This is a genomic window from Bacillus ndiopicus, assembly GCF_000612805.1.
Lineage (GTDB): Bacteria > Bacillota > Bacilli > Bacillales_A > Planococcaceae > Metasolibacillus > Metasolibacillus ndiopicus.
On record NZ_HG964404.1, the window covers coordinates 326434 to 384104 of the forward strand.

The 57671-nt window shown below is 36.2% G+C and carries 66 protein-coding genes and 1 pseudogene (2 of these 67 only partly in view); 24 read left to right on the plus strand and 43 right to left on the minus strand.

The features are described from left to right. Positions 1-356: the end of an MMPL family transporter gene (locus TY13_RS06415; protein ID WP_042473271.1), read on the plus strand. 1822 nt of this gene lie to the left of the window's left edge; 356 of the gene's 2178 nt are visible here — the last part of the coding sequence; its start codon lies beyond the left edge, outside the window; its stop codon occupies positions 354-356. 449 nt (positions 357-805) lie between these two features. Here the strand turns inward: TY13_RS06415 and TY13_RS06420 are convergent, their stop codons facing one another. Continuing rightward, a complete protein-coding gene (locus tag TY13_RS06420; RefSeq protein WP_042473277.1) occupies positions 806-1393 on the minus strand; it encodes a YpjP family protein in 588 nt (195 codons plus the stop codon). Between the two features lie 699 nt (positions 1394-2092). Here TY13_RS06420 and TY13_RS06425 point away from each other — a divergent pair. Next, positions 2093-3286 carry an acetate kinase gene (locus TY13_RS06425; RefSeq protein ID WP_042473279.1) on the plus strand — a complete coding sequence of 398 codons (1194 nt, stop codon included), beginning with the start codon at positions 2093-2095 and terminating at the stop codon, positions 3284-3286. Positions 3287-4020: 734 nt separating this feature from the next. Here TY13_RS06425 and TY13_RS06430 read toward each other — a convergent pair. From TY13_RS06430 to TY13_RS20585, 5 genes are all read right to left on the minus strand, one after another. Continuing rightward, positions 4021-5070, minus strand: a complete 1050-nt coding sequence (locus TY13_RS06430; protein WP_195891671.1) for a hypothetical protein — start codon at positions 5068-5070, stop codon at positions 4021-4023. After that, positions 5060-5635, minus strand: coding sequence for a sigma-70 family RNA polymerase sigma factor (locus tag TY13_RS06435; protein ID WP_042473282.1), 576 nt, complete (start codon positions 5633-5635; stop codon positions 5060-5062). The genes TY13_RS06430 and TY13_RS06435 overlap by 11 nt, the downstream gene beginning before the upstream one ends. Before the next feature lie 509 nt (positions 5636-6144). Beyond that, complete coding sequence (locus TY13_RS20065; RefSeq protein WP_074432938.1) at positions 6145-6264, minus strand: topoisomerase C-terminal repeat-containing protein; 120 nt, start codon at positions 6262-6264, stop codon at positions 6145-6147. A gap of 40 nt (positions 6265-6304) precedes the next feature. Next, the gene (locus tag TY13_RS06440; protein ID WP_074432939.1) at positions 6305-6739 is read right to left on the minus strand and encodes a DNA topoisomerase; all 435 of its coding nucleotides are present in this window, start codon (positions 6737-6739) and stop codon (positions 6305-6307) included. 272 nt (positions 6740-7011) lie between these two features. Further along, a complete protein-coding gene (locus TY13_RS20585; protein ID WP_154661545.1) occupies positions 7012-7152 on the minus strand; it encodes a hypothetical protein in 141 nt (46 codons plus the stop codon). 80 nt (positions 7153-7232) lie between these two features. Between TY13_RS20585 and rsgA the strand changes: the two genes are divergently transcribed. Both rsgA and TY13_RS06450 read left to right on the plus strand, forming a co-directional pair. Continuing rightward, positions 7233-8306: a ribosome small subunit-dependent GTPase A gene (gene rsgA, locus TY13_RS06445; protein ID WP_042473286.1), complete on the plus strand. Its 1074-nt coding sequence runs from the start codon at positions 7233-7235 to the stop codon at positions 8304-8306. Continuing rightward, positions 8303-9319 (plus strand): aminoglycoside phosphotransferase family protein, encoded by a 1017-nt coding sequence (locus TY13_RS06450; protein WP_042474200.1) that lies wholly within the window; start codon positions 8303-8305, stop codon positions 9317-9319. Before rsgA ends, TY13_RS06450 begins: the two co-directional genes overlap by 4 nt. 435 nt (positions 9320-9754) lie before the next feature. On the opposite strand, the gene TY13_RS06460 is transcribed toward TY13_RS06450, so the two are convergent. The 11 genes from TY13_RS06460 to TY13_RS06510 all read right to left on the minus strand — a co-directional run bounded on the left by TY13_RS06460 (position 9755) and on the right by TY13_RS06510 (position 18589). Next, positions 9755-10207 carry a VOC family protein gene (locus tag TY13_RS06460; RefSeq protein WP_042473287.1) on the minus strand — a complete coding sequence of 151 codons (453 nt, stop codon included), beginning with the start codon at positions 10205-10207 and terminating at the stop codon, positions 9755-9757. Between the two features lie 59 nt (positions 10208-10266). After that, positions 10267-10974: a WGR domain-containing protein gene (locus TY13_RS06465; RefSeq protein WP_042473290.1), complete on the minus strand. Its 708-nt coding sequence runs from the start codon at positions 10972-10974 to the stop codon at positions 10267-10269. After that, positions 10975-11535, minus strand: a complete 561-nt coding sequence (locus TY13_RS06470) for a hypothetical protein (protein WP_230199391.1) — start codon at positions 11533-11535, stop codon at positions 10975-10977. A gap of 163 nt (positions 11536-11698) precedes the next feature. Further along, the gene (locus TY13_RS06475; protein ID WP_042473292.1) at positions 11699-13363 is read right to left on the minus strand and encodes an Imm51 family immunity protein; all 1665 of its coding nucleotides are present in this window, start codon (positions 13361-13363) and stop codon (positions 11699-11701) included. A gap of 94 nt (positions 13364-13457) precedes the next feature. Continuing rightward, on the minus strand, positions 13458-13868 hold the full coding sequence (locus tag TY13_RS06480; protein ID WP_042473294.1) for a hypothetical protein: 411 nt from the start codon (positions 13866-13868) through the stop codon (positions 13458-13460). A 216-nt stretch (positions 13869-14084) separates the two neighbouring features. Then, complete coding sequence (locus TY13_RS06485; RefSeq protein ID WP_042473298.1) at positions 14085-15767, minus strand: DUF6138 family protein; 1683 nt, start codon at positions 15765-15767, stop codon at positions 14085-14087. Positions 15768-15786: 19 nt separating this feature from the next. Next, positions 15787-16128 carry a DUF7668 domain-containing protein gene (locus TY13_RS06490; RefSeq protein ID WP_042473302.1) on the minus strand — a complete coding sequence of 114 codons (342 nt, stop codon included), beginning with the start codon at positions 16126-16128 and terminating at the stop codon, positions 15787-15789. 201 nt (positions 16129-16329) lie between these two features. Beyond that, the gene (locus TY13_RS06495; protein ID WP_042473304.1) at positions 16330-16731 is read right to left on the minus strand and encodes a DUF6678 family protein; all 402 of its coding nucleotides are present in this window, start codon (positions 16729-16731) and stop codon (positions 16330-16332) included. Positions 16732-16748: 17 nt separating this feature from the next. Next, the gene (locus TY13_RS06500) at positions 16749-17243 is read right to left on the minus strand and encodes a DUF4303 domain-containing protein (RefSeq protein ID WP_042473307.1); all 495 of its coding nucleotides are present in this window, start codon (positions 17241-17243) and stop codon (positions 16749-16751) included. Between the two features lie 134 nt (positions 17244-17377). Beyond that, positions 17378-18208: a CbrC family protein gene (locus tag TY13_RS06505; RefSeq protein ID WP_042473309.1), complete on the minus strand. Its 831-nt coding sequence runs from the start codon at positions 18206-18208 to the stop codon at positions 17378-17380. Between the two features lie 18 nt (positions 18209-18226). Beyond that, positions 18227-18589, minus strand: coding sequence for a hypothetical protein (locus tag TY13_RS06510; RefSeq protein WP_042473312.1), 363 nt, complete (start codon positions 18587-18589; stop codon positions 18227-18229). A gap of 488 nt (positions 18590-19077) precedes the next feature. Between TY13_RS06510 and TY13_RS06515 the strand changes: the two genes are divergently transcribed. The 4 genes from TY13_RS06515 to TY13_RS06530 all read left to right on the plus strand — a co-directional run bounded on the left by TY13_RS06515 (position 19078) and on the right by TY13_RS06530 (position 21238). Further along, a complete protein-coding gene (locus tag TY13_RS06515) occupies positions 19078-19872 on the plus strand; it encodes a YwqG family protein (protein ID WP_042473314.1) in 795 nt (264 codons plus the stop codon). Between the two features lie 312 nt (positions 19873-20184). Beyond that, on the plus strand, positions 20185-20550 hold the full coding sequence (locus TY13_RS06520; protein WP_042473317.1) for a DUF2089 domain-containing protein: 366 nt from the start codon (positions 20185-20187) through the stop codon (positions 20548-20550). A gap of 13 nt (positions 20551-20563) precedes the next feature. Then, positions 20564-20953 (plus strand): SHOCT-like domain-containing protein, encoded by a 390-nt coding sequence (locus tag TY13_RS06525; RefSeq protein WP_042473319.1) that lies wholly within the window; start codon positions 20564-20566, stop codon positions 20951-20953. A gap of 3 nt (positions 20954-20956) precedes the next feature. Then, complete coding sequence (locus TY13_RS06530; protein ID WP_042473321.1) at positions 20957-21238, plus strand: hypothetical protein; 282 nt, start codon at positions 20957-20959, stop codon at positions 21236-21238. A 63-nt stretch (positions 21239-21301) separates the two neighbouring features. Here TY13_RS06530 and TY13_RS21255 read toward each other — a convergent pair whose 3' ends face one another. The 9 genes from TY13_RS21255 to TY13_RS06570 all read right to left on the minus strand — a co-directional run bounded on the left by TY13_RS21255 (position 21302) and on the right by TY13_RS06570 (position 28114). Further along, on the minus strand, positions 21302-21439 hold the full coding sequence (locus TY13_RS21255; protein WP_081796935.1) for a diguanylate cyclase domain-containing protein: 138 nt from the start codon (positions 21437-21439) through the stop codon (positions 21302-21304). A gap of 66 nt (positions 21440-21505) precedes the next feature. After that, the gene (locus TY13_RS06535; protein ID WP_042473323.1) at positions 21506-22447 is read right to left on the minus strand and encodes a VOC family protein; all 942 of its coding nucleotides are present in this window, start codon (positions 22445-22447) and stop codon (positions 21506-21508) included. A 28-nt stretch (positions 22448-22475) separates the two neighbouring features. Next, positions 22476-23213 carry an alpha/beta hydrolase gene (locus tag TY13_RS06540; RefSeq protein WP_052344245.1) on the minus strand — a complete coding sequence of 246 codons (738 nt, stop codon included), beginning with the start codon at positions 23211-23213 and terminating at the stop codon, positions 22476-22478. A gap of 96 nt (positions 23214-23309) precedes the next feature. Then, positions 23310-23918, minus strand: a complete 609-nt coding sequence (locus tag TY13_RS06545) for a flavin reductase family protein (RefSeq protein ID WP_042473328.1) — start codon at positions 23916-23918, stop codon at positions 23310-23312. Between the two features lie 5 nt (positions 23919-23923). Then, entirely contained in the window at positions 23924-24871 is a 948-nt protein-coding gene (locus tag TY13_RS06550; RefSeq protein WP_042473332.1) for a ring-cleaving dioxygenase, read from the minus strand. 38 nt (positions 24872-24909) lie between these two features. After that, positions 24910-25503, minus strand: a complete 594-nt coding sequence (locus tag TY13_RS06555; protein WP_042473334.1) for an NADPH-dependent FMN reductase — start codon at positions 25501-25503, stop codon at positions 24910-24912. A gap of 615 nt (positions 25504-26118) precedes the next feature. Further along, positions 26119-26916: a class I SAM-dependent methyltransferase gene (locus TY13_RS06560; protein ID WP_042473338.1), complete on the minus strand. Its 798-nt coding sequence runs from the start codon at positions 26914-26916 to the stop codon at positions 26119-26121. Beyond that, on the minus strand, positions 26904-27338 hold the full coding sequence (locus TY13_RS06565; protein WP_042473341.1) for a BrxA/BrxB family bacilliredoxin: 435 nt from the start codon (positions 27336-27338) through the stop codon (positions 26904-26906). The genes TY13_RS06560 and TY13_RS06565 overlap by 13 nt, the downstream gene beginning before the upstream one ends. 260 nt (positions 27339-27598) lie before the next feature. Further along, positions 27599-28114, minus strand: a complete 516-nt coding sequence (locus TY13_RS06570; protein ID WP_042473343.1) for a hypothetical protein — start codon at positions 28112-28114, stop codon at positions 27599-27601. Positions 28115-28613: 499 nt separating this feature from the next. Between TY13_RS06570 and TY13_RS20855 the strand changes: the two genes are divergently transcribed. Both TY13_RS20855 and TY13_RS20595 read left to right on the plus strand, forming a co-directional pair. Then, positions 28614-28973, plus strand: coding sequence for a hypothetical protein (locus tag TY13_RS20855; RefSeq protein ID WP_052344246.1), 360 nt, complete (start codon positions 28614-28616; stop codon positions 28971-28973). A 400-nt stretch (positions 28974-29373) separates the two neighbouring features. Beyond that, positions 29374-29550 carry a hypothetical protein gene (locus TY13_RS20595; protein ID WP_154661546.1) on the plus strand — a complete coding sequence of 59 codons (177 nt, stop codon included), beginning with the start codon at positions 29374-29376 and terminating at the stop codon, positions 29548-29550. A gap of 157 nt (positions 29551-29707) precedes the next feature. Here TY13_RS20595 and TY13_RS06580 read toward each other — a convergent pair whose 3' ends face one another. The 3 genes from TY13_RS06580 to TY13_RS06590 form a co-directional block, all read right to left on the minus strand. Then, positions 29708-30430, minus strand: coding sequence for an SDR family NAD(P)-dependent oxidoreductase (locus TY13_RS06580; protein ID WP_042473345.1), 723 nt, complete (start codon positions 30428-30430; stop codon positions 29708-29710). A 238-nt stretch (positions 30431-30668) separates the two neighbouring features. After that, on the minus strand, positions 30669-30863 hold the full coding sequence (locus tag TY13_RS06585) for a DUF4177 domain-containing protein (RefSeq protein ID WP_042473348.1): 195 nt from the start codon (positions 30861-30863) through the stop codon (positions 30669-30671). Between the two features lie 137 nt (positions 30864-31000). Next, positions 31001-31252, minus strand: coding sequence for a hypothetical protein (locus TY13_RS06590; RefSeq protein ID WP_042473351.1), 252 nt, complete (start codon positions 31250-31252; stop codon positions 31001-31003). Positions 31253-31557: 305 nt separating this feature from the next. On the opposite strand from TY13_RS06590, the gene TY13_RS06595 reads away from it, so the two are divergent. Next, a complete protein-coding gene (locus TY13_RS06595; RefSeq protein ID WP_042473353.1) occupies positions 31558-32406 on the plus strand; it encodes an MBL fold metallo-hydrolase in 849 nt (282 codons plus the stop codon). Between the two features lie 427 nt (positions 32407-32833). Beyond that, positions 32834-33412, plus strand: coding sequence for a hypothetical protein (locus TY13_RS06600; protein ID WP_042473357.1), 579 nt, complete (start codon positions 32834-32836; stop codon positions 33410-33412). Between the two features lie 78 nt (positions 33413-33490). On the opposite strand, the gene TY13_RS06605 is transcribed toward TY13_RS06600, so the two are convergent. Continuing rightward, the gene (locus TY13_RS06605) at positions 33491-34513 is read right to left on the minus strand and encodes a hypothetical protein (protein ID WP_042473360.1); all 1023 of its coding nucleotides are present in this window, start codon (positions 34511-34513) and stop codon (positions 33491-33493) included. 1346 nt (positions 34514-35859) lie between these two features. Here TY13_RS06605 and TY13_RS06610 point away from each other — a divergent pair. Then, positions 35860-36270 carry a DUF4183 domain-containing protein gene (locus tag TY13_RS06610; protein WP_042473363.1) on the plus strand — a complete coding sequence of 137 codons (411 nt, stop codon included), beginning with the start codon at positions 35860-35862 and terminating at the stop codon, positions 36268-36270. 114 nt (positions 36271-36384) lie between these two features. After that, positions 36385-36639, plus strand: coding sequence for a DUF4183 domain-containing protein (locus TY13_RS06615; RefSeq protein ID WP_230199392.1), 255 nt, complete (start codon positions 36385-36387; stop codon positions 36637-36639). Between the two features lie 1075 nt (positions 36640-37714). On the opposite strand, the gene TY13_RS06620 is transcribed toward TY13_RS06615, so the two are convergent. Next, complete coding sequence (locus TY13_RS06620) at positions 37715-38287, minus strand: AAA family ATPase (RefSeq protein ID WP_042473367.1); 573 nt, start codon at positions 38285-38287, stop codon at positions 37715-37717. A 1024-nt stretch (positions 38288-39311) separates the two neighbouring features. Here TY13_RS06620 and TY13_RS06625 point away from each other — a divergent pair. After that, a complete protein-coding gene (locus tag TY13_RS06625; protein ID WP_042473371.1) occupies positions 39312-39569 on the plus strand; it encodes a DUF3888 domain-containing protein in 258 nt (85 codons plus the stop codon). A gap of 97 nt (positions 39570-39666) precedes the next feature. After that, the gene (locus tag TY13_RS20860) at positions 39667-39825 is read left to right on the plus strand and encodes a hypothetical protein (protein ID WP_195891672.1); all 159 of its coding nucleotides are present in this window, start codon (positions 39667-39669) and stop codon (positions 39823-39825) included. Positions 39826-40048: 223 nt separating this feature from the next. Here TY13_RS20860 and TY13_RS06630 read toward each other — a convergent pair whose 3' ends face one another. Genes TY13_RS06630 through TY13_RS06640 form a run of 3 tightly spaced genes read right to left on the minus strand, consistent with a single transcriptional unit; the run spans position 40049 to position 43929 of the window. Continuing rightward, positions 40049-41206, minus strand: coding sequence for a Ger(x)C family spore germination protein (locus TY13_RS06630; RefSeq protein WP_042473372.1), 1158 nt, complete (start codon positions 41204-41206; stop codon positions 40049-40051). Further along, positions 41196-42296, minus strand: coding sequence for a spore germination protein (locus tag TY13_RS06635; protein ID WP_407637708.1), 1101 nt, complete (start codon positions 42294-42296; stop codon positions 41196-41198). Before TY13_RS06635 ends, TY13_RS06630 begins: the two co-directional genes overlap by 11 nt. Positions 42297-42321: 25 nt before the next feature. After that, positions 42322-43929 carry a spore germination protein gene (locus TY13_RS06640; protein ID WP_407637713.1) on the minus strand — a complete coding sequence of 536 codons (1608 nt, stop codon included), beginning with the start codon at positions 43927-43929 and terminating at the stop codon, positions 42322-42324. 851 nt (positions 43930-44780) lie between these two features. Here TY13_RS06640 and TY13_RS06645 point away from each other — a divergent pair. Continuing rightward, entirely contained in the window at positions 44781-45173 is a 393-nt protein-coding gene (locus TY13_RS06645; RefSeq protein WP_230199393.1) for a YkvA family protein, read from the plus strand. Between the two features lie 397 nt (positions 45174-45570). On the opposite strand, the gene TY13_RS06655 is transcribed toward TY13_RS06645, so the two are convergent. Further along, positions 45571-46446, minus strand: coding sequence for a protein kinase domain-containing protein (locus TY13_RS06655; protein ID WP_042473379.1), 876 nt, complete (start codon positions 46444-46446; stop codon positions 45571-45573). 313 nt (positions 46447-46759) lie between these two features. Here TY13_RS06655 and TY13_RS06660 point away from each other — a divergent pair, with 313 nt between their 5' ends. Then, a complete protein-coding gene (locus TY13_RS06660) occupies positions 46760-47503 on the plus strand; it encodes a hypothetical protein (RefSeq protein ID WP_052344247.1) in 744 nt (247 codons plus the stop codon). A 184-nt stretch (positions 47504-47687) separates the two neighbouring features. Here the strand turns inward: TY13_RS06660 and TY13_RS06665 are convergent, their stop codons facing one another. Then, positions 47688-48854, minus strand: coding sequence for an MFS transporter (locus TY13_RS06665; RefSeq protein WP_042473385.1), 1167 nt, complete (start codon positions 48852-48854; stop codon positions 47688-47690). A 117-nt stretch (positions 48855-48971) separates the two neighbouring features. Here TY13_RS06665 and TY13_RS06670 point away from each other — a divergent pair, with 117 nt between their 5' ends. After that, entirely contained in the window at positions 48972-49850 is an 879-nt protein-coding gene (locus TY13_RS06670; RefSeq protein WP_042474218.1) for a LysR family transcriptional regulator, read from the plus strand. Positions 49851-49936: 86 nt separating this feature from the next. Here the strand turns inward: TY13_RS06670 and TY13_RS06675 are convergent, their stop codons facing one another. Further along, positions 49937-50716, minus strand: coding sequence for an alpha/beta fold hydrolase (locus tag TY13_RS06675; protein WP_042474220.1), 780 nt, complete (start codon positions 50714-50716; stop codon positions 49937-49939). 226 nt (positions 50717-50942) lie between these two features. Beyond that, entirely contained in the window at positions 50943-51530 is a 588-nt protein-coding gene (locus TY13_RS06680; RefSeq protein ID WP_042473387.1) for an NAD(P)H-dependent oxidoreductase, read from the minus strand. A 121-nt stretch (positions 51531-51651) separates the two neighbouring features. Here TY13_RS06680 and TY13_RS06685 point away from each other — a divergent pair, with 121 nt between their 5' ends. Continuing rightward, positions 51652-52092 (plus strand): MarR family winged helix-turn-helix transcriptional regulator, encoded by a 441-nt coding sequence (locus tag TY13_RS06685; protein WP_042473390.1) that lies wholly within the window; start codon positions 51652-51654, stop codon positions 52090-52092. A 359-nt stretch (positions 52093-52451) separates the two neighbouring features. Further along, positions 52452-52715, plus strand: a complete 264-nt coding sequence (locus tag TY13_RS06690) for a hypothetical protein (RefSeq protein WP_042473393.1) — start codon at positions 52452-52454, stop codon at positions 52713-52715. A 279-nt stretch (positions 52716-52994) separates the two neighbouring features. On the opposite strand, the gene TY13_RS06695 is transcribed toward TY13_RS06690, so the two are convergent. From TY13_RS06695 to TY13_RS21415, 3 genes and pseudogenes are all read right to left on the minus strand, one after another. Continuing rightward, positions 52995-53504, minus strand: a complete 510-nt coding sequence (locus TY13_RS06695; protein WP_042473395.1) for a DUF2165 family protein — start codon at positions 53502-53504, stop codon at positions 52995-52997. 73 nt (positions 53505-53577) lie between these two features. Further along, positions 53578-54186 (minus strand): zinc dependent phospholipase C family protein, encoded by a 609-nt coding sequence (locus TY13_RS06700; RefSeq protein WP_042473397.1) that lies wholly within the window; start codon positions 54184-54186, stop codon positions 53578-53580. Positions 54187-54262: 76 nt separating this feature from the next. Further along, positions 54263-54377, minus strand: a pseudogene (locus TY13_RS21415) (helix-turn-helix domain-containing protein); the annotation flags it as partial. Between the two features lie 488 nt (positions 54378-54865). Between TY13_RS21415 and TY13_RS06710 the strand changes: the two are divergent. Further along, positions 54866-55150: a hypothetical protein gene (locus tag TY13_RS06710; protein WP_042473403.1), complete on the plus strand. Its 285-nt coding sequence runs from the start codon at positions 54866-54868 to the stop codon at positions 55148-55150. A 90-nt stretch (positions 55151-55240) separates the two neighbouring features. Here the strand turns inward: TY13_RS06710 and TY13_RS21260 are convergent, their stop codons facing one another. Both TY13_RS21260 and TY13_RS06720 read right to left on the minus strand, forming a co-directional pair. Next, positions 55241-55708 carry an excalibur calcium-binding domain-containing protein gene (locus TY13_RS21260; protein WP_042473405.1) on the minus strand — a complete coding sequence of 156 codons (468 nt, stop codon included), beginning with the start codon at positions 55706-55708 and terminating at the stop codon, positions 55241-55243. Between the two features lie 104 nt (positions 55709-55812). Further along, on the minus strand, positions 55813-56253 hold the full coding sequence (locus tag TY13_RS06720; RefSeq protein WP_042473409.1) for a hypothetical protein: 441 nt from the start codon (positions 56251-56253) through the stop codon (positions 55813-55815). A 237-nt stretch (positions 56254-56490) separates the two neighbouring features. On the opposite strand from TY13_RS06720, the gene TY13_RS06725 reads away from it, so the two are divergent. Then, entirely contained in the window at positions 56491-56742 is a 252-nt protein-coding gene (locus TY13_RS06725) for a hypothetical protein (protein WP_042473412.1), read from the plus strand. A 72-nt stretch (positions 56743-56814) separates the two neighbouring features. Next, on the plus strand, positions 56815-57671 hold the 5' portion of the coding sequence (locus TY13_RS06730; RefSeq protein WP_042473415.1) for an endonuclease Q family protein. Its footprint extends 304 nt past the window's final position; only the first 857 of its 1161 coding nucleotides appear in the window; it begins with the start codon at positions 56815-56817; the stop codon falls past the right edge of the window.

Sequence of the window (57671 nt, forward strand, 5' to 3'; positions counted from 1 at the left end):
TGATTTTCAAATACCTGCTGGGCTATGAGGCAGTTAGTTATCGTTTACCAGTCTATACATTTGTTTTCATGGTTGCCTTAGGTATTGATTACAATATCATGTTAATTTCACGAATAAAAGAAAAAGCAAAAGAACTTCCTTGGAAAGAAGCTGTTATGGAAGGTGTTGCATTAACTGGAGGTGTCATTTCATCGGCAGGAATTATTTTAGCTGCAACTTTTGCTGTTTTAATGACGCAGCCCTTACAAGAACTCTTTTTATTCGGCTTTACAATGGCTATGGGTATATTATTAGATACATTTTTAATTAGAGGCATATTATTCCCATCTTTATTACTATTAACTCGTAAAAATTAGTAGAAGCGAAAATACCCCAAAAATCCCCAATAGTAAAAAATGTAATTGGTTCATCTTGAACTGCGCCATAAAAACTAGACCATAAAAAAAAGATTCATGCCGTTACTAATCGGCAAAAAGATGACTTCGGTAGGTAGCGCCCTAGTCATCTTTTTTAACGTCCATTGCTTTCTAATGTTATTGGAGTAATCATAATAGATAAGATAATCCAAATATCGATGCATTTTGTTCTTGTGTATCAGATGTAGTATATTGAGGTGAATATCAGACAGAATTTTCATTAAAATATGCTAAGTGTTTGTACACCCACTAAGCTATAAAAAATCAAGCATAGCATTCGTCTCACCTCCTGTAGAGGTAGGCGTTTTCTACTGAATCAAGATAAATTTACGTAATTTCCTTCTTTCAAGAAAAAAACACCCGTTTTTTCAACGAGTGTTTTGCGAGTTTTAAGCCAACCATTTCGGTGGTGTGTTTTTCGACCAGTAAATTTCACCTAAATTATAATGTGCCACAAAGCTGTCTTCCTTTGTGTGATAGTGGAAGTTGTAATAATAGCCTTCGTTTGGACGATTTTCAGTGCGAACATGGAAGCGAATTAAATCGACTTTTTCCCCTTGCTCACGAATGTTAAAAATTCGCTCGGCATAATCTCCACTTGGATTTTCAGTAATTGTTAAGTATGGAATTTTATCATCATCCAAACGCGCTAAAGTCATATCAATGGCTTCTTCCATTTTAGGAAAAATGCGTGTCTCAAACTCATCGCCAATTTTTTCAGCGATGCGTGGACCAAATTTTATGTAAGATTGTGTTTTCGCAGCACCTTTTAACGATTGTGCTATTGATATGTTTTCTTCATAAAGCAATGTATCGAGCTGAATTGCAGAAGAAATATCGTTAGCGCTTGGCTCTTGCAAACGATTCGGCTTTAACTCATCCTCAAAATTATTCCAAATTTCATGATTTGGATTAATTACCCCAAATGTTAATAATGCTACAGATACAACAAGGAATTTTTGCATCCATTTTTTCATTGTCATCACCCTCTAATTATGTATAAATCATGTTCTCGTCTATACTAATCTGTACGTTTTATAGCTAAAAAGGTTTCATCTTTTTGTTATTCATTGTACAATACATAGTGTAAATATGCATTGTAGTTAAAGGAGGCACATTCTTATGGGCACAATCGCTATCGGTATCGGCTTATTATTAATGTTAGGTTACTTAACATCTCTTTGCATCACGGACTAATTATTTTACTATGCAATAAGTAACACTATAAAACCCTGGAAACCCTGTTAAATCAAAGTTTCTAGGGTTTTCTTATTTTAGCATATTAACGCAAGATAAAACAAGTAAACGGAGCTTTGTTGGCTGTCTGAATAGAATAACTTACACAGTGATAGCAGAGAAACCAATTTATATTATCTTTTCTTTTTTACCTTCTTCTTAAAATTCAGAGAGGCTTCCCAGTCATTTAATAATTTGCCTTTCTTTCTATTCATGTAACAAAAAATCTAATCTCCTTTACAATACTTTACTAAAATTGTTCAAAATTTTTTGTATATTCGCACCACTATTTATGTGAAAAAATGATACACTGAATGAAGAGGACGTTGACAAAATAGTTGCCACAAAATAGTGTGATTTCTGTAAGCGATTCGTACAAAGGGGAATATCTTGTCACTCTCTATTATAAAAGCAATTTATTCAATCTAAGGAGAGACCCTATGTCTAAAATAATCGCAATTAATGCAGGAAGCTCATCATTAAAATTTCAACTATTTGACATGCCACAAGAAACTGTACTCACAAAAGGTATCGTCGAACGAATTGGTTTAACAGACAGCCTATTTACAATCACTACCCCTGATGGTACGACAGACACAGAAGTAATGGATATTCCAGATCATACTGTTGCGGTTCAAATGCTGTTAGCCAAGCTAGTTGCAAACTGTATTGTCCAATCGCTAGAAGAAATTGATGGTATTGGTCATCGTGTTGTACATGGTGGAGAAAAGTTCAATGATTCCATCATCATTGATGATATGGTACTTGCAGAAATTGAAGAACTATCTGAGTTGGCACCACTTCATAATCCAGCCAACATCATCGGTATTCGCACTTTCCGTAAGGTATTACCAAACGTACCGGCAATTGCAGTATTTGATACAGCATTTCATCAAACGATGCCCAAAAAATCATTTCTATATAGTCTTCCTTATGAATTTTATAATAAGTATGGCATTCGAAAGTATGGCTTCCATGGCACATCGCATAAATATGTCTCGGAACGTGCTGCGGAGTTATTAGGACGCCCAATTGAAAATCTTCGTCTCATTTCATGTCATCTTGGAAATGGTGCAAGTATTGCAGCTATCGAAGGTGGAAAATCAATCGATACATCGATGGGCTTTACACCACTTGCTGGTGTTGCTATGGGGACACGCTCAGGTAACATCGACCCTGCCTTAATCCCATTCATTATGGATAAAACAGGTCAATCAGTGGATGAAGTCCTTGATATTTTAAACAAACAAAGTGGGATGCTTGGCGTATCAGGTTTATCAAGTGACCTACGCGATTTATCAATAGCCGCAGAAGAAGGCGATGAGCGTGCCATTATAGCACTCGAAATATTTGCCAATCGTATCCACAAATACATCGGCTCTTACGCTGCCCGTATGTCTGGCGTAGATGCAATCATCTTTACAGCAGGTATCGGGGAAAATGATATTACATCTCGTGCTCGCATTCTACATGGTCTTGAATTTATGGGTGTCTATTGGGACCCTGCTTTAAATAACGTGCGTGGCAAAGAGCAATTTATCAGCTACCCACATTCACCAGTAAAGGTAATCGTCATTCCAACAAACGAAGAAGTCATGATTGCTCGTGATGTTGTTCGTTTAGCCGGATTTTAAGTTACGCACAAACCTAAATACAGTAGATTAATATAGGAAAAAGAAAAACACACAAACCCGCTTCAGGGATTTCCTCTGAGGGGCGGGTTTGTGTGTTTTTTGTGTAGCGTTACTTTTAAATTTTCGTACATGCACAAATCTTGCATAGCTTTTTTTTCAAAAAAATTAGACAAGGGACATCCTCGTTAGAAGATGTCCCTTTAGCATTTAATAGGTAACTTGTAAAATAAATATGTCTCAACCCAATCATCTGGGGAATCTTATATATTTAATAGAAGTAATAACTTCTATTTCCGAACCGCGGTAAAATTCCACTAAAACCTTCTAACCTAAGCAATGTAGCCCCAACCTGCTACTACATCCTTGCAGCCCTTTAGCGTGCGCCAGTGTGAATAAGTATCTTCAAAAATCACTAGCAGAATGCCAATTTATTTACATGCTACCTAAAATAGCATGGTTTTATTGTAACATAATGTATGTTAAAAGTAAAATCGCTGTTGTGTTAAGGGTTTGTAAATATTTTTACGTTCTTCAGCTTTACAAAATAGTGCATAGTAGGGAAAGTAATTTATATGAAAAAGCCCTTCACGAAAATGTGAAAGGCTACAACTTTATTAGGAATTATATTACTTTCTAATTCATTACTTAAACTTAATTTATATACTTTGAAACTGAATATATCCTTGAAACTCAACCGATTTTTGCCAGCCTTATCCGTCTAGGACTTGTTATTTCTACCATGGTGTTTCAGTTTTATGTTCAATGACTTGTAATACTTTTGGTTCAATAGCTTTTATCATTTGTTCAATTGAACGATTGCTTTTACTAACATCGTTATTATTTTCACCTTGAATTTGTCCTTCAGCCTGTGTTTTTGCTATTACATCAATCACTTGTTGTTTAGAAACATTTTTAGATGCTGCAATCTCGACAACAGATTTACCTTTTGCTAATTCTTGTTTTAATTCTGTTGGGCTAATTTTTAGTAAAGAAAACAGTTTTTCATCGTTTAAAAAGGAATCAGCAGTATAATCAGGCTTACCATTTGTAGAGAAAAAACCTTCTACTTTAATGTTTGAAGGTGTAGTCTCACCTCCGATCAGAGAAACACTGATTGTATTGTCTTGAACAAATACCTGGTAGAAAGGTGTTTTTGATTCCTTTTTGCTGTAATTCAACATAAACGTTTTTTGACCCGTGTTCGCCATTTGCTCCATAGCAAACTCGTACTCTTCGATGCTGCCATACATTTTATCAATTAGATAATCTACCTTCGACTTGATTTCCTGATCGGTTAAGGCAGTGAGTGGTTTCTCCTTTGGCTCCCAATTCTCCTGATTCACGTGTTCAATCGCACCCGTAATACCGTTTATATGAAGGGAAATCTTTTTGCCGACTCCTCCTTTTTCCTGCAGTATGATACTTGTTTGGACACCTTGAACCTTGCTTGCATTGATAATCTCAAACGATTTTGTTTCAGGAAATGCGTTATACAGCTTCTCAAGTGTTGCTTTGCCAACCTCATCCCCCTCGACTTGTTCAACAGTCATTGGTGTTCTAGTAAGCATTTCAATAAGATTAGGGGCCGCAAATGCTGCGGTTGGAATCAAAATCGCAGTAGCAACTAATCCACTAATTAATCGTTTTTTCATGTTTATTTCGCTCCTTTTTCGTTGGAAATATTGAGAATAGGATTGTTCTATTCGTTTGGAAATAGCCGGAGGGCATTCCATAGTTTCTGCCTCTTTGTGCAGATGTTCACGAATTTTGCGTTCAATTGGCATTGATTTCTTCCATCCTTTCTGGGGGGAGATTACTTAAGTTTTTTCGAAGCACCTGAAGGCCAGCATGATACCTGGACTTGACCGTACCTAGCGGAATTTCGAGCAATGTCGCTATTTCCTCAAGTTTATAGTCGTGAAAAAAGCGGAGGACAATCACCGATCGTTGTTTGTCGGTCAATTTTTGGATTGCCTGTGTTATCATTTGCTTCGTCCCATCCATCAACACAGAAGGTTGATCCCAATGAGACTCTTCACGAGAAAAGGCACGGATGCGTTCAAAAATTCGGAATCTCCGCCAGCTCTTGACCCGAAATCTCTGCACTTGACGGATTACCAAGCCGTTTAGCCAGAAGTGGAAAGGTCTGTTCGTATCATAGTTAGCAAGTGAGGTCCACATTTGCATATATATCTCATTCATGACATCTTCCCGATCCTGCTGATGATCCACCAGAAAGGAGACTGTCCGATAGACGTCCTGATAGGTGGCATCATACATCGTACGAAACGCCTGTTGATCACCTTCTTTCATTTTTGTGAGTAATTGGTACAGATATTCATTTTGCATTCAGAGGGTCCTCCTAAGTAAGCTTACACACTATATTGTCTCTCTATCAAAAAAAGGTTCGGTTCTTTATTTTTTTGCAAACCGCTGAGTGCTGGCGGCCATCGATTAGGAAGACAATTTGGAGTACAACGACCCGTATGGCAGCCGTGACCTATCTATTTCAGTCTAGGTCATCGCATGGTAATTATTTCATTTTAATTTTCCGTTTCTTATTGCTGGTCACTTGGGAACATTCTTATATTCTTTTACACAGCGATAAAAGAGTATTAAAAGGCTAATGAAAAACAGAATTTATAAGAAATGATCAAACTTTATTCCCCTTTGAAATATCCTTTTCCAAAGAGGTGAAGCATCGCAACTTTTTTATAAATGTCGCTTCTTTTTTTATAAATTATTAATCTTTATTTTAAATCAACATCAAGCGAATAATTACACTCATAAATATATTCAATACACCAATGAGTTTAATGTTGCTTTCAATTATTTATGAAGCTAAAAATTAAGTACAATCAAGCAAATTCAAAAGATATTTTATCACCTTTGATTACTAACTTCGCATCAAACTTTTTCTCAGCCTTACTGATAAAGCCTTTAATAACCCCAGTAGAGCCTTTTGTAATCAAATCCATTTACTGTTTCTCCGTTAGTTTCTTCTTTGCGATTTCTTTATTAATCAGAATCTGCCTCATCCTCTACCATTTTCCCTGTGGTTTTCATCAAATTAATCAATGCCTCTTCCATATAGGGTTTGGGTGGGCTTGTACAACCTTCTTTTTCTGTTAATAAACTTGATACTTTTTCATTCATCAAAACACTTGGAAGAATTGTATCTTCCATTGTTTTTTCTGTCGCTTCCTGCATTGCAGAAAATAACGCTTTCCATCCTTTGCTTTTTTCGATTTTTCCAACCGTTTCAAATTCTATATCTTGCACAAGCGTTGTAATTTTCGTTTCTTCATATACATAATCACTATGGAACATAGCTAGCATTGTGAGTAGCACTTCCTGATAAATATTTTTTTCTTCTGTTGTTAAAGCATGAAGTTGCGATTCGGTTGGCACAGTTTTTGTTGGAATTATGGCATAATGTTCCTGTCTCTGCATGAATAAGTGCGGAAACTGGTATAAGAATAGGAGAAATTTTAGGTTTAAAAATTACTCATTTTAATCGTTTCGAACCCTCATTAGAAGTTGTGAAGCAAATAAATGTCGAAAATCGTGCCCAAGGCCGACACAATCTGCACCGTCACGCCCCACCGGAAAGTCTTGCCTTTTTTTCCAAAACGGGTTATTCTATAGACAGCTTAGTGATAAGCAAGTTCCTAATACGAAGGGAGATGTGTTTTAATGGCAACTACTTATATGGTGGTTTGGTTTTAAAATTGAATAGTAGGCATACGTGAAAAAAGCGGGAAAACGCCCGTTTTATTTGGCATGCCTTCCAAAGTAACCTTTCGTGAATATTGCTGTTTACGAGATACGATAAAGGTCGTATCTTTTTTGCGTCTTAATGCCACGCGACAGCAGCTTCTTTAGAGGCTGCTTGTCCGTGGCATTTTTGCGCCCAAAAACAACATTAAAGGAGCTAACAAAAACCATGATTGATTTAAAAACCTATGGCTACACAGAAATAGAGACAATTCCCGACGGATTATTGCCTGGCAGGGTGATGGAACTTCGGCGGGAGCGCTTCACTGTTATAACCGAGCACGGCGAAGTAACGGCAGTACTCAAAGGAACGTTTTATCATAGCGTGGAAACGCGTGTAGACTTCCCATGTGTCGGTGACTTTGTCTTGTTGCACTACAACGAGAACGGTGATTCTCTCATCGTTACGGTTCTGCCCCGCCGATCTAAATTCTCGCGTGCGGATTACTCAGGGCATGCTGTGGGCTATGCCAAAACTATAAGGGAGCAGGTCGTTGCAACCAACTTTGACTATGTATTTATCCTCTCTTCTCTGAATTGGGATTTCAACGTCTCACGTATCGTGCGGTACCTGACACAAGCCAGGAAAAGCAGCGGCCAGCCAGTCGTCATTCTGACCAAAGCAGATCTTGTGGAAGACTACAATTCCGCACTTACAGAAGTTACACAAAGCATCCCTGATGTTCCTGTTCACGCAATCTGCAGTCATACAGGTGCAGGGCTAAATGAACTTAATCCGTACTTGATGCCTGGTAAAACAGTCGTCTTTCTCGGCATGTCTGGCGTCGGTAAATCTTCTCTGCTCAATGCATTGATGGAACAGGACATTATGAAGGTTCAGGCGATTCGGGAGGATGATAGCCGTGGACGACATACAACAACCCACCGTCAGCTGTTCATGCTCCCCTCTGGTGCGATGGTCATTGATACGCCGGGTATGCGTGAGCTTGGGCTATTTGAAGCCGATGAAGGTATACGTGCCAGCTTTACTGATGTGGAGGATTTGTTCCAGAAATGCCGATTTAAGGATTGTCATCATCAGACCGAGCCAGGCTGCGCCATTCTTGCCGCACTTGCCGATGGTTCGTTGCCGCTTGAACGGTGGAAGCAATATGTTGCACAGCAGCATGAGAACAAATATGTCCGAGGCAAAACGAGCTACCCCATCGACAAAAGGGCTCGAAATAAAAGGAGCGCCACGCAGAGCAAGCAAACGAAGAGAAACGGAGGATGGAAGAAATGATTATTAAATCCCAAAAGCTGATTTATGCCTTAAGCCAACAATTCAAGAAGGATATCATCTATGCTGACTGCCAAACTACGCAGTTACAGGGCGGAACTGTGGGAAATGTCCACTTAGTAACAGGGAGCGCCGAAACTGCGGATGGCAAAAAATTGCCGTACCGTATCGTGCTGAAAATCCAGAAGAAATGGGAGCGCTACGACGATCCTGGTTCATGGCGACGAGAATATGATCTATATATGTCCGACTTGGGAGAGACGTTCTCGGATGCCTTTCGCTGGCCGACATGTTATCTCGCTGAAATTAATGACGATGAAAATGAATTCCAACTATGGCTGGAATATATCGATGGCTTAACTGGTTTAGACTTGACTGGCGACATGTATGAACAAGCCGCGGAGGAATTAGGACGCTACCAAGGCAAGCTGTATGCGGAGCAGCCCAATGTACTGCAAAGCCTGCACAACTTGAGCCATGCAGATTTCATGAAGAATACGTATCTGCATTACCGTTCATGGCCGGTCGTTTACGATTATATACGCTCGGAAGACTGCGAATTGCCACTGCACTTACGGCAAATGCTTATTGACATCGATAAGAGCGCAGACGAAATACTATCACGCATCCAAAAACTGCCCCTCGTGCTTTGCCACCGGGACTTCTGGGTGACTAACCTGATCTATGCCGACGAGAAAATCGCGCTCATTGATTGGGACACATCAGGATGGGGTTATTTAGGAGAGGATCTCGCAAGCCTGATTGCGGATGAATCGGATATCAATCACATGGTCGAATACTACCAACGATGCGTCCCTGCTTATTATAAAGGATTTTCAGAGTATGTGGATGTATCCCATATCGCTGATAATTGCGTCTATGAGATGATCCTTCTCGTATTCGGGTACAGACTTGTGGAGTCGTATCTCTACGCGGAGAACGATGACGAGAAGACAAATCAGGTCCTTACACTCCAAAAAATCTATGAAATGAAGGCCATCCCTGTGCAGGGTTGACTCTAAAAAAAGAAACTCCAAAACCCTAGATTTGAACTGCATCCCAATTGTTAGACACATCTAACAATGGAGGTGCAGTTTTTTCTATGTTTAAGTATACTGCAGAAGATAAATTAAAAGCAGTTGAGCGTTATTTAAATGGATTAGAAAGTGCTAATGAAATAGCTAAATCTTTGGAGACGGATCATAAAGCAATCCTTAAATAGGTTAAACAATATGAATACAATGGTGAGGAAGCTTTTGCTCAACCATATACAAATTACACACTAATGTTTAAAATGGATGTACTCAATTTTATGATCGTGACTTTATTATCGATATACACAACTACTCACCATTGTATATATAGATAATAAAGTTTAAATTCCAATATCTAAATCAAAAAATAAGGAGTAATACATATTAATCAATGACTAATATGTATTACTCCTTTACCTATTTGTTCCCAAGCTGTTCCGCCAAACCAATTAGAAGACCTTCGACTCCACGAATATAACAGAGTCGATACGAATCCCCGTACTGAACCACTTCGCCAACAATTTGAGCACCATGCTTAGCGAGTCTGGATACCATTTCGTCAATGTCTTCAACGGCGAACATGACACGTAGATAACCGAGGGCGTTTACAGGAGCAGTCCGGTGATCTGAAATAGTTGGCGGGGTCAGAAATCGCGAAAGCTCAAGTCGGCTGTGCCCGTCTGGGGTAACCATCATAGCAATCTCTACACACTGAGAACCCAATCCAGTTACGCGCCCAGCCCATTCACCTTCGACAGTAGCTCGACCTTCGAGAGTCAAGCCAATCTCCTCGAAAAAAGAGATTGCGTCATCAAGGGATTCTACAACGATACCGACATTGTCCATTCTTAGTAATTTGTTTTCTGCCAAAGCCTTTATCTCCTTATGTGTAATAGTTTATTATTTGCCCCTCTTCGTAAAATATTCTATTAAAACGCAAGTAAATCGTTATACATCGTCTGCTGTGTTTCTGTTAATTTCCCATCAGAATACATAATAGCTAATTGCTTCAATGCTAATAGTGCATTTTTCTTTAATATTGGATCTAGCTTCCCAGTAATTTTGATTTGACCAAAAGCAGTTGCGTAGGTAACCATATCACTTTGCACCATATCCATTTCATGCTCTTTCGCCATATCGCGGACAGCTTCTTCATCCAATGTATCAACAGCTATATAATGCATTCCCCATATATTCTCGATGAGATGTTTTGGGAAAGTAGCAAAATTAACGCTATGCTTCTTTCTTATAACGTCTTCTATTTCATGTAGTGTATCCGATCCTTCATCACTGCCAAAGGGTGCTTCTTCATCGCCACAATCATAATAAAATTCTTCTGTGAAATGAGCGACAAAACGTGGGTGTGAAGTTTTTGGATGTGGGCCGTATTCATCTACATCAAAGTAAAGACAATTATCATAGTCAAATGTAGGATTTGCTTGATAGCCTTTTTTTAATTTACTGGAAATTAACTTTTGAGCTTCTTTTTCACAAATTTCTTGCGACTCAAATTCTTTTATTTCATACTTTCCGATTGTCCCACTTTTTCCGTAATGCACACATATTGTCATCTCAGAATAATCAATTGTCCAAAATTTATTGGATTTCTCGTCTTGGTATATAAAAGCCTTTTTCATCTATGTTGAAAGCTCTCCTTTCTCTATGTTCCAAAGTTTCCTGACTATCTCATCTTGAGTATATTCAAAATAGTTTCCGTCTTTATCTTTATTTCTTTGAAAAAGTTGATGCTTATAGGCTTGAAAATTCAACTTCAAAAAATTTGTGAAATATCCATTTATCGATATTATACGATTATAGAATTTAGCCTTAAAGGGGTGGTCATTTTCATTAGGCTCTTCAAATGTCTTTATGCGCCTTACAACTTCAGTTAACTCTTCTTTTGTAATGCTTTCTACAACTTTTGGGTCTGGCAAACTAATATCAAACGCTAAATTTTCTGCGCCATCCGCTTCCCACCATTCCCACAAATTAAACTGCGACATGTCCTTTCCTGTCATTTCGTTAAGCTTACTTTCAAGTTTCGCATATTCTGCGTAGTCTTCATCTCCATGCTCGTCGCAATAAGCAGTATAGGCCAAAATAAGCTTTAATACTTCGGGATAGCGCCTTTCAGCTATGTCAAAATTAGCTTCAATTTCTTTTCTTAATTCAATTGGTTGTACCTCCTTAGTTATCAATCATTGCCATCGAGATTGGAGCTACTTGCAAGTTTCAAACAATACTTGCTTAATATTTTCGCTTTTAACATGATTACCGACCAGACATCTATTAACGAATAAAGACCTTGCTTAAAATAACGGATAATTTATTTCTATAATCTTCAACCTTTTCTCTGCTCTATTAATCCAATATTGCCCTAGAAAATAAATCCTGTATCAGTTCATCATTTTCACAAGCCTGTTTAAATCCAACAGCGAATTGCAGCAATGCTTCTTTTTGATTGGAATACGCACAAAACATATCTGCCTCTGGATCGAAACGCACAATGCCTACTAGCTCTGGTAACTTCTCTTGCAAGTACACATCTGCAAGCGATGCCCAATCATAGCCGTTACCTTGGAATCCTTCATCTTCCCTTGTTTCAAACAACTCTTGTTTATAAATACCAGCCGTTAAAAAGAATGAAGTATTCCCACTATCATGTTCTAACCATTTAAACGGTTTAAGTGCCTCATTCACTATTTGAGCTTGTAGACGGGCTACCTTATCTGCTGTAAAACTTAATATCCCCTGTTGATTTACAATATCCCCCTTCGCTATGCATTCGTCTAGCCAATCTGCAACAAAATCTGGGGCGTATCCTCCTGTACTAAAGCCATGTGCAAGTGCAATAATATCCTTGTAATCTGCTAAATACTGCTCTCGCGTCACCTCTGAATTGGCGTTAGTGTACAGCCAAAACTGGATATCATACATCAGCATAGATAGTTCGTCGGCATGTAAAGCAAAGAAGCCTTTGTCCTCTACAATCTGCATACAAATGCTTCGAATAGCGGCTTCTATTTGATTCCCCTCTCCTGTATTCTCACTTAATGATTGTAATAATGGAGAGAATGGCGCATGTTTCACCATGTCCAAATCGTCAAGTTTATCTTGTTCTGATGTATCGAATACTTCCTCATTCACCAATCCAGTAATAAAAGTCGCAAAATTTGGCGCAAGGAAAGTAATATAATAATCAGCCTCTTGGTCTACATGTACAACAGCAGGCTCGCCATCTGCACCACATGCACGATAATCGAGCATAATAACATCATGACCTGCTGATGGGCAATCCGCGATAACAACACCAATATTTGGGTAACCCCATTCTTCCAACATAAAATTGCTACCCAAATCGCCACCTAAGCTATACGTCTTCTCACGACCAATGCCCATGATTCCTGTAATCGCCACATGATCTTCTGCCCATGAAGTTGGCATAGCCGTTGGAAAACAAGTGTTTACTGGTATACCGCCGTTCTGCTTTTGCATAAACCAAATATAATCTGCTGGTAGTTTATAGCCAAGCTCCTCTTCTATAGAAGCAATCATTTCAGTAGTTGGAGGTGCTTCTACATAATTTTTGTCCGCATAATCACTTTTTTCCCAAAATTGACTGAAATCACGTTCACGGAAAGGCGTAAGCTTGATATCCTCTAGCGCTTCCGCTGATTTTTTTATAATATCTTGACAGGCTACAATATACTCCTCAGCTATGGCATCAAACTGTAATTCCAGCGTTTTTTCAAATGCATCTAGTGCCTCTTGCCATTTCTGCATATAGAAATAAGCATAGCCAACACGCCAATGCCAATCCGCGTCTTGTTGCCCCTGTTGTTTAACTGTAAATAACTCGGACAACGCTTCCTGATAACGCCCTAAATTATTAAGTGCACGACCATAGTGACCTATTAATTCGTAATTTCGCTCTGACTTAGGCAATTGCTCAATTGCTTCGACAATTTTGTCATGTTGGTCATCCTCATACCATTTTTCTAACATGCTCAATAACTTTTCTGACATAATCCCACTCCCTCTTAATCACTCTGTAATCCAGCTAAACAAGTATCTTGTATCTTTATAGAAATGCTTGAAACATCAGCAGGTACGGTTTTTCTCATGAAAAAGAACTTTCTCCAGCATTCGGTAAATTGCCGCATTCATAACTTTCCTTCATTTCAAGAACAAAATTGGTAACATGACCTGTCACCAGGCAACCAACAATCAGCCTTATATCATCGGATACATAGGCGGCAAAATCAGCGTGATTAGTCTGCTTAATGATTCTTTCATACATTTGCTTACTTGCGCTATCCTGAAGCACCGCTATTCTTTTTCGATCCACCGCTGACATACTTTCGATTAGAGTTGTCAAATCACCATATGTAGTTATCCATTGTGAATCAAACGGATCAGTATCCCGCTGATCTAGGTACTGATCAATTACATCTGAATTGCCATATTTAGGATTGACTTTAAAGGTGGATAACAAATCAATCCAAGTAGTAATATGATTAATATTTAACAATGGAATCTCCCCTATTTGAAAGTGGTGAAAAAATCTGATTTTTCATCAAAAGTAACTGCAATTTTCTAGCAGCTTCTTTACTCTCGATTTAAGCAATGCTTTGATTTCAGCTATATTCATCTGCAACGTGACATATTAGCTAACATTTTCTCAATATTGCGCTCTCACCTTTATAGCGATTTCCTGCTTTCTAAAGAACTTAAGAAAGCTTGCAAATTAGTATTCTTCCATCCAACCTACTAATTTTTCTAGCATTTCTTGGATTGGTGCTGATTCTTTTTCAATGCGTTGTGCTAACTCCTCTAGACTACCAAAAATTTGATATAGCACATATCCACGTTGATAGTCTTCTTTGCTCTCCAGTTGATGTATTAATTCAGCTAGCAATTCCTGTTCAGCAATGTGAATTTCTTTTAAAGGCTCAAGCTCCCCTTCATTTGCGCTAAGTAAAATGTCAATCAGTACAGGTATCCGTTCCACTGTTAGGTTATGCATGTTCAGAAAAGCCTCTGCATAGTTATTTTGTACAAGCTGGTGCTCTGAATCAACAAGTGACATATAGCTTTGCACAAGTGGAAAATAAGCATCGCTATAAAGCCCTAAGCCAAATACAGCATATGTTCCAGGCATAGCCGATAGCTCACTAGGCTCCACGTCCTCATACCACGCATATTCTTCCATTGCCACTTTTGCATAATCAGCAATCAATGGGAATAAGTTCGGATACGCAAGACAATTTGCGAAAAATTGGTGTAGCTCAGATTTCGCAAGACCTTGAATAGGTAAATAGTTTTCTTCCGGGCTCTTTAACTGTAGGCTATAGCCTTTGACAAAGCCCGCTTGTAACAAATCAATAATGTACTGTAACGCTTCACGATAGGCTTCTTCTTCCTCAACAATGATATGAATCGAAATAGATTTTTGAATATCATTGGCTGTTCCTTGAAAGCGCACACTTTGACGCATACGTTCACAATGCTCGCTGCCATTTTGTAAATAATCCTTGGCCTCTTGTGAGCCTAGCTGCTGCGCGAATTCAAGATATTGTTTACGTGTATCAGGTTCTTTAGAGCCAATTTGTTTGGCAATATAAACGAAGAACTCTAGCTCTTCTTGCGCAGGCCTATCCTCTGACTTGAGTAGCCATTTCGTTGTATATTCCCCAGTTTCCTCAAAGTAAACTGATAAAATATACTCCTTGGCCCAAGCTTTAAATGCTGATGTATAATCATATATCCATTTATTTATGCGCTCTTCATTCCCTTTATATTTTTCCAATACTCGTTGTATTAATGGTTCGATATTAGCTACGCGCTGATGGAAAAAATCTGGATTGACTAGGCAACGAGCAAAGAAAAACCCATCTTTCTCAGCAGGTCGTACAGGTAAATCAGCCATCACCTTAGTTTCAATAAAAGTAGCTAGCGTTTGTTTTGCTAATGTGAATTTGCCGTTATTTAGTAGCTCTTTTTGATAGCAAATCTCACGCCCTTCATGCTCAAACTCCAATATAAATTGAAGGCGATAATCAAAAAGCTTTGCATGATATTTATCAGATTGGAAAACTTGCTCCATTTTGGCACATAAAGCGGAAAATAATTTTTCTATTTGGTTGATGTCTGTTATCTCTTGCATGTAATCGCCCGCTGCTACCTTATAAGCATCATCACTCCAGCTAAATGGCTCGTGTGTATAAATCGAAATCGTTCCATAATGAGGGGTTCCCCATTGTAATTTAGCCAATTTTTTTGATGTCCATTTTACCTTTACATAATGATGAACACCTATATGTAGCCTGCTCCAGTCCTTTATTTTACTAATTCGATCGTCTTCATGCTGATAAAAGCGCTCTAACTGCTGCCAGACATCCGCCCAAAACTGTTCTATATATTGTGACAAATTTATCCCCCCATTTTCATCATGCATCAATTGTTTCAATATAAAATTCGGTAATTACTGTTTTATCAGTATTTGTCTTAGCCTCACAAAAAAGGACAATTGGGATTTCTTCATTATCAAACCATAAGTACCTGACTTCTGCACAAAAACCACTACCATCATTGTATTCGTACACATCAATATCCATCAATGCTTCACTAGGCGGTAAAGTTAGCGTCCCTTGCATCGCTATGACTTCTTTGACAAATGGCAACGTTTCATCATTAAGTATATTTTTTTCCTTCAATTGCTCGTAACGCTGATGAACTAAATCAACAAGCGTTTCTTTTGTTCGTTGTATAATTTTTTCTTCTATTGTCACTGGCTATCGCCTCCTAAATGAGCTTCAAAACGTGTACGATATTTTACTTGAAAAAACTTGCTCCAAACTAGCAGCATATCCAATAAAATCTTGTACTTGTAACTTACTCAATCCCAATTGAACCAATGTATCCACCAATTTTTGCGAAAATCCACTTGTATAATAACTAGCATGATATTCTCTACTTAAGGGTTTTATCTTTTAAAAATCAACTTCTCTCGCATGTCCATAAATTACAAAAAAACCGTCCTTCTCTACAAAAGGAATGGAAATCGCTTCAAGCAAAGCTCGTAATTCATCTGAGCAATCTTCAAAGATTGGTGTAACTAGACGCCCCATATACCGTTTAAATTTAGGAGCAACCTTTATCCATTCTATATGTACACCAAGCGCTGCCTCAGGTGTCCGCCCCCAATCACCTAGCCAATCTGTAGCAATTTCGATTACTGCTGGATATGGCTCATCCTCAAAAAGTGTTTTTACTTGATATGCTGGAGAAAAAGGCAAATTCTCAATTCCCTCAGAAAGCTTCCTCCATTTTGTATCATTCATATATGAAGCCAAACCTTTTTCCGCCAATAGCTTGGTTATTTTTTGATTCAAAATAATTTCCCCTTTAATTATTGCTGCCAGTTACGCAGAAAATCTGGGAGCAAAGGGTGATTTGGATTACAGCGTGTAGCTGATGATATTTCTAACCTTTCCTCATCAGCATCATCTGTTACCGAAATAAATGCAAAAATATGTTCGTCTAGAACGCCCTCTTGTTTTAATTCATACATTGTATCGCTCATTATCGTATGAATTTCCTCTTTATGTACTGCAAATTGTTCACCAGCATTTAATGCTCTGTCTAGTAGCTCACTACTCACTTTTTGTAATAAATCCGTATCATCGTCATATAAATATTCATCTTTCAAAAAGCGATAGTTTTCTGGGTTATCCTCATAACTTTCTCCGATTTTAAGAAGTGATTTTTCGGTTCCCATTGTTAAATAGAGGCTACCACAATCACCATCTGTCACTAGTACAACGGCATATATTTGTTCGTCCTTTAAGGTCTCATACATTGCTGTATAAGCTTCCTGTACAGCTAATTTGATTTTCTGTTTCATCAATACATCACTCTCTATCTAATTGAAGTCAAAGTGTTTAAGCAATAAAAGCTTGCTCCCTCACTTTTTTTGATACTGAATCTGGGTACATCCCCTTATGAATCAGGATTTTTCTTCACCAATACACCCTGTATTTAATCAAAATCGGAATAAAGAACATATTGCTGACATTCTAAGCATTGAAATAAATAGCCTTGATGTGAGCCATTATTGCGTAGGCTAAAAGCTAATTCTTCGTTTGTATAGTCTTCATGCTCAACTTCCTCTGTGATTCCCATCTCAACGAGCTCGTCCCAGCCAACATAACCGATAAACGCACAATAATCCGTGCAATGGGCTACCCAATTATTGCCCTGCCAGCTAACATAACCTGGTGTTCGGCACAGCACTTCATCTGTATAGTCCTCATTGCTAACAAGCTCTGGATTGAGTAAATCTTGCTGAAATTCTCCATCAAATTTTTCGGCAGCTAGCCCACTATGAATACAGCTTGGGCAAAGGTACTCCACTTCCTCCACCGCATAAATTCCACCTGTATAATAAATGTCCACTTCCTGCTCACAGCAATCGCAAACAACTAGTTCATCCGTTTTAAAAATACCCGCTTGTATTGGGTTTGGCATATATTTAAATGTTGGTAATGGTGTTTTCATCTCTGCTTCCTCCCTAATGACGCGTGGCAATAATGGCTTTACATTTTGTGGATTGTCAATCCAATATTTAATCGCACCATATTTTTTCTGATCTTTTTTATTGCGCAAATCCATAACGGTTGTAAAAATTTTGTATGCCTCGTCATACATTTGCAACATGCAGAAAATTTCGACGAGAATCCGCAAATTTACCTCTGTTGGCTCCGCTTGTTGAACTTGCTCCTTTAGCTTATGCATAGCGTTAATTGCCTTAGCATTTTTTGCGTCAAACGTCTTTCTTTGCTCCTGCCATTGCGCGACAATGTTTTCCATTATGCTCCCCCTTACAATTTAGAAAATCTCCCCAGCACCACTCACATCAAAAAAGCCGACTCCATGCTTTTGCGCAAGTTTCTTCATCGTGCTATAAGCTTCATCCGCTACAGACCAGGCGAAAGCTGTGTAAATCACGGCATAGCCAATACTATATTCAGCCAAACGACTCTCTAACTCCTCATCTTCATCCGCCACATTCATATTGGGGAATTGCTCTACCATATCCTCATACCATTTTTGCAACGCTGGTGTTGTAACTGTTATTGTTGCGTAATCATGAGGCTCAGCCCATTTTATTTGTTCATCATACCATTGCAAAAATACTTCTTTATTACTTGGGGCTTGCTCCTTATCAAAAACCATTAAATCATAACTCATATTTTTCACCCTCCAAAAAAGAATGTATGTTCTTATTTTTATTATAGTATATAAACAGTTTTTTGAAAACTTCATTTTTTATAACATAGTGCATTATTTGATACTTCTTTGTAGCTTTGTCATAAATTGTTTCGTGACTTTATTATCTGAAGCTTCCTGCCATACATGACATATTTACCTAATTCGAGTGTGATTTTGCAGCATCATTTAGGCAGTTGGTAACCGAATCGTACATATTTTGATGAATTAACTTGTGAAGGCTTAACCGTGCAAGGTCTAATGTAGGATTTTCTTTGAGCTCTGTATTTACTTTCCGAAATGATTTGAATCATTTGTACTTCCTTTTTCAAATTAATATTAACAAAATACCATAAGTTCAAAATCTAAATCTCCATCACGCTTGAAACTCTTTTCTTTTGGTTTTAGACTAGCCTAAAAGGGAACATTTATTCTATAATGAATTTAATTTGAATCAAGGAGGTCGTTTTATGACAATACAGTTACCACAGGAATTTGAGAAATACCGTTCGATTATTGAACCAACTTTACAACCAGTTCTACTTATTAACACAATTGAACGTCCAACATCATTATTTGAAAGCAAGTTTGAAGGCAATCCCTATTTTCCATTAGCGATGGAATATCCTAAAAATGCAAATGGGCAGCCATTAAAGCTTTTAGCACAAATCAATTTCGCAGATGTGCCAAAGCACCTTCCACATTTTCCAACAGAGGGCATTTTGCAGTTTTATATCGATGGCTATGACGATGTTTTCGGTATGGATTTTAAAGATGGGCAAAATCAAGTTGGATTCCGTGTCATTTTCCATGAAGAAGTTATGCAAGATGAATCACAATTAATACAGGATTTTTCGTTTGTTAAATTAGAAAATGAAGAGTTGTACTTCCCTGTTACAAAAGAAATGGCTTTAACGTTTGCACCGAATGTTGAACCTTTATCAGTCAATGATTTTCGATCATATGATGTTTATGAGGCTATTTGGCAAGAAATAGATGCGGCTGAGCAATACGGTCTGGATGACAAATTTTATACATCCTTTGGGTGTATGGGGCATCGAATTGGGGGCTACCCTTTCTTTACGCAAACAGATCCACGCGCTTATAATGACCTCTCAAATTCTACGGTTTTGTTATTGCAAATAGATAGCGTAAGTGATCATATTATGTGGGGCGACACAGGTGTTGGTAACTTTTTCATTACAGAGGATGAGTTAAAGCGCAAAGACTTTAGCAAAGTACTTTATAATTGGGATTGTTGCTAAGAAAGTAAAAAAAACAATATCTAATCTTTGAAAAAGAAGTTATGGTCGATGGCAATAGAATAGAACGTTATTGGATTCAAATATAAATTAACAAACTTCACATAACTAAATGGCAGCTTGTTTTACGCTTACATCCAATAACAGAGACTTAACCTCCCCTAAACAAAAACATAAGAATTTAAACAAAAATCAATAATATTAATTCTGATTTTAATATTATTGATTTTTTTGTTCGAAATTTTTAATTATAATCATTTACACCTCACAATCTTTATTATATAATCGAGTCAACTAAGAGGAAGGGATTTTATTATGGCTTATCAAGTAATCACAAATTGTCCTGTTTGCAGTAAAACATTGAAAATTACAAAGTTGCAGTGCTCGCATTGTCACACTACGATTGAAAATGAATTTGAATTATCTAAGCTGGCTTCCTTATCAAAGGAGCAGCTTCATTTTGTGGAAGTATTTTTAACATGTAGAGGGAATATTAAAGATGTTGAAAAGGAATTGGGTATTTCATATCCAACAGTTCGAGGCAAGCTAACAGATATCATTTCGTCCCTTGGATATGTACAAAAAAAGAAAAATGAAGTGGATGAGAAAAAAGTAGTTAGCATGCTGGAAAATGGTGAAATCACACCAGAAGAAGCCATTAAGCTCTTAAAAGAGGAATAGGGAGGAATTTAGTATGAAAGAGGAAATTGCAAAAATTTTAACAATGATTCAAGAAGGTAAAATTGATGCGGATAAAGGCTCTGAACTGATTCAAGTGTTAAAAGAGAAGGAAGAAACGAGTAATGGGCTTCTTGAAAAACCGACGAAATACTTAGATAAAACATTAAAAATTCGTGTTGTCTCAGCCGAAAATGATAATGTTATGGTCAATTTACCTATCAAACTTGTCAAAGCGGTTTTAGTTGCTGGCTACGGCATCGCAGCGAGTATTCCACAATCGGAAAAATACGTGAAAGATATAGATATGGGTCTTATTATTGAAGCAATCGAAAACGAATTAGATGGTCAAATTGTTGATATTAAATCGGCAAACGGCGATACCGTTTCTGTCATTATTGATTAGCTTATGATGCATGTAAAAGTGAAAGCAAAAAGCGTTCGACTTACTATCCCTATTCCATATGCCATTTTAAATATAATTATTTCGATTTTATCTTCAAAGCTGCTCCAGCAAAATGCAAATAGATGGACAAAGGAGTACTTCGAAAGAAAAAAGCTGGACTTTACGTTTCCCCAAATAGACAAAAAAACAATAAAGCCTATCGTTAAGGAACTGAAAAATTATAAGGGAATGGTATTAGTAGATGTCAAAGCTGCGGATGGTACTGAGGTTAAGGTTAGACTATAGACAAAATGGCTGTTGAAAAATACAGGGGCAAACCTGCTTTTCGACAGCCTTCAATCATTGGTATTATAGTGAGCCCTCGAATATTGCGTAGTTGTCACGCTCTTCTTTCGCATTATATAAGGCTTGATCTGCTTTTTGAACTAAGTCTTTCACATTATTTCCGTCTTTAGGAAAAACAGAAACGCCAATACTAGCAGTTATGTTAAATTTATGTTGTCAAGGGCATCCTTCTCCTCAATTAAAAGAATTTGGTTATTTTCACTATTATTAGTCAATCACTGGTAGCTTCTGTTCAATCTCACTTCGACGCTCCTCTAAAAATGGTGGGAGATCTAATTGCTTTCCTAAATCTTCAATAGAAGTATCAACAGCAAAGCCTGGCCCATCTGTTGCTAATTCAAATACAATGCCATGTGATTCCTTCATATAGATGCTCGAAAAATAATAACGGTCTGCTTTTCTTATAATTGGAAAACCGAAATCCTTAATTTTTTGCTCCCACTGTTCTAGCTCTTCCTTATCCTTGACGCGGATAGCCAAATGATGAACACTACCCCTTCCTGGCTTTTCTTTCGGACCATCTTGTTCAATAACAACAATTTGTCCTTGCAATTGCTCTTCTACAGCTTGGAAAAGAGCTTCAGATGTCGATTTCTCTACTTCTGTATAACCAAACAGTTGTACTAAGGTTTTTTCAGCATCTGCTAAGGAACTCACTGTCAGCTCCACAGGCCCCATCCCTAAAATTTGATGCTCCATATTTACAGGAGAATCCCCCCACTTTGTCCATTCTTGTGGAATTGGCCTTTCCTGATTATTTAATAGCACCAAGCGCAGTCCATCTGGATCTTCAAAATAAATAGCATCCGTTTCTCTATACTTTTCGATACCACCGTGTGCAATACCAAACTCATCTAATCGATTTGCCCAGTACTGTAAGCTTTCATAAGAAGGAGTCAATAAACCGATTCTTGTAATGGCATTTGTGCCACGATGTGTACGCCCAGCATGCGATAATTCAAAAAAAGTTAGACCTGTCCCTGGGCTCCCTGTTAAATCTCCATAAAATAAATGGTACATACTCGGATCATCTTGATTCACCGTTTTTTTCACTCGACGCAGCCCTAAAATTTGATTATAAAATTGATGATTTTCATGTGCATTTTTCGTAATCATTGAAATATGATGGTGCCCTGTAATTTTTAACATATAAAATCTCTCCTTTTCATCCAAATGGTTAACGTACCTGCGTCATAAAATCTAGTATTTCCTTAATTATTTCATCTTGCTCTCTACCTAACGTCATTAAATGCTTCGATTTTTCAAAACCTCGTACTCGCTTTATAGAGGAATTAACTTGCTGATAGATAATTTCTGCACTTTGTGCATATAACTCCTCATCACGCTCACCGTAGAAAATGGCAATAGGTATTTCAATTTTATTAAGATGCTGCATCGTTTCTTTAATAAATTTTTGAAATGCTATGGAAGAATTTAATGCCATATCATTAAAAATTGCTATTTCATTCGAAATTTGAAGCGTTGATTTTCCTTCTATTTGTTTGTAATTGTGAGCGTAATCGATGATTCTTTGCTTTAATTGTTCTGGTTCCTTATCGACAGGTACTGATAAGACAATGATTTGCTCCAATTTTTTTAATTGAGCAAGCTTCAATGCAAAAACGCCACCAATTGATATACCGATGACAGAGATTTTTTCATAGCCCTCATCCAATAAAAATTGATAGGCATTTAGTACATCCTCCCACCAGTCGTCTATATTATATTGTAATAATTGTTCTGGTATATGCCCATGCCCGCGGTATAGTGGTACATAACATGTGTAGCCCTGTTCATGTAAAACAGTTGCCACTTTTTTCATGTCCCGCGTATGACTTGTAAAGGAATGTAAAAGCAATACGGCATGGTCACTTCCCTTTATGTAAATTTCTTTTGCTGGAACTATTGTCACCACAAAATCAGAACCTTTCTTATTGGTTGTAGATAATAATAGAAGGTAGCCTTTTCGTGGCTACCATCTTATTTTAATTTGAAACATGTGGTTTGGCATTTATTTTGGTCGTTCGATTGAAAAAATCTCGCCAATTTTTGCATAATTTGCGCCAGCAAGTCTGCTAACCGCGCTTAATTTTCTTGGGTCGATGCGCCCCTCATGATAAATTGCTTCATCAATATGGAATTGCAAAACTTCCCCAATAAATAAATCGCCAGTCTGTTCCTCACCATTCATTAAAGGAATTGCCTGCACTAAGCGACATTCCATGCGCACCTTCGCTTCTTGAATGCCAGGAACTGCAATTTGCTGACTATCAATTAATGTAAACCCCGTTCGGTCAATTTCGCTTTCTGTAACAGGTAAAGAAGCAGCGGTTTCATTGACCTGCTCGACATTTTCCTCATCCACAATATGCACAACAAATTGTTGACGAGAATGAATATGGCGAGCTGTATCCTTTAAACGCCCATTAGGTCTCTGAATCGCTAAAGAAATCATCGGTGGATTGGAAGACACGATATTAAAATAACTAAATGGTGCTCCATTGATAATTCCTTGCTCAGACTGTGTTGTAACAAACGCAATTGGTCTTGGGATAATGCTACCAATCAATAGTTTATAGTTTTCACGCTCTGAATTATTTTTAGGATCAATTGAAATCAAACGATTCACTCTCCTGATTCAAGCTCACGCACTTGAATCGGAATTAATGTTCTTTCCAATTCCTCACGACGAGATTCGTATTGAGATGGTAACATTAATTGGCTTCCCATTGTTTCAGGTGTTTCATCATGAGCAAATCCTGGAGGATCTGTAGCAATTTCAAATAAAATTTCGCCAGGCTCACGGAAATAAATCGCATTAAAATAATTGCGATCTTTAATTTCTGTCACAAACTGCCCGTGATTCATCGCATGTTTTTGCCATTCTACATGGTCTGCATCATCCTGAGCTCGCCAAGCGATATGGTGAACAGTTCCTACGCCCATTTGTCCACGTACGCCAGTGATTGTTTTTAAATCAACTGTATTACCAATTGCTGCACTTGATTTAAAACGAATATAGTCCCCTTCTGTTGCTACTTGTTCAAGTCCCATAACCTCTGTTAACACTTTTGCTGTTGCTTCAGGGTTACTTGAATAAAGTGTAGCGCCACCAAATCCTTTGATTGCTACATCTGGCGTAATGCCGCCAAATATCCATTCATTTCCTTCGCCTTCAGCACGTGCAACAAGCTCAATATGCAAACCATGCGGATCATCAAATTGAATCACTTGCTCACCAAAGCGCTCGGCTTTTTTGAAAGGAATCGAAAATTTCGCTAAGCGATTCACCCAGAAAGGTAGTGCTCCTTCTGGTACAACATATGTTGTCACACCAACTTGACCGTCTCCAATCCGACCTTTATAAGCGTTTGCCCAAGGGAAGAAAGTAATAATTGTCCCTGGTGTTCCGCCTTTATCACCGAAATATAAATGGTATGTGCCAGGATCGTCAAAATTTACTGTTTGCTTAACTAAACGTAACCCTAGCACACCTGCATAAAAATCAATATTCTCTTGTGGATGTCCAACAATTGCTGTGATATGGTGAATACCTGCTGTTTGTTTTGTCATCTTTTATCGCCCCTTTTTTATCAAGTTCCACAATGTGCTTAGCGAATTGTATATAACGCTTTTGACCATGGAATTAATTGATCTAACATTTGATTTACTGAATCTGCTTGAACCGCTTTCGGTTTAAAATCTGTTCCATTTTCGAAGTCTGTGAATAATGAAAGTGCTGGGTGAACACGTACATCCGCAATTAAAAGCTCTCCCATAATTCCACGTAAATGTTCAGCTGCACGAGCGCCACCAACAGAGCCGTAAGAAACGATACCCGCAGCTTTGTTATTCCACTCTTCACGTAAATAATCTAATGCATTTTTTAAAGCGCCTGTGATTGAGTGATTATACTCTTGTACGATAAAGACGAAGCCATCTTGTTTTGCAACGATTTCTGACCAACCTTCCGCACCTGATGCATCTTGTCCTGGTTCACCTAATAGTGGTAGTTTATAATCTGCAATATCAATTACTGTATAATTAGCATCCCCTCGTTGATCTGCAATTTCCTTTACCCATTGTGCTACTTGTGGGCTTACTCGTCCCTCACGTGTTGAACCTATAATAATACCGATGTTTAATTCTGCCATTGTTTGTTCCTCCTCTTGTTTTGTACCGAATAATTTATCGAAAAATCCCATGAAAGTACCTCCTTGATGTCCAAAGAACACAAAATGTCATATAAGATTTTGTCCTTTTTCCGCATCTAGATAATGCTAAACAAAAATATTTCGAATTCGAGATATTTTGATTTGAGATAATCCTAACACCAGTTTTCACCTTCGTCAACCCATATACGCAAATTAAGATTTTATACCTATTTATTCCCCTAGTTTACTTTTTGTATTCAGGGGTTGTATAAGCAAAAAAATCAATTGTAGAATTTATTTTTAGAGTTATTCTTAGTAACTAATCCTCGGTATAGTCAGTCATTTAAATGGAGTACCAATACAGAACATTTTCTGTTAAAATTTAGAGGGGGAAAAACCATGAAAACTAAACTTTTATCGATTGCAATAATCCTTATTGGCTTAGCCACTGGTGCTCTAGGCTACTACCTGTTCATTAAAGTATTTATTCCAAAAATGATGTAAGCTGAATCTAAGAAATAAAAAGAAAAATGTTAGACCGAAATACAATTGGTCTAACATTTTTTAATTTAGGAAGAGATATTTAATTCAGTGAAGCTGAAAAAGTATTATCTATTTTCGTTATTTTTCGAAATAACTGTGCTCCGTCTCAGCCTCCGTTTTTGCTTATAAAGATTGCTTCTTCTCAATCACACCATAATGAAATTTAGCTGTCTGACGAGCAAAGCGCTTAAAGTCATATTGCTCAAAATAAGGCGATTGATAATGCGCCTTTAAAACAACCCGCTTTTTCGCAACACGCAGCGCCTCTTGCACCCACTCTGCTGTTAATGCTAAATGACTACCAGCATGACGCAATGCTTCAAAATTATTCGCTTCCTCAATCGTTTCTTCAAACATCGGGTCCATATAGACAACATCAAACGAATCGGCTGGCTGCTGACGTAAAAATTCAACTGCCTCCGTATGCAGCACCTCAATTTGTCGCATACACGCTGTCAAAGGCAATTTTGTCGTATCATATGTTTGCATACCATGCTTTACTAGAAAAGCAATATTGCGATTTGCTTCAAGCCCAACAACTCTGCCCTGCTCCCCTACCGCAAAGGCCGCAAGCATACTATCCGCCCCCATACCAAGTGTGCAATCTAAAAAGGAATCCCCTTTTGCTAACTGACACACCTCTAGCATCGGCTCCATCTCACCGCGTGCCACTCGCTTTAAACGAAAAGCCGCCGAGTTTGGATGAAAAAAGAAAGGCGCATTCGCACCTTTCGGATAATACTCATAACGATTTTTACCTGCCACAATTACATTTGCCTGTAGCTCTTGCCTGATTGCAACAACTGAGCGCTTTTGACGTGGAACAAATTCAATTTGCAGTGTCTCACATACAAATCGCGCTAATTCCTCAGATAATGCATCTGGTCGTCCTGCTGTCGTAACAACCGTTAGTCCGCACATACTTGCTTTAAAACGTCTGCCAAATGGTCGCGAATTTGCTCCATTGGGAAGCCTTCAATATTTTCACGCGGAATAAAATAAGCAAGCTGCCCATCTTTTAAGATCGCCATTGATGGAGAGCTCGGTGGCACCTCATCAAAAAACGCACGCATTGTAGCAGTCGCCTCTGGGTCCTGCCCTGCAAATACCGTTACTAGCTGATCTGGCTTCACCTCTGCAACCGCCTCACGCGCTGCTGGACGCGCTAAGCCTGCCGCACAACCACACACAGAGTTAATCACAACAAGCGCTGTTCCCTTTTGCTCAGCCATAAATTCGTTTACTTCATCTGCTGTTGTTAATTGTGCAAAACCTGCATCTACTAATTCTTGTCGCATTGGTTGTGTTACTTGCTTCATGTATTCGTCGTACGCGTTATTCATGTTTTTACCTTCTTTCATTTATATTCACGAAGCCTATTATATCAATGTTTTTCGGTAGTGTAAAAGAGTTTGACTTTCATTTATTTTCGGGGAAGTTCGGGATTTTTGTGACTTTTTCGTTACTTTTTTAGTTTTTCTAAAATTGATTTTTGAAAAAACGCAACGGATGTGTTTTTACTATCCTTCTAAATTGACTTACAAAATAAAAAAGCTTAAGAAAATGTAGGTATTAACCCAATTTCCTTTCAGCTTTTTTATTATTACTTTGGATAAACAACTGTATTGTAGATTTCTCCACTTTCCACGTCTTTATATTGAATAGTTACTTGATATGAATCTGTGCCACTCAAAAGTTGGTAGTACATCCCCCCTGCTGCGAGTGCCATTGAAGTCATTTCAGCAAAGCCCCCATTAAAATTTTCCTGTTCTACAGTTAGTGTAAATTCAGAATACTTTTTGTTGTGGTCTATCTTTTTGATCACTGGGAATTTGTCAGTATTACTAAGGGTTTCAATTGTTATTAATATGCCTTCTTCTATTTCTTTCTTCATCTCTTTTTGCTTTGCTTTGGACATGTTGAATATTAATGAGCCATCGTCCTTTTCTGTGATTTCACTAATGCCATCTTTTTTACCATTCGCAATTACATTGTCTATAAATTCCATATCTACATATTCCAAATCTAAGAAAGAGGCAGGAATTTTTATTTCCACATTTTGATTACATGCGACTAATATAAATGATAGTATGAATAGAACTGGTAATAATTTTTTCATAAAATTTCCCTCCCTAACCTCTACTATACATGGATGGAATTTGGATATCCATAATTATTTTTTGCAGGCTAAAAAGCAGCTATTTTTATTAGTGTGGGATTGTAATATATAACCCCAACAAGCAATCTGTTATCATTTTTCTATCTCCTAAATCTATTAGTCATTAATTGCTTGCTGTTACCAAATTTAATTTTTGCATCGATACTTTCTCAAAATTCTATTACAGCTTGGGTATAGTTCATAAAACCTCTCTTTTCTTCTACTAGATTCAACAAAGAGAAAATATATCTTTATTTAAGAAAGTATAATCAGAAAATCAAGCATTCAATTCCGTAATAGCAGGGATACTAACTTTTTTTATATTGGTTATTTCTATTTTTCACCAATCTATATTCTTCTTAAAAACACTAAAAAAATCTTAGAATATATATTTTTTCTCTGATGACAACAATAGGTATTATTGATATATTAATTACAAACATAGAAAGGAGGTATTAATATGAAGGTTCTTTCAACTACATCACTGATTGCCAGTATTATTTTTTTTATTATGGGCTTTTATAGATTAGTATTCTATTCTAACCCTGGATTTGCATCCTCTGAATCTAGACATCTTGAATCTACGGGCCATGTTTCTTTCAATGCTTGGGTAGGTGGAGATGCTTTTAATTACATAATTAATGCTGCTCAAGCAACTGCATATTTTGTATTATTTGGTGTTTTTTATATAACATTTGTGTTAATTAAAATTGGCGTAAAATTGCAAAATACTGCGGACTCTAGCTTTAACTCCTACTCTAATAGAAATGTTAATTTTGATGATAAAGAAAATAATTTTGAAGATATGAACAAATGGTAAATAACATCATTTTGTGAATAAAGCAATTAACACTTATTTATTAACTACAAAGAATAATAAATAAATTTGATATTTTCCTTTGAACCAGTACCATAATATTTATGGCTCTGGTTTTTTGGAATATCGGAAATTATTTTCAAATTCCCACATACTGCACATAATAGTTCAGCTATATTCTTACTTCTTCTTTACATTGGGTGCATCTTCTCCCATAATCCTTGCTAAATTCAAAATTGTAAAAATTACATTTACTCATCATTTTCCAATATTGAGTTGTTATCATGTGCAATATTTTGATAGCTCTCTAAGTGTTAAAAAATCTTAACAAACAACCAATTCATCTCTTTATATGTTAATATCCCTAATAAGGTTGAGCATGGAAATTAAAGGGGGGATTTACATGAATAAAATAGTTTGTCCTAATTGCAACTCTCCTGTTTACTTTGAGAATATACTTGAATTATTCAATGGCGATGTTCGTTGTGCAGCCTGCTTAGTTTCTTTTAAGATTGATCAGCAGCCACACGAAGAATTAATTGAAGAATTTGTAAAACTAAAAAATCTAAAAAGACCATAAAATAAATAGTGCTCAACCTTTGCAAATCATTCGTTATCTCAATGTTTTTCTTACTTTATAACCTTCTTTTAGATTTTTTCCGGGCATAATTATCATAATTTGCAGATTATCAAGGAATTTCCTTTAAAAATTTTAGTTAACACACATCTTAAAAAAATCAAGCATTTAAATCCGTAATAGCAGGGATATTAATCTCCTTCACACATGAAACCGAAGATAAATTTAGCACACATTGAACAATAGCTACGATATCCTGCACAGGAATACGTGTCCCCTCATATAAATGAATGGCCTTTTCTGCTCCTTCTTCATATGGTACTTCAGCAGCAAGCTCTCCTGGGTTAATGCATGTTACAGGAATGCCGTCTTTTCTTAAATGTTCACGTAAAGCATTTGCAATTCCACGTAAGCCAAATTTCGATGTGACAAAGGAAACTTGCGCATTGTTCGTATGATCTAAACCTGCTGTTGAACCGATTAATATAATTTTTGCATTTTTGGCTTGTCTTAAATTAGGTAAAAGCGCCTGAATATACGTAATGGTAGAGGTTAGATTTATATTGATTAGATTTGCAATATCTACAATTTCATCCTGATCAAAGGTATAATCATCCTCGAAACCGCGCTTTTCCCATACCCCAACATTATAAATTAGTACATCGAGGGCAATATCCTTGAGTGCTTCTTTTAAATCCGATATCTGTTGCTGGCTGGATAAATCAATTGGCAGCCATTTGCGATGGACACCATCATTTATATCTAAACTTTTTGGCCGAGTTCGCGAAACCACCCATACAGTATCCCCCTTAATCGGTAATCCTTTTACAAATGCATCCCCAAGCCCTTGACTTGCACCAAAAATAATATAATTTTTACTCACACCATTGTCCTCCAATTACCTATCATTTCGATTAAATAAAGTATTTAAATCTATTATATTGATAATTTTATTATTTCACTTCATCCCATTGACTGAAATTAATCACATTTTAGGAAGCTCATTGATGGACTTTTAGTGAACAAAAGGATAGTACACTTTGGGTCAAAGGTTGCAAAAGGCTACCATTTATACAAAATAAAAAACTCTTGAATTAATCAAGAGCAGGATGTTTCTTTTGCTATTCAATTAGACGCTTAAAAATGAATACAGCCTTACTCGCGTCATTACCACTATAATCCGTAATTACATTACTCACCAATTCCCAACCTTGCAAACCTAAATTCGTAAGCTCCATTTCTAAATCTTGTGTTTTAGAAGCTAGGCTATACGAACCCCACACGAATGTTTTATATTCCCAATATGTCCGTTTCATAGTATCTCCCCCAAAGTATATTATAAATATACCTACGACTAGAGAACATAATAGTTTCAAAAATCTTCTCTATGATACTTAATTTGCATTCTATTCACTTACTTACCTGCATAAATTTAGAGGATAAAGTCTGTGCTTTACTTTCTTTTATTTTTTCCAACTTTCTCGTTACCACGCTTAAAATTACCCGTAATTTTGGCCAATAATAACTGTACTGCTGTTACATTATCCTCAGCCTCTTTAATCCTTGCTATAAGGCGCTCAGCCTCTTTTTCCTTTACAATTTTAATTTGTTTCCCTTCATACTGTATGACAACCGTTCCTTTTTTCGTTATTTGATAAGTAAACGGTTCTTCGCTTAATCTGTTTCGTTTATCGATTTCGCTCATTACACCCACCCCCAGTTTCAAACAGTATATTCAAAAAAATATGCTAGTTCAATTGATTACTTTGTAGATAGCTTATAATTGCCTTCTAAAAACTCCAGTTTCATCAAAATCACTCGTAATATTCCAAAATAAATAGTGCATTTAATTCAGAATATTGGTATACTTTTCCTTAGTAAAAAAAGGAGGTACTAGTCCAATGGTAAAAAAATAAACTGAGAAAATCTTATATTATTTTATAATGATTAGAATAAGCATGTAGATTTTCTCTTTCCTAGAATGAATATCTAAAATAGAGGAGAAATAACATGTTAAATAAATTAAGCGATACAATTTACTATTTATCCAATCAAGATGATAAGGACAGACCTACATTGGGACTTGTATGTGGTGACCAATTTAGTCTAATTATAGATGCTGGCAATTCAACACAGCATGCTAAGGAATTTTTGCTAGAAATCGAGAAACTAGATGTACCACCTATTAAATATTTGGTTATTACACATGCGCATTGGGATCACATCCTTGGCATGAATGAATTTAATGCAACTGTTATCGTGAATAGTCAAACGAATGAAATCTTAAAGGAATGGCAAAGCTATAAGTTTGATGACCGTTCATTGCAAAATTATGTGGATAGGAATCAGATAAGCGCTAAGTGTATGGAGATTATACAAGCTGAAATTCCCAACAGAGACAGTTTTAAATTGGGTTCTCCAGATATAATTTTTGAAAATACATTAACTATCGATTTAGGTAATAAAGTTTGCATAATTGAAAGAATCCACAGTACGCATACAGACGATTCTACAATTATTTATATTCCAGATGAAAAAGTTGTATTTTTAGGGGATTCTGCTTATTGCACAACTACAAATTCTCTATTCCATTTCAAGCAAGCGTTGTTATTGCCTATGATTAACGACATTAAAAAATATGATGCTGAAATGTTCTTACTTGGGCATGAATCCATCTGTGATTCTAATGAAATGAATATTTACTGGGAAGAGTTAACAACAACAAATCGCGTTGTAACGTCCGCTTCATTAGAAGATGCGATTGATTGCTTTAAGGCAGAAAATAAAAGAGAACCGAATGATAATGAATTATTTTTCTTAAAAGCATTCGTTAATGACCGTATAATTCAATCAAAATAATTTTTAGCCATGTCATGTCAAATTTATATGGCGTGGCTTATTTATTCTATTGTTGCCCCTAAGCTCCATGGTTCTTTAATTGGACACTAGTTAATTCACAAATAAATCGCCCATCTCTGGTCGCTATTACCAAAACTCAACAGAATAAAATGTAAGAGCAAGGCTTTTTCGATAAACCTATACTATCTAGGTTTTATCCCTCGTCAACGAACAGTAATTTTTTTGCACAAAGGTGAAATGCTAATATTTATTGTATAAAAAGTAGCGCTTTAGGTACAAAAACATGATAGCTCACCTTAAGGCTTGAGAAAAGTAAAAGAAGAGGTAGATAAAAGCACAATTGAGGCTAGTACGATGTTCTCACAGCGCTTTGTAGAATATGAAGTACCTAGCTTGTGGTTGGTTTAGAGAAGAAAGGAGAGATACTTTGAAGAAAGCCAAAAAGATAGTATTATTTATAGCAATAGGGACGCTTATTTTATACCTTCTTATTTGTATTGTATGTATGGTTTCATATAATCATATTTTGAAAACCCTTATTCCAGTAGAACAGGTGATATATAGCGGTATTCAAAGTACAGGCGGTATATCAGATGATCGTTTTATTGTATATCTTGATGATGAAAACATTGTATTTCGTAAAATTACCGATGTGTATATTTCTCCCTCTGGAGTAGTTAAAATACCGACGATTGAATATGAGTACACTTATGTTCTAAATGATCCAGCTAAGTCTACTGTCCGCGAAAGACGAAAGGATTATAGTCTTAGTGACAGAGTGAATGACATGATTTTTATTGCTAAAGATTATAGAATTGTCGGGGCAGAAAAGGGTGCGGCTGAATTCGAAGGATACTATTTTGGATATCGTAGAGAAGGAAACCCTATTGATAAAGTGAGTAAGTACGCTATGATACATGAGATTAATGAAGGATACCTTTTTTTATTTTATGCAAAAGAAAATCCTGATTTCGATGAAACTGTATTTGATGTAATATATTTTTAAGTAAATAGGGCTGATGCCAGTTCATCAAACATCAATTCGTTTGATTTAAGACAGCAACAGCCCATTTTTTTGTTTTGCCTATATACCAGGAATAGAGTAGAGTTCAGAATAAGAGTTCGTGTTGAATGAACCTTTTTTTGCAGTACCTATATAGTATGAAATACCACCTACATAATAAGTCTGCTTATAACTGCCTGTAGCATAAAGTTGTACGGCATTTGGCGTGCTTGCATAATTTAGTGATTTCAAAGTATTGTTTCTGTTGATAGATACCTTGTCTGGAACGCCATTTTTAGTGGAGCTGGCCGTAAAGGTTTCTGCAAGTCCGAGTTGTTCGGTAGTCTGTACTTGGTCGAACCAAATTATCCCTCTATCAGCTACATAAGTGAAAACAAAGGTCTGTTGTGCAATATAATCAACCTTCAGCTCTTGTGTAGTTCCTTTATCAAAGAAACTAGGGTGCTTTGACAAGACAAGAAAATCTGATATGGCAAATTTAAGATATTTTGCACCTAAAGTAAACTTTGCGATTGCTTCAACACTTTGTAAAAATGTATTTGAAGTATATGCGTTATCAGTCATTAAGACAAGAGTATTGTTATAGGCAAGTGGATTTGCAAAGCCACCCCAATTTTTAGAAACAGCATAAATGTGAAATACATCATAGACTTTACCATTATAAGAACTAATTGCATTTACACCATAAACATTTATATAATTATTTCCAGACGGAACAGTTGGTTTAATACCAAGAGTCGCAATCTGGTTATCCGACAGACGGACAACATGGTTCATATGATCAATTTCACTTTCTAAATCAGCAATATTATTTTCGATTGTAGTGGTATCTTCTCCTTTCTCACTTAATTGTTGTTGCTCACGATATAGTGTTTGAAGCTGAGTGAGAGTTTCCTCGAATAGTGCCTTCTCATCCTCTCCAGTTAGGGTGTCCACAGAAGCAATCGCTGGCTTATTGGCAAATAGATTTTCTATTGCTTCTCTCTCAATTTTGTTTGTGTTGTCTGCCCCCGTTGCAAAAGCTACAGTACTTATACTTAAAACCATTGAAAAAGATAGAATAATACTTAAAAATTTTTTCATAGAAATTACTCCTTTCTGTAGGTGAGGTTTGTAATCATTAATCGTAACAAATCAGTCGTTAGTAATTTGGTTCACTACTTGTAATGGTTCATGTTTCAAAAGATAATCCGATATAGATCTCGGTGCTTGCCTGTACACGATAGTTATAGCTCTTCGTTATGCTACCAAGCTTGTCCGATACGAGTCATTTTAGGCGGTAAAAGTTTTGATAGTAACTCCTCGCCCAATCTTATACTGTAATTGGTTTGCACGTATCTCTACATAAGTGCATGTGCAGAAATGGTGAAATTATCAAATTCATAACAGATGGCATCAGAGTATTTGCTTCTATGGCAAAGGCCTGTGTACCATCAATAAGGAGCATAAAGCAACAATGAACTAAAGTTACAATTCTTTCTTACAACAAGCCTAGCATTTATTAATCTTTATGAATAATGTAAAATTTTTCTTTATATGATGAGTATTGGCCAAAATCCTCACCACCCGATTTTGCCAAATAAATACTATAAAGTCAATACAATCTATAATTCTATCTGCAAATAGGATAAAACACCCATTTTATATAACTTTATCAGAATCTCATGATGAGCAGATTCAGTTTAAGTAATTACCTTCTCCCAAAACAAAACTCCCTATTTAAGATAAAACAGTATTTGATAAACAATTATTTCTTCAAGGAGTGTCTGTCTAAAAAATAAACTACTACACCGTAAATAAATCAACAATTTTTAACAATAACCTTTTTATTTTTCGGAGCCTGTTTTACACCATTTCACTCAATTCAATGACCGTATAATTCAATCACAATAATTTTTTGCCACGTCATGTAAAACTTATATGGCGTGGCTTATTTTGATACTGTTACGTAAAACCCACTTCATTCTATCTTTAACCGTAATTATCCTCAAAATTTAGGGACTCCTGTCTATCAATAATAGTCTCCTTAAGTATTCTTCAAACAATCTTAATTAGCTTAAAGAATCACTTTCTCCCAAACGTCTGACCGACTATGTATAGTAAATCTTTTAATTACAGTATTACTGGTTGTTATTCACATATGAAGTTCTCAGTCCTGCGTGTAATTGACAAATTGTTCAGTACTATCTCCCCTATACTTCTTCAAGATTCTATTTTCATAGCTTTCCATTGATTTTAGGTATTTAAAATATCCCATCTTTTCATTAGAAATATTATTTATTTCTCATTAGTAGACATATTACTTAATCGCCTTCCAACATTAATTCATAGAATATTTAGTGAATGAACAATTTTCTCAATTAATGAAGTAACAAACGCCTATAACTTACGGGGTTATTAACATATTACGAAATGGAGGTGACAAAAAAATGAACCCACAAAAATGGATTTGTGACAATTGTTGTGAAGATAACCGAGTTCCTTGGCCCCGTATAAAAGCTGTTGACATATGTTTTATTCCACCTCCTTCAGTGGTCATCCCTGAAAGAGCTATTATTCCAACGATAAATAGATATTTCTATATTGTGACAGAAAATATTAATCTAACAAATGGAGCAACCCTTCCAGCTAATTTATTTACAGATGATAATAGCAATCCAGTAACCGCATTTACGCTTTTTAACCCTAACGGTTACGTCAACCTTTACATTAATGCTGTAATGCAAGAAGGCGGCGCATATAAGGTGACTTCAAATTCATTAACCCTTAACCCATTTAATGCAACTATTTTCGCGGGAACCCCAATAATTATAGAGTCTTTGGGATTCCAACAAATTTGACATCAAAATTTCTAGATAGTGCTTTATCCATTGAAAGGAGGTGAAAAAATGGCACTATCAATTATCAATATTCATGTAAATGTTACAGCAAGTTCCACTAGGTTCTTTAATATCTTGACAGCAAACTTGGCTGTCACTGATGGTAGTACTATTCCTGTAGGAAACTTTCTAGATGATAGTGGATCTGCTGCAACTGCCTTCCCAATAGTAGTGAACGGCTACTATAATTTCTATATTAATGGAGTATTGCAGGAAAGCGACTCGTATACTGTTTCTGCAACAGAGTTAACTTTTAACGGTGTTACTGGCACAATCGGAGCTGGAACTCCTTTAGTAATCGAAGCTGTAGAACTAACTACAGTAACTTAATGATTCGATCAATTACGCCTTGGCGTAATTGCGTCCAGATTTTTTTCGAGCTCGCGAGGGAAACCTCTTCAAAAATCTGTGACATCCGCCGGAGGCTTTATTTTGATTCAGTGAGTGTTTGGACACCCACTGAATCAAAGACTAGATAAGCATTCATCTCGCCACCTGTGGAGGTAGGAGGTTTCTGCTGAATCAAGATAAACTAATGCCTATACAAAAACAGATATTAAACCATAGTTATACAGTGTAAGAATTTTAGCTTATCATTCCTCTTTTGACTTAGGGTCACTTCTATCTGAGTGACTCTTTTTTATTTGTGTATTGTTTCCAAGTAAAATTACATATATTAGTTTCTGGATAGCAACCTCTTCCGTTATCCTAAACTGTCAAACTGTTATCGTACGTGCTATCTCTTCATTTGGACAGACTATTGGCTAACTATCGCTTTCTACTATTAACATTGCACTTCTTACCGCCAACGTGACGATTTAAATCTAGGTTCTTCCTAATGCACGTTCAATGCGTGCGCCCGCAAATGAATCAACACTTATTATTGTTGCACCAAAACTCGGTTTATGTTCATTATTCATTTTATTGATAAATTCACTTAAATGCTGCTGGAAACGTTCTTCAGAAAATATAATCGAAATTATACATAAAAGAAGTAGCGCTTAGACTTCAGGGGAATAACAATGAAGAATTTTAGTGGAAGGAGGACAATACAACTTTACAAGTAGCAAGTGTAAAACAAATATTTTAGTAGAACGATTTTCCTGAATTCAATAAACTCTTTAGTCATAGAAAAATCTACTCTCATAATTTTTAATTAGTTAGTATTTTAGATAATCGGGTAATATATTCAGATGCCTTTTTAAACGTATGGCAAAATGAAGAGTGATTTATTAAAACTTACAACTCCAAAACGTTAAAGCCGCGTTATTTAGGGTTTTAAATAATTTTGATGACAAGCAATTTGAATATGAGTGCCTAAATGATTTAGATGTATATGAGATTGGCTTATTTCATTATTAAGCATAATGTCAAATAAATGCTGAGCATACCAACAGTGTACTATCTAAAATTCCAAAGATTTCATATTTTTAATAATAAAGCTTGCCCTTTCTTCAACGCATAGTTTAGGTACTTCAATGAGTTCATATCCAAGACGCGCATAAGTTTCGAACATGATTTTATAAGTTGTAACAGCTTCTTCAAAATCTTGTTTTCTTTCAGAATCAGTTTGGTAGATGTCTTTCCAAGGAGGTAAAATAAACACTTTCTTGTTGTACGTATACTTTCTAGCTGCCGATTCAAGTTTCTGTGTTATTGGAATATTGACTAATTGAGTATAGGCGAGGGTATCTGGAATGCCTCTATCAAAAAATAAAGGTTGTTTTTGTGGGTTCGTCAATGCTGATATAAAGCTTTCTATTGATTTGTCTAACATTAAATCACGATACTTTATTACGTTTTTCCAAGGTAGTGCATCACCTTCAGAAGAGACTTGTGCTCGGATAATTTCTCTTGCGACTTCAGGAATGTAATTATAGTTATTTTTATAAATTTCATGTAACAAAGTTGTTTTACCAGAACCAGGACCTCCAGTAATAATGATAAAATCGCTTCTAAATAAATTACTATCAATCATTTTGATATTCTCCTTAGGGATTATATTTAAAATTTTATTATAAAGTATGGTTGTTTATTGTCGAGTATTTTTTAATAAACATTTTGCCAAATATGTGTGTCATGGTAGCTATGGATGATGAATTTTTAGATGAGGCAAAGAGAGGCAAGAAAGCCCACCAATAAATTTCCAATTAAATTTCGGAAATTTATTAGTGGACGATTAATAATAATAGTTTTTTATTGCATGTCACAAATTGTTGGATTACCGCATCCTGGAGTGGGAGTGTTGTCTCCCCAAGCAGATGCGCCATCTGGTCGTACAAACATTATTGCAAGGCATATAACTGATACAACAAGTGCAAGTTTCTTTTTCATACTAATCACCCCTTATTGTTTTAATTATTATAACATTTGGTGTATTTAACTATAAATGGTAATATAGTATAAAATTTATGATGAATTCCAATGTATTTCGACAAAAAAATTAAAGATTTTCTAATTATTATGTCAAAAGGAAATTGAAAATGGAGAGAAATTATAAGGTATTTTCAGTAGGTACAGATTGAATTGAATTTATTGCAGCACAAACAACAGAAGAAGCACTAGCGGAACATTTAAGACGTGCAGATTATGAGGAATACGAATTACAAGAAATTGACGTTAACGAGATACCATTTGATACAGAGTACCGTTTTGAAAATGAGGAAGTCATATTACATTTGCGAAATGGTTAAAAAGGTTTTCATATACCAAACCACAACTATTATGTTGGCATTCTGGACATATTGTTCAAGAAGTTTAATTTGAAATGTGATTGAATTCATATACATAAAATTTCGTGCATCTGCAAATAACAAGAAGAAATACTGAAAGGATTTATATATATGAAAAAAATAATAATGGTCTTGTTACTTATAATGAGCCTCCTCATCATAAATTCTGCTTTTGCAAAATCGAATATAGAATATTTACCTCAAGATCAACCCCCAACTGTATTAGAGTTAGCATTTATACGTGAATTGTGACCATCTATCCTTGAAGCAATGTCTACACATGGAAAAGAGCAATTATTCACATCTGAACGAATCGAAAAAATAAAGAGAAATATTCAGGAAGACTATTATGATGTAACGTTAAGAGTACTTGGTTATGAAGGACCCATAAATCCACCTTATACACAAATACGCATTACTTTTCGTATCCCTGCTGGAGATTTTAAAAATAAGAATAAAGTGATTTCATATGAGGCTAAAAACATTACTTCAGAAGAATTCAAAAAGCTATCTGAATTTACAAATTAACTAAGGGATTAAATTATTCTTGAACAAAACGGTTCAAGAATAAAAACCTAATAATTTCTCATACTAACTTTAATAACAGCGTAAGGATGTGATCAATTTGGTAAAAACAAAAATCGCAAATCTTGAGCCAGAGCAGCTTAAAGAAATAAAAAATCTCGAAGAAAAATTAGAGGTAACATTAATTGCTTATGACTCCATTACAACTGAAGGACAAACTCCACAAGGAAATAATTCTGATCCAATTAACCCCTCTTAGAAGTACCCTTTATTAGTGCTAAGTTTCATAAGATTCTTAGCACTGTTGATTTTAAATAGAATTAGCACAATGCTCAATAATAGCAACCAATTATGAAAAAATACGATTCTATTTTCAAGTGTATATGAAATTTTTTTAGTAGAGCTCACCTTTTGTCAATATCACAGCATTGCCACACACCATAACACATGGATTATTTTCTTATTAAACTGTAACGTAGTATTTATTCTCCTGATGTCCCATAATCTTTTATCGTTATTTTCACATTACACTTAATTGGTACTTGACTAAACAGTTCATCCCAATCGTTTTTCACCTTTTCCCATACTTTAGGATATTCAATTCTTAACCTGTTTCCAAACCCAGCTACATCCGTTTTATATTCCTGTTGTAGTTTCTCTAATACGCCTTCCACTAAATGCTCTACTGACTTTTCAGTAGTTTTTTCTGCTTTTCTTATAAATTCATCGTCAGATGCTTTGTCTGACAGAACCCATTGTTCACCAATTCGCCCTTCGGATTCTATTGTTATGTTAAATGAAATATTGTCTCCATTAACCTTAGGTATTATTTTACTCTTCATTGAAAGTACTTCGTAAATAATCGACTGATGTGTTTCTTTATCCAAACTTTTTACTAGACCACCTTGCCCCTTACCAGTTATCCACGTTATTCCCTCTATCTCTTTTTCATCCAGGAAGCCACGCAGTTTTTTTGTCTTACCTTCTATAACTGCTGCGCCCGAAAATTTCACATCTCCATCTGATACTACAGCTTGCACTAAAAAGCTTGCATTTGATTCCAATTTCCCTTCTAATTGGGCAAACGTCATCGGAGGTAAAATCTTTGAAGTTCTTTTATGTCCTTTTATCATCTCAACAAGTTGAAACGCTGGAATTTTTGTTGGTTCATTCGTTTCAAGTATGTCACTTGCACGATTTTTCGCAATAAGAAGCATGCTACTTGGTCTTAATTCGACCTCCCTTAGAAAAAAATCTAATGCTTGCTGTAAATTGAAATTGCTTGCAAATTCCTCTCCAATTACAATCACTTTTGAATGCTCTGCAAAGGCACGTTTGTCTACCTTTAATAACATATTACGCACAGTGGGAAGAACTTCCTTCCCTGTTTCAGAAACGTTTTTATAAGCTTTTTGTGTACTGCCTCCTTGTGTATTACCCGCTCTTGACCCTGAGCCAGTTGTCTCTGAGGTAATGAACTGATTGGTCACTGTAATATCTGTATCTAAATCTAATGACGTACCTGCAATAAGCCCTAATTCTTCAATCTCTTTACTGCTCCAGCAGCCTGTAAGAAAAAGAACGCTAATAGGTAACAGTAAGCCTAGAAAAAATCGAGCATTTCGATGATTAAGCCTCATTTTTTACACCCCTCAACCGCGCAATAAAAAGTAAGATTATTGGTAGCATACCGAATAAAATTAATGCCGCATTACCAATCATGTCGCCAAATTTAAAGAGTTCATTAATATTTTTAGGTGTCATGGCAATGAGATAAATCACTGGTAACAAAGCAAACATAAAGATGCGAATATTCTTTTTTAAGAGGCAAGACAACCCAAAAGCAGCAGCAAAATAGGTGATAGTAAAAGTAGTGAAAATTTGCATAATCCATATAACGAGTAAAAATGACTCAAAGCGCTCAAATATTAAGCCTGGGATTTCAAAGCTTCGCATAAGCTCTATCGTGGGCCATGTTCTTGTAAGCACTCCATCGACAGATAATGCACCTATTACCATTACGACAGTTATGATATAAAAAATTAAAGGGATAGTTAAACCAACTAAAACTACTTTTACTGCTTTCTTTTTATCTGACTTCTGCATAAATGCAATAAGTAACAGCATAATCTCAGGACCTAAAAATGCGAGAGTTGATGTCTTTACCCCTTTTAAGACTGGTATAATGCCCAGCCCCAATACAGGCCGTAAATTATCTATTTCAAATATACCTATGCTTAGAAAAGCTACAAGCAAAAAAATGATAACAGTAATTGGGAAAATAATCTCAAACAGCCGAGCAATCGAGTTTATTCCACTACTTATTAGATATAGACCTACCCATAAAAACGGCAAAATGATTGCCCAAGTTGGGGTGCCTTCCAATAAAAATAAAGAAGTTACTTCAGCCATTGTCCTAACTTCAAATGCTGCGATTAAAAAAAAATAGCTTATAACGAGTATGCTAAGAAATGCCCCTAACCACTTCCCTATAATTTCTTGGTTGTATTGATAAAAAGTTTTTTCAGGAAATTGCTGGCTTAATTTCACGATAATCACCCCTGCAATCATCGCAATTAGACCTCCCAACAAAACACTAATCCATACATCTGGTGTTTTTACCTTCTCCAAAGAAAATCGAGGTAGGGTAAGAATCCCTGTCGCAAGTATATAATTAACAAGGACCACTATAGCTTGTGAAGTTGTAATTCTGTCTTGTGCAATCATCATGCTGGATTATTCCCCTTCCTACATATTAATCCTTGCGGCGGGTAGAGTCTTTCGTATGCAATAGTCTTGGTCGATTTTTCATCATTTTAAGTGGCATGCGAACCATAAAGTCTTTCCAATCACCTGCTCGATAAGGAACTGTTGGACTAAGATAAGGTACACCAAAACTCTTTAATTTCACCAAATGACTGCAAAGGAAAAGAAAAAAGATAACAACCCCGTACAGTCCAAATAATGCCGCAAGAAACATTGCTATAAAACGAAGCATACGCAATGTAATACCTGCGTTATATTGAGGAATAACAAAGGAAGATATGGCAGTTAAAGCAACAATAATTACCAATACAGGACTTACAATTCCTGCTTGCACAGCCGCTTCTCCAATAACTAGCCCACCGACTATTCCCATAGTTGGACCAATTGGCTTAGGTAAACGAAGTCCTGCTTCTCGTAAAATTTCAATGGCTACTTCCATAATAAGTGCCTCTATTAAGGCGGGAAATGGAACGCCCTCCCTTGCCCTCATAATAGATAATGCTAATTTAGTTGGAATTAAGCCCTGATGAAACGAGACAAAGGCAATATATAAGGATGGTGCAAAAAGTGTAACGCTAGCAGCTAAATAACGTAATAGTCGAATGAGTGAACTAGGTAACCAGCGTTCATAATAGTCTTCTGGAGATTGTAGCAGCATTCCGAGTGTAACTGGTGCAACTAACGCAAAGGGTGTTCCATCTAATAAAATGGCTACTCGTCCTTCCATCAAGGCAGCAAAAACACGGTCTGGTCGTTCCGTGCTTTGTACTTGCGGAAAAGGACTAAGGTAATTATCTTCAATCAATTGTTCTATATAGCCTGATTCCGCCACATCATCAATAGTTATTTTTTGGATTCTTCTCTTAACCTCTTCAACCAAATTGGGATCTGCTACATCCTCAATATAGGCAACAATTAACTCCTTTTTGGATCGCTGCCCTACTTTAAAATTGATGATAAATAAATTACTATTTTCACCATGCTTTCTCAAAAGGGCTGTATTATCACTTAATATTTCTGTAAAACCAACCCTTGGGCCTCGAACTAATGCCTCTGATACCGGTTCTTCAATATTACGCGATTTACCTTTGGCTATATCTAGTATCAATGCATTTGATATGCCGTCAATGATTAATGCCGCAGAACCTGTTAAAACTGCAGTGGCAGATAATTTTATATCTTGCTCTTCTTTTAAATCACTAATAGGAAGAATACGATTTTTTATAAACTCTTGTAAAACTTCCCCATTCTTGAAAGAAGACTCATCGTATTTTTCATCTGTAAAATTCTGCATCAAGGCCATCATAATATGTTTTTCAATAAGCTCTTTATCTGAAAGACCATCAAGAAAAATAATGGCTACACGAACACCCGTGTCTCCTAGTAGAAACTCTCTAAAGTGCACATCCCAGTTATGACCAATTTGCTGTTTAATTCGTTCATAATCTAAAGTGTAATCACCTGTGTAATGCTCGCTTGGTGCTTGAGAAGAATTCGGATTTGTTTCTTTTTGACTTTCTTTTTTCTTTTCCGACTTTAATTGGTTAAACACATTGAAAATAATGTATGGTATCAAAAATGCTAAAAACCCTTGCATAAAAACTGTCCAATTTGGAATGTAAGAAACTACCTTCTCCCACATTTTTATCACCCTCTTTTATGAAACATAAAGCAGTGACTTACAACTTCATTTTTTCTTTGTTTCATTATTATCTAAAAAGCTATTTTTTAAACTTAGAAATCAAAATTTAACCGTAATTATCATATACAAGAGCTGTGAACTACTCGCTACTCAGCCAAAGCTTGAAGTGAGCGCTTTTTTACTATCTTGATGACCACAAGCACTACAAATTTGACTAGAAGAAAACAACAGGTCTATTTGAATAATTTGTTTACCATACTACTTCGCTTTGTAGGTCGATTGGTGATAAAACGAGACCAGGACATATCGTAGATGGATTTCGCTAACTTGCGATTTTTGAGAAGCCTTTGATGCTCAATGTTTCTAAACAGAGGATATCGTGGTTTTTGATGAGCTCACTTAGTTTATGTAGAAAGTCATTCCGTTGGTTGGCTACTTTTTCACGCAGTTTGGCAACAATGATTCTTTGTTTTTGTTAGTTTTTACTTTCGGCTAAGAGACAACCTTGATTTTGGCGACACATGCCCTCTGTGATAAATTTTGTTGTTCTTTCGCTAGTTTTTCTGTTGTTTAGGTTAGGCATTTGTAAGGTGACTTTTTTGTACCATCTAACAAAATCAAAAAATTGAGGAGCCCTAAATTTATACCCATTACAGAATTTGTTTTGGGCAAAGGGTGTACTTCGGTTTCGCACAAAATGGACGCATGATACTTCCTTCGTACAATCAGCATGTTACTCAATAGTTTTTATTTCATTTTATATTTAGATAACTTATACTTCAGAGTAAAAAGAGGGAAGATTTTCAATGAACAATAGTTTTATGTCTAAATTAAAAGTCTTTGCAAAAAAATTAAAGCAAAATTTATTTGTACTTTATCTGTCTTATAAAGATACTAGAACACCATGGTATGCTAAGCTTGTCGCGATACTTGTAGTTGCGTATGCTTTTAGCCCGATTGATTTAATTCCAGATTTCATTCCTATTCTAGGATACCTTGATGATTTAATCATTGTGCCTTTGGGAATTGCCTTGGCATTAAAACTAATTCCACCACATATCATTGAGGACAATAAAGAAGCCGCAGAAAAATTAAAGCAATCTGGAAAGCCAAAAAATTGGTTTGTAGCTATTCTTTTTATCGTTATTTGGATTATCTTTGCTGCTTGGATTAGTAAAATAATTATTAATCGTATTTGACATGTTGTACATTATAATTCCCAAATATTCGTTAACTCAAAACCACTTTTGTGTTAACATATTATATATAATATTATTTGGAGGTGTTTTTTTGACGGACAAGAATAGAGCATTACTCCTTTCGGTTGCTGGTTTGGCACTATTTACTTTAGGAGGATATAGAATCTTTACAAACAACCTAGAGACTATGTCAATTCTAGTAGCATATATTTTCTTTATTTGTGGATTGATAGGCTTTGTTTCAAATGTAGTAAAGTTATCAAAAACCCCTCGAACTTAGCGTTGCTTTGTTGCAACGCTTTTATTTATGCAATTGCACAAAATGCCAATTGCCTTAACCTAAAAGAGAAAAAGGGCTGATACCTTATTAAAGTATCAACCCCCAAGAATAAAATTATTATTTTAATGCAGCCTGCCAAGCCTCATAAAATTCTTTTACTGTTGAATAACGTTTATCTCTTTCTTCCTCAACAGCTTTAATTGCTACTTCATACAAGTTCTTATTAGCTTCCCACTTTGAAAGTGAGTGATTCATTTCCCCACCTAATAAGCCAAATGCTATGGCCCCCATTGTGAATACATTTGTTTTTGAATCAATGGGACCACCTAGAATAAATTCCTCTGGAGATTTGCTCCTTGTAGCACCCCAATAATGTTCACCTAAATCATTTACAGAAGGTGATTTACGATAAAAATCTATATCACATATTTTTGTTTTATCCTTTTTAAAATCGTATAAAATACTTCCGTCATAAAAATCTACGGCAACAAATCCTTGTGATTCTACATAAGTATGAAAAGAAAAAATTGTATCAAGGGCATCTAAACGTTTATTAATATCCAGATTTTTAAAGCGATAAAATGGTGACTCTGGGTTAGTATATTTCTCCCTTCCCCCAAAAGACCAATGAGAATGCAAGCATTCACCTTCGACCCAATCAAATACTACTGCATAGCCATTTTCAATAGAGAAATGGTCAAGCAATTTTATTAAGTTTGGATGTACTAGCTTTTGATAAACTGGTACCGCCTTTACCAAACGGTCTACTGCATCTTTAGGGGTACCAGTAAAGTCCATCGGTAAAGCCCCAGCATATTTGACAAAGAATTTTTTGTTGTTTTTTTCTACTCCGAAACTAATGTTTCCTGAATCTTGTTCATCAAATACACAAAAAACATCGCCTAATTTTTTTAACCACCAAAAATTATGTTCCTGTTGTAGCTGGAAACTTACTTTGTCTATTGATATTGTTATTAGCTTTTCATTACTCAAAATTATGTCCCCCCTATTGCAAGGGTTCACGTAGTTTACAGGGGTTATGATACGTATACCCTTTTAATAATACCCCATTAAGACTCATTGTTTTTTTCATAGAACAACGCCTCCTTCCATTAAAGAAAATTATACCATTTCCTCTATTCATGTACACTGTATCTTTCGTGATATGGTCTATCTTCCATTCGGAGAGATGCCATTTAGCCAACGCACTGTCTAATAATATCGGGTGCAACACTTTGCATTTTTCATTGCAAAATACATAAAATTAGTTATTATATTTAAAGTTTTTTCGATTAGGGGGAGAATGTTGAGATTCGATCATTTAGTTGTAAATATTGATAAAAAGTATCAAACAGATAATATTGAAATTCAATCAATACGCAATACTGGGTTGCCTTATGAGCCTAAATGGGGCAAAGGAACAAAAGGTTTTAAAGCATCTAATATTTGGATTGGAAATGAATATCTTGAAATGATTCACCTTTTAAAAAAAGATGGCGGTGGTTGGAAGCCAGAATGGGTAGAAAAATATAATAAGGGGCATAGAGGGCTCATCTGTTTAATGCTTGATGTAGATGATTTAGATAAAATTTATGAAGAGATGACTAATAATTATTCAATAAGTATTTCTGAGCCTAAGTACCTTCAATTCAAATGGGGATTTGGATTGTTTACGAGAACTATGCCTTGGAGAAACAGTTATTTTCCATTTTTTGAGGGAATCCCTTTGCAGATTGGCCTTCAGCAGATGAAAGATAAAAAATCAGCTGAATTTATGCATAAATATATGGTGCCTAACGCCAGAGATAACGATATCAATGGAATAGAAGAAATTATAATTAAAGGACCATTGACAGATTCCGATTTCAAGCTAATCAATACAATTTTCAAAAATAAAGAATCAACCGAGAATGGTATCGTTATTTATTTGGATAATAATCAAAAGTTATATTTCGAAAAAGAAAATGAGTATACGGTGAATGTTACTACATCTTCAAGTAACGTCAAACAGTCAGAAGCAAAAATCGAGAATCTATTAATCTCAATTTAATAATTCAGTACGCCCTATCTCAAAATTTTTAGTGATGATAAAGGGTTGATACATATTAGTCAGTGGCTTATATGTATCAATCTTTATTTTTTATTTAGCTCTTGATATTTTACCAACTTTATCATGTCATGAGACAGTTTGAATATACTCCATGCTTTACTTGCCGTTTTCATATTGAAATAGCTCAACCATGTTGTTTCTGGTTACCGATTTTTATTTGAATAACAATCATCATCATAACGATAATAATCATCCCAATAATTGCTGCTGTGAAGGAGTCTGTAAAATCTCGTACTAGTCCCACAAATAGAGGACCAAGGGCGGCAAAAACAAAGCCTACTGATTGTGTCATTGCAGCTAAAACACTAGCTTCCTTCATATTTTTGGCTTCATCAATTGGTAATGTTAAGCCTAATGAGAATAAGCCCCCTGCACCAAGACCGATAAGGATGCTGCTTAACCAAGGATTTACAGAAAACAGTAGCATCAATAACCCAATTAATTCTAGGGATGAAGAACCTACTAACCATACAGCTCGATGCTGGAAGCGGTTATTTAGAATAGGCACTAAAAATGTGGCTGGCATTTGTGCAGCCGCTAACAGTGTCAGCATCATACCTGCCTCCTGTTTGCTATAGCCCATATCCTCTGCAATTGGAGGTAACCAAGCCATAATCGTGTAAAACATAAAGGCCATTAAGCCGAAAAAGCCTGTTAATAGCCAAGCCTTTTGACTTCTTAAAATTTGCTTTACATTCACTGCATTATCTGTGGCTCCAGTTACACTAGTGACCTTCTTCTGCTTTGTAGGTTTCCACCAAAAGATAACAGCGATAAGCGCGAGAATGGCCCATGATGCCGCCGAAGCCTGCCATGAACCAAAAATATTGCTTAACGGGATCGAAAGCCCTGAACCGAGTGATGCCCCTACAACTAATGCTAGCGAATAAATACCTACTATACGAGAAGGATTTGAAAACTTTTCCTTTATAAATCCTGATAATAATGGACCAACAATTGCAATGCCGATACCTGATAAAAAGGCAGTTACGAGCATTACCCTCGCTGAATAAGCAAAGTATCTGGCAGCAGTTGCAAGTCCAATTATAATAAGTGAGTAAGCTATCGTCCGCTCAATCGTCCAACGATTGGCAAGCTTTATAGCGAAAGGCGCAAATAAGCCCATACATAGCACAGCGAGTGAAGTTAATAAGCTAGCTGTCGCTGCACTCATATTTAAGGATTCTCGGATCGTTCCTAGCAAGGGGGAGACAGAAGTAATGACTGGTCGTAAATTAAAAGAAGCTAAAATAATAGCGATAATTGGTAGTATCGTCCGTTTTACATTCATTTTTATCAACTCCGTTATATTTGTTCCAAATTGAAGTCTATAACAAAATTGACAATTGAACAATACTATTATTACTATTACAATAATAGTTATAAACTATGATGGGTTGTGATGTTAATGGAAATACGTCATCTTCATTATTTTATGGCAGTCTGTGAAGAGCTTCATTTTACAAAAGCTGCTGAAAAACTTGGCATATCGCAGCCAACGCTAAGTCAGCAAATACGCGTGCTGGAGGATGAACTTGGTATGCCATTGTTTGATCGAATCGGCAAAAAAATTGTTGTAACGGAAGCGGGAGCGCTACTATTCGACTATGCTACAGTAATGCTGAATACATTACAAAATGTGAAAGACGCCGTTAAAGATTTGCAAGAGCTACAAGGTGGTCAAATTAGCGTAGGCATTATGCCTTCTGATTTAGACTATCGGATTACACAGTTAGTCATTGATTTTCATCAAAAATTCCCTAAAGTAAAATTAAAAATTCTTGCCTCCATTGATATTGTGCGACAAGTCCTTGAAAACGAGGTTGATATAGGGATAGGAACAAATGTAGTGCCAAATGATAAGCTAGTTATCATTCCATTGCGTCAGGAGGAATATGTACTAACCGTTTCCAAAGAACATCCATTGGCGCATCGCACATCAATAACGATTAGTGAATTAAGGGATTTGCCAATGGTGATGTATCCCGAAGGTTTTTTAGGAAGAGACATTGTTGAGGAAACGGTTAAAAAGCATGGTTTTCAGCTTACTTCCATTCTTGAAACAAGCTCCGTTACTTCGATTATGAATTTTGTGCGAGCTAATGTCGGTGCGACCGTGCAGCCTTCCCCATTAATTCAACAAATGAATGACCCAAATCTGCACAGCATACGTATTACAGACGATGTACCGAGCCGCAGATTATCTATCATTTATCGAGTTGATCGTTATGTAAACCAAGCAGCTAAAGAATTTATTGACCAACTAAGAGAATATTTTAAAAGCTAGCGGTAATGTATAAAAAAACAGATAACTGCAATTATCTGTTTTTTTATATCTCAGCTTGTAACTTGTTTGCTACTTCCACATGTACTTCAAACAAACTCCGCCAACAGTTGATTAAACTTCTCGCGCTCCTCCCAAAAAAGCCCATGACCACTATATTGAAATGGCACTAGCTGCGAGTTTCTTATTTTTTCATTTAGCTCTTCTGCTTGTGTAAATGGAATAACTTTGTCGTGAATGCCATGGACAATTAAAGTCGGGGCATTAATTTTTGGGAGGTCTAGATAGAGCTGCTCATCTCTTAATGTAATAATAATAGCTGCTGTTGACCAACTTGCCGCTTGTAAGCCCAGTTGTAAAAACCACTCCGAAAATGGTTTCGTTATATATTGAAAGAAAAAGCCATCTATTACGTTTTGCATCATTTTAGGTCGATCATTCAAAGTTTCTTTAAGAAAGCTATTAGCGGTTACTGCAGTAAATCCAGTTGGGGCGGCCGCATCAATAAGAACAAGCTTGGCTACCCCAAAGCCGTTATGACGTGACATATATCGAATGGCGATAGCCCCTCCAGTAGAATGACCTACAAGTGTAAAGTTGTTAAGCTGCAGCGTACCTACTACTGCGCGGATATCGTCTGCAAGCCTGTTAAAAGTATAGCCACTCATTGGTTTATCTGAATTACCAAAGCCCCTCCAGTCTATCCCAATACACCGATAACCCATTGCAGGCAGAACATTAAACTGATATTCAAACTGCTTATGACTTAACGGCCAGCCATGTAAAAATACAATCGTCTTACTCCCACCTGGGTTAATATCTTCAACAAACAAATTCACCCTTGGCTCCACAGCAACAAAATAGCCGATGAAGATACCTCCTTCATTCATTTGATTTTTATAGTAAGGTATTCTTATTAATTGGGCTAGATGAATATTTGTTTTAGCGCTAATGGAAAAGCTTCCATGAAAAATGGCATTTGTACTGTGGAATTCAATAGAAAACTTCACGTAACGATTCAAGGTCGTAGTAGATTAACATCTGAAATATCGTTTGAGTTTCTTGATATTTATGGTTATCTTTCTAGATTAATAGCTAATAAGCAATTTTGCGAAAGTAGTTGTAGATGCTTTCGAGCTTCTTCTGCTGCTTTCCTTTATTGCTTTCCATATTACCAAACTCAAAAAACTTTACTCGCTTTATGCCAACAAAATTGAACAGCGCTTTTTTCATCAATATTTTGTGTGCATTGTGTAGCCATAATAAAGGATAGTTTGTTGGACCTTTCATTGTGGAAACACAAACAACCGATTTTCCTTTCAACAACCCCTCTGGTAGTAGCCCTTTTTTATCCCGATAAGCAAAATTGGCTGCGAACAGTTGGTCAATATAGCCTAGTAGCATTGCGGGTGGTCTTCCCCACCAAATGGGATAAATAAATATAATTTTATCTGCCCATGTTAGCTGCTCCCGATATTTTTCAAGCTGCGGGTCACGATACATATCACGGCGACGCTTGTGCTCATGAAAAACTAATCTTGGGTCAAATTGTTCTTCATACAGATCTAGCACTTGAATTTCTTTTATTGCGGTATTTTCCTGACAACCTTTTATTACCTTTTGTAAAAAGGCATAATTTAAGCTGTGATGATTAGGATATGTATAAATAATCAACGTGTTCATATATAGTTCCTCCACTACTTATCATTTGATAACAAAACGATACAACACACGCGATATAGTTGTCAAATGATAATTGTTTTCAGATAAGTTATTTGCTATCTTGATAAAGAGGTGAAACCATTTGAATAAACATGATTTATTTCAGCAATTTGTAGCATTTACTGCCACATTACATCAAGTGACACAGACCTTAACGCAAAATGTAAAGCTTGATCATATTACAGCGCTACAATATAAAATTTTAGAATATATTCAAGTCAGTCAGGCTGTGACAGCAACAGAAATTAGCGATTGCTTACACATATCCCTACCAAATACGAGCCGCGAATTACGCAAATTACAGGAAAGAAAGCTTATTGAAAAAACAAACGATAAATTGGATCGCAGAAAGCAAGTGATTCGCCTTACAATCGATGGAGAAAAAATGATGACAGAGGCATTCGCCTGTATCGAAGAACAATTTTCACAGTTGATTCAAGGGGCATCCCAAAAAGATGTAGAGGCTATATCTGAAGCTTTGGCTGTGCTGGAGCAGAAGGTTTTTCAGAATAAAGGGCAATAGCGCTAGCATATCTTCGAATTAGATTTTTAAATGAAACTTGTCTTTGCTATGTTTGAGGACATAGCTGCCTAACAATGCAAGCGAGCATACACATTCAAAATTTCTTTAACAAAAACAGACAATACTATTGTCTGTTTTATCTATTACTTTTCGAAAACCCAAATAATTCAGTTATTCAAAGTATGATTGATTTTCTCTCAACCCCAGTAACTAAAAGGGAAAATAACCCTTTTTATTAACCGCGTTTCCATACAAATTATCAAGCTTAGTCATCCATTTACAAAACAGCTATGTGTCACTATTCTTCTCTTTCATTCATAGGATACAGTTGAGCTATGTAATTTAAGGAGGCATTTGTAATGAATGATTATAAAAATAACAAAAAACAATCTTCGGATATATCAGAAATTCAAATAGCCAGACTTGCGTATATTGGTGCTTCAATTGCAACATTAGGTGATGGTCTTGCTGCTATTGCAGCAGGTTTAGCGCTAAATGCATTAGAGAAATCAAATAACCAAAACTCTCAAAATCACGACCAATCTAGAGAAGTAGATGATTTGCAAAAGCAAATAGACTATATCATTAATGAATTAAAACAAGTAAAAAGAGCCATGCGTTAGCTATAAGTTCTTACAATACGTTAAGTAGGTAGATTATTTAATAATTAGTTTAGTCCTGATATAGCTGAATTTGACTGCCATACTCCTTACTTTTATATTGCCTGTCGTTAGTTTCACAGATTTATTCTCATTTCTATCACTTCCAATTCATAATACATATCCGCTGTATTTGTAGGGATATATCGTATTGCCCCTAATTTAGCTTGTACAGGCAGCTAATACTTCACTTCAATAAAATTAAAATAAAGCAGCTCACCATTGATGACGAGCTGCTTTATTTTAATTTTCTTTTAAATCTTCATCTTTTAATGCTAGCAAAATAGCAAAGCCAATCCAAACTTCGGTAATATCCATTGCGGTTTGCTTGCCGTTCCAAATTGGCGATTGCCACATCGCAAACCACTCGCTACCAATAACAATAAATCCCAAAAACCAAACTGAAAATCCAATGATAAATGCGTAAAAGCCGAATTTTTTAGAGGCGTTGAATATAGCACCAGAGGCTTTACGATTTTTAAACATTTGATAAGCTCCTAAAATAGCAAGGAGACCGAAAATGCCTTCTGCTACAATTAAGACCCAGTAACCAATCGTGTGTAAAATCGGATTTGTAATGGCTCGCCACATCAATGCATTGCCTTCAAATGTAGTATCCATCGACAGAACATGTTTTACGAACTGCTCATTTGAACCGTAATCCATTAGATTCCCAAGAAATACAAATACGCCGAATAATCCCGCTAGCAATAAAACATAGGTCTTCAATAATCTTAATGCTAAGGAATTCATAGCTAGCCCGCCCTTCTCAGAATTTAGCGCCCCTTCAAAATAACGCTTGCTACGTTATACTCATATCCGTCTTCTAATATACATTGCTGCGCATGGAATTTAGACCTTTATCAACTGCGGTTTCAATATAGCCTATAATTTGTTGTAATGTGAAAACTTGCAATTCCTCCTGTAACACTTCCTCATCATAAATCATATCTTCTTGGACATATGATAGAAATTGCATTACTTCCTGCTCTGTTACTTCCTGCAAATTAATTATTGATGGCTTATCATGAAGTATCGATTGCAGGGTTGGCTTTAAGCCATAATAATCTAGCAATTTACCGTTCAATAACCTAAAATCCTGATGATATAGTGCTAATACATTAGAATTATTAGCCATTCGGTTTCTAAGCCATGCTAAGTAAAAGCCTTTTAGCCATAAATCATCGGCAATTAAATGTGTAAAGTAACCTAATATGTATGAATGATCTTTTTGAGCATCGTATTTTTGGAGAAAACCCATATAGTCCACACTTCTTGTATAATCCTGCTCCTTGCCTATGAAATAATGCGATTGCTCCTTTGCACTTGCCGCATCTGGCGCAATTCCCCCAACTAAAAAACTAGCTTTGTCTGTAATATTTAATCGTTCGGCAATTTGATTTGCGATGATTAAATGCATAATACGAGAACCCATTTAGCATCTTCCCTTTCATTTTCAAAAATAAATATATTTTTTAAGCTGCTTTGTCATAATATAATTACTTTACATTTGTCCAATTGGAATAACGTCGTAACTCTCTCGAAATCGTTGAAGGGCTACGATGAAGTTTTTCTTATCGAATAGCCTAATTCAAGATAAGTTTCTTTTTTTGAACGTTCAGATATGGTAAGACGATGTTAGCTCATAACGATTCCTCCTCTGATGTTTGTTGTGGTAACTAACATTTTATACGAGGTCGTTATGAGCTTTTTTTATTTTGACATACAGGTGTTGCACTTAATATTACAATTCATCTAATGAATTAAAGATGTTATAGCAATACTCCAAACAATTAAAAGAAAAGATGCCGTTAGCCAAAACGTGTTAGTAGCAGTGGGTTCTTCTCTCTTCACTTTTTTCATTATTTCTACAAGGTTAATACAAAATATAATAGCTAAAATCGGCATCAGAAACATACTAATTATAGACGCAAGCGCAACTCCTATCATAAGCAAACTCTCCTCCCTAAGAAAAATATACTATTTTTTACACAAATAATATTCCCAAGCGTCCTTTGGTAACATTTCATTGAGATTCTATTTATATGTTACCTTGAATAAAAATAGCCTGTCACCACATACTAAAAGTAAGACAATTCAAATGAGGTGAACACATGGAGCTTTTTCCAATAATACATACAAACTTCTGGGACGCGGTCATTGCTGTTCCAGCGACAATGCTTTTGACACAGCTTTGCAAAAAGCTCTTTCGGATAAAGCCCTTTTGGGTTCCTACAATTGCTTTAACGATTGGTTTACTCATCTCTATTTTTATTAGTCATAAGCACCATTTAATTGCTGGACTATTTATGGGCTGGTTTTATGGCTACGCAGCAATCGGGAGTTATGCATCTCTCAAAACAACATGGATTACTTTTAAACAACGGAAGAAAAAATAAAGGCTGTCCAGAAAATCACAAGCTCTCTGGACAGCCAAACTTTATAATCTTAGGCAAATTCTCGTAAATCAGAAGGGTATTCGCTTCTTGTTATTCACAAGCCCAACCATCTTTATCGCGGTCGTGCTTTGGTGCATATGCTGGGTGTCCCTTTCCTACACCGCCTGGGTAATATTGGCGAAGCTCTGTGCAATTTTTAAATCTTGTCGGCGCATTTCGATTAGCCGATGTATTTTGGTTTTTTGGCGCAGTCGTTACTTTGTTTGTGCTTGCCTTTGGGGCAACGTATTTTGTTACATAGTCAATATGCACCCAACCAAATTGCTTTTGATAAGAAACTTTATACCAATCACCACTGCGAGCAGTCACACTTAACTTAGTGTTTTTAGGTATAACTACTAATGTTTTCGCTGTTTTAACAGGGGCTTGGCGCATCGCTACCCCATCTGTTGTAACAACTTCCGCTTTAATTGCTCGTTCCTCGTCTGCTTTTACAGCCGGAATAGCTATCGCTGTTAAAAGTAAAATTGCTAATAGGCTTTGTATCATTTTTTTCATGCTATTCATCTCCTTTAAGTATAGTATAGCATGTACAATTTTGAGAAAAAATAGCTAAAAGTTTAATTTTCGCCCTATTATTGCATTATTTATACAAAAAAACACTAAACGAGCAACTCTTGTGCTAGCTGTTTTACCTCTTGAACATAATCTGTACCTAGTTTAATAATTGAATCGTTTGGTCTCTGCTTATGATAAAATCCTTTACGACAATCAAATTTATTGTTTCTTTTTAGTGCATAAATAGCCTGTATTTCGCTATTATTTGCAATTTCGATCTTCCCAGCAATTGGTCGCTCTATAATATGTTTCTTTTTTATCGATTGAAAAAAGGCTTTGTTCTGCAAATTAGCAACTTGCTTTTTATAAATGTTTTTATTGTAATCTTTTGCGGTACTTAGTAAGGCTGTCATTGAAGTTTGAAAAGCTTGTAGCTCGTCTAAAAAGCGCTTTTTATTTTGCTTATGCTGCTCCTCTTCCATACAAAGCAGATGATATTTCGCCGCTTCTAAATGCTCCTGTACTACTGCTAATAATTTTGTCATGCTATTTCCTCCATTTCTAATAGTTCTTACTTGAAAAAACTGTGACATTCGCCGGGGCGTTTGGGCTAACGTGATGTTGGTCACTCAGGCATTGCGCGTATAAGTAGCGTTTTTAGACTGAGTTCCCCTATTTCAGTGGGTTTATAAACATCCACTGAATAAATTTCTTTCCTTCTATGTATGTATTCACTTTTTCCTCGTACTATTCATAGGCTAGTGTAAGAAGGGGTGATGGAGATGAGTAGCAAAGACAAAAAATCTGGGCAAACGGTAGAGAATACCGATATTCAAATTGATCGACTTGCTTATCTAGGGACAGTTATAACAGTACTAGGCTATGCTTTATCTGCCATTGCAGATGGACTTGAATTAAAAGCGTTGGAGCAGCAACAAGGTGAAGATAATTCATCGGCGGAATTTACGAAATTACATGAACAAATTGAGGAGCTAACTAAGGAAGTGCGTCAGTTGCGAAGGATGCTACGCTAAATATGTTATATTAGAATAAGCACAAGCGTGTATGGAAATGATAATAGAAATTGTCGCGGGGAGGAACTTCAATTGAACGATTATTATGCGGATTTACATATTCATATTGGACGTACTAATAGTGGGCGTGCTGTTAAAATTACTGGTAGTCGCACATTAACTCTAGCAAATATATTACATACAGCTAGTGCCAATAAAGGGCTTGATATGATTGGGATTATTGACTGCCATAGCCCAGAGGTATTACAGGAGCTTGAGCACTTTGTCGTAAATGGGCAAATGACCGCATTGCAGCAAGGTGGTCTACTATATGAAAAGACAACGCTCATCATGGGCTCAGAGCTTGAAATTTACGATAGCAATTGTCAAGGGCCTATTCATGTACTTGCTTTTTTGCCTACATTACAGTCAATGCAGGTTTTTTCAGCATGGTTAAGTGAACAAATGAAAAATATCCATCTTAGCTCACAGCGCATTTATTGCGATGCACAAACTTTGCAGCGAAAGGTTGCCGAATTAAACGGTTTATTTATTCCCGCGCATGTTTTCACACCCTTTAAAAGCTTGTATGGCAAAGGGGTCAAAAAGAGCTTAACGGAAGTTTTTGACCCTGCAATAATTGATGCCATTGAGCTTGGCTTAAGTTCGGATACTGAAATGGTAGCTGGGATTGAGGAGCTTGCTCCCTATACGTTTGTGACAAATTCTGATGCACACTCTCTTGGAAAAATAGCACGGGAGTATCAAAAAATACATATGGAGGCTGCTAATTTTGAAGAATTGCGTCAGGCGCTACATCGTGAAAATGGCCGACATATTGCAGCAAATTACGGTTTGCACCCTTTATTAGGAAAGTATCATGAAACGGTTTGCGCAACATGTGGAAAAACGGTTGCAGACGATGCGCATATTTGCCCATTTTGCCAAAG

What these genes read in the sequence shown, in the direction of transcription:
- TY13_RS06725 (WP_042473412.1), top strand. Translation starts at nt 56,491, where the DNA reads ATGAGTAGCAAAGACAAAAAATCTGGGCAAACGGTAGAGAATACCGAT.
- TY13_RS06500 (WP_042473307.1), bottom strand. Translation starts at nt 17,243, where the DNA reads ATGAAACAGAAAATCAAATTAGCTGTACAGGAAGCTTATACAGCAATG.
- TY13_RS06420 (WP_042473277.1), bottom strand. Translation starts at nt 1,393, where the DNA reads ATGAAAAAATGGATGCAAAAATTCCTTGTTGTATCTGTAGCATTATTA.
- TY13_RS06690 (WP_042473393.1), top strand. Translation starts at nt 52,452, where the DNA reads ATGAATGATTATAAAAATAACAAAAAACAATCTTCGGATATATCAGAA.
- TY13_RS06680 (WP_042473387.1), bottom strand. Translation starts at nt 51,530, where the DNA reads ATGAACACGTTGATTATTTATACATATCCTAATCATCACAGCTTAAAT.
- TY13_RS06620 (WP_042473367.1), bottom strand. Translation starts at nt 38,287, where the DNA reads ATGATTGATAGTAATTTATTTAGAAGCGATTTTATCATTATTACTGGA.
- TY13_RS06475 (WP_042473292.1), bottom strand. Translation starts at nt 13,363, where the DNA reads ATGTCAGAAAAGTTATTGAGCATGTTAGAAAAATGGTATGAGGATGAC.
- TY13_RS06700 (WP_042473397.1), bottom strand. Translation starts at nt 54,186, where the DNA reads ATGGGTTCTCGTATTATGCATTTAATCATCGCAAATCAAATTGCCGAA.
- TY13_RS06450 (WP_042474200.1), top strand. Translation starts at nt 8,303, where the DNA reads ATGATTATTAAATCCCAAAAGCTGATTTATGCCTTAAGCCAACAATTC.
- TY13_RS06515 (WP_042473314.1), top strand. Translation starts at nt 19,078, where the DNA reads ATGACAATACAGTTACCACAGGAATTTGAGAAATACCGTTCGATTATT.
- TY13_RS06430 (WP_195891671.1), bottom strand. Translation starts at nt 5,070, where the DNA reads ATGCCAATTGAACGCAAAATTCGTGAACATCTGCACAAAGAGGCAGAA.
- TY13_RS06560 (WP_042473338.1), bottom strand. Translation starts at nt 26,916, where the DNA reads ATGTGCGGACTAACGGTTGTTACGACAGCAGGACGACCAGATGCATTA.
- TY13_RS06510 (WP_042473312.1), bottom strand. Translation starts at nt 18,589, where the DNA reads ATGAGTTATGATTTAATGGTTTTTGATAAGGAGCAAGCCCCAAGTAAT.
- TY13_RS06630 (WP_042473372.1), bottom strand. Translation starts at nt 41,206, where the DNA reads ATGAGGCTTAATCATCGAAATGCTCGATTTTTTCTAGGCTTACTGTTA.
- TY13_RS20855 (WP_052344246.1), top strand. Translation starts at nt 28,614, where the DNA reads ATGAAGGTTCTTTCAACTACATCACTGATTGCCAGTATTATTTTTTTT.
- TY13_RS06520 (WP_042473317.1), top strand. Translation starts at nt 20,185, where the DNA reads ATGGCTTATCAAGTAATCACAAATTGTCCTGTTTGCAGTAAAACATTG.
- TY13_RS06720 (WP_042473409.1), bottom strand. Translation starts at nt 56,253, where the DNA reads ATGACAAAATTATTAGCAGTAGTACAGGAGCATTTAGAAGCGGCGAAA.
- TY13_RS20595 (WP_154661546.1), top strand. Translation starts at nt 29,374, where the DNA reads ATGAATAAAATAGTTTGTCCTAATTGCAACTCTCCTGTTTACTTTGAG.
- TY13_RS06605 (WP_042473360.1), bottom strand. Translation starts at nt 34,513, where the DNA reads ATGAAAAAATTTTTAAGTATTATTCTATCTTTTTCAATGGTTTTAAGT.
- TY13_RS06590 (WP_042473351.1), bottom strand. Translation starts at nt 31,252, where the DNA reads ATGAGCGAAATCGATAAACGAAACAGATTAAGCGAAGAACCGTTTACT.
- TY13_RS06595 (WP_042473353.1), top strand. Translation starts at nt 31,558, where the DNA reads ATGTTAAATAAATTAAGCGATACAATTTACTATTTATCCAATCAAGAT.
- TY13_RS06625 (WP_042473371.1), top strand. Translation starts at nt 39,312, where the DNA reads ATGTCTACACATGGAAAAGAGCAATTATTCACATCTGAACGAATCGAA.
- TY13_RS06535 (WP_042473323.1), bottom strand. Translation starts at nt 22,447, where the DNA reads ATGTTAAAAATTACAGGGCACCATCATATTTCAATGATTACGAAAAAT.
- TY13_RS06645 (WP_230199393.1), top strand. Translation starts at nt 44,781, where the DNA reads ATGAACAATAGTTTTATGTCTAAATTAAAAGTCTTTGCAAAAAAATTA.
- TY13_RS06635 (WP_407637708.1), bottom strand. Translation starts at nt 42,296, where the DNA reads ATGATGATTGCACAAGACAGAATTACAACTTCACAAGCTATAGTGGTC.
- TY13_RS06505 (WP_042473309.1), bottom strand. Translation starts at nt 18,208, where the DNA reads ATGGAAAACATTGTCGCGCAATGGCAGGAGCAAAGAAAGACGTTTGAC.
- TY13_RS06530 (WP_042473321.1), top strand. Translation starts at nt 20,957, where the DNA reads ATGATGCATGTAAAAGTGAAAGCAAAAAGCGTTCGACTTACTATCCCT.
- TY13_RS06585 (WP_042473348.1), bottom strand. Translation starts at nt 30,863, where the DNA reads ATGAAACGGACATATTGGGAATATAAAACATTCGTGTGGGGTTCGTAT.
- TY13_RS20065 (WP_074432938.1), bottom strand. Translation starts at nt 6,264, where the DNA reads ATGGATTTGATTACAAAAGGCTCTACTGGGGTTATTAAAGGCTTTATC.
- TY13_RS06695 (WP_042473395.1), bottom strand. Translation starts at nt 53,504, where the DNA reads ATGAATTCCTTAGCATTAAGATTATTGAAGACCTATGTTTTATTGCTA.
- TY13_RS06570 (WP_042473343.1), bottom strand. Translation starts at nt 28,114, where the DNA reads ATGAAAAAATTATTACCAGTTCTATTCATACTATCATTTATATTAGTC.
- TY13_RS06440 (WP_074432939.1), bottom strand. Translation starts at nt 6,739, where the DNA reads ATGCAGAGACAGGAACATTATGCCATAATTCCAACAAAAACTGTGCCA.
- TY13_RS06465 (WP_042473290.1), bottom strand. Translation starts at nt 10,974, where the DNA reads ATGAAAAAGGCTTTTATATACCAAGACGAGAAATCCAATAAATTTTGG.
- TY13_RS06435 (WP_042473282.1), bottom strand. Translation starts at nt 5,635, where the DNA reads ATGCAAAATGAATATCTGTACCAATTACTCACAAAAATGAAAGAAGGT.
- TY13_RS06525 (WP_042473319.1), top strand. Translation starts at nt 20,564, where the DNA reads ATGAAAGAGGAAATTGCAAAAATTTTAACAATGATTCAAGAAGGTAAA.
- TY13_RS06425 (WP_042473279.1), top strand. Translation starts at nt 2,093, where the DNA reads ATGTCTAAAATAATCGCAATTAATGCAGGAAGCTCATCATTAAAATTT.
- rsgA (WP_042473286.1), top strand. Translation starts at nt 7,233, where the DNA reads ATGATTGATTTAAAAACCTATGGCTACACAGAAATAGAGACAATTCCC.
- TY13_RS06610 (WP_042473363.1), top strand. Translation starts at nt 35,860, where the DNA reads ATGAACCCACAAAAATGGATTTGTGACAATTGTTGTGAAGATAACCGA.
- TY13_RS06665 (WP_042473385.1), bottom strand. Translation starts at nt 48,854, where the DNA reads ATGAATGTAAAACGGACGATACTACCAATTATCGCTATTATTTTAGCT.
- TY13_RS06555 (WP_042473334.1), bottom strand. Translation starts at nt 25,503, where the DNA reads ATGGGATTTTTCGATAAATTATTCGGTACAAAACAAGAGGAGGAACAA.
- TY13_RS06670 (WP_042474218.1), top strand. Translation starts at nt 48,972, where the DNA reads ATGGAAATACGTCATCTTCATTATTTTATGGCAGTCTGTGAAGAGCTT.
- TY13_RS06550 (WP_042473332.1), bottom strand. Translation starts at nt 24,871, where the DNA reads ATGACAAAACAAACAGCAGGTATTCACCATATCACAGCAATTGTTGGA.
- TY13_RS06565 (WP_042473341.1), bottom strand. Translation starts at nt 27,338, where the DNA reads ATGAATAACGCGTACGACGAATACATGAAGCAAGTAACACAACCAATG.
- TY13_RS21260 (WP_042473405.1), bottom strand. Translation starts at nt 55,708, where the DNA reads ATGAAAAAAATGATACAAAGCCTATTAGCAATTTTACTTTTAACAGCG.
- TY13_RS06710 (WP_042473403.1), top strand. Translation starts at nt 54,866, where the DNA reads ATGGAGCTTTTTCCAATAATACATACAAACTTCTGGGACGCGGTCATT.
- TY13_RS06640 (WP_407637713.1), bottom strand. Translation starts at nt 43,929, where the DNA reads ATGCAAGGGTTTTTAGCATTTTTGATACCATACATTATTTTCAATGTG.